The sequence below is a fragment of the Streptomyces sp. MH60 genome (assembly GCF_002939385.1).
Taxonomy (GTDB): Bacteria; Actinomycetota; Actinomycetes; order Streptomycetales; family Streptomycetaceae; genus Streptomyces.
Genome location: NZ_MULI01000061.1, coordinates 1 through 45,428 on the forward strand (window position 1 = coordinate 1; position 45,428 = coordinate 45,428).

At 71.7% G+C, this 45,428-nt stretch carries 40 protein-coding genes and 2 pseudogenes; 21 read left to right on the plus strand and 21 right to left on the minus strand.

The window, feature by feature from the left end:
* Positions 1–1,196, plus strand: a 1,196-nt coding sequence (locus BZZ08_RS28515; RefSeq protein ID WP_104635089.1) for a molybdopterin molybdotransferase MoeA, incomplete at its 5' end; no start/stop codon positions are given.
* Positions 1,193–2,290 (plus strand): potassium channel family protein, encoded by a 1,098-nt coding sequence (locus BZZ08_RS28520; RefSeq protein WP_104635090.1) that lies wholly within the window; start codon positions 1,193–1,195, stop codon positions 2,288–2,290. The genes BZZ08_RS28515 and BZZ08_RS28520, both read left to right, overlap by 4 nt.
* A gap of 15 nt (positions 2,291–2,305) precedes the next feature.
* On the opposite strand, the gene BZZ08_RS28525 is transcribed toward BZZ08_RS28520, so the two are convergent.
* Both BZZ08_RS28525 and BZZ08_RS28530 read right to left on the minus strand, forming a co-directional pair.
* Positions 2,306–3,154, minus strand: coding sequence for an ABC transporter permease (locus tag BZZ08_RS28525; protein WP_104635091.1), 849 nt, complete (start codon positions 3,152–3,154; stop codon positions 2,306–2,308).
* Entirely contained in the window at positions 3,151–4,179 is a 1,029-nt protein-coding gene (locus BZZ08_RS28530) for an ATP-binding cassette domain-containing protein (RefSeq protein WP_104635092.1), read from the minus strand. The genes BZZ08_RS28525 and BZZ08_RS28530 overlap by 4 nt, the downstream gene beginning before the upstream one ends.
* Before the next feature lie 142 nt (positions 4,180–4,321).
* On the opposite strand from BZZ08_RS28530, the gene BZZ08_RS28535 reads away from it, so the two are divergent.
* Positions 4,322–5,302, plus strand: coding sequence for an NAD(P)H-quinone oxidoreductase (locus BZZ08_RS28535; protein ID WP_104635093.1), 981 nt, complete (start codon positions 4,322–4,324; stop codon positions 5,300–5,302).
* A gap of 36 nt (positions 5,303–5,338) precedes the next feature.
* On the opposite strand, the gene BZZ08_RS39685 is transcribed toward BZZ08_RS28535, so the two are convergent.
* Positions 5,339–6,046 carry a hypothetical protein gene (locus BZZ08_RS39685; RefSeq protein WP_241965591.1) on the minus strand — a complete coding sequence of 236 codons (708 nt, stop codon included), beginning with the start codon at positions 6,044–6,046 and terminating at the stop codon, positions 5,339–5,341.
* A gap of 172 nt (positions 6,047–6,218) precedes the next feature.
* On the opposite strand from BZZ08_RS39685, the gene BZZ08_RS28545 reads away from it, so the two are divergent.
* Complete coding sequence (locus tag BZZ08_RS28545; protein ID WP_104635094.1) at positions 6,219–6,761, plus strand: bacterial proteasome activator family protein; 543 nt, start codon at positions 6,219–6,221, stop codon at positions 6,759–6,761.
* A 150-nt stretch (positions 6,762–6,911) separates the two neighbouring features.
* Here the strand turns inward: BZZ08_RS28545 and BZZ08_RS28550 are convergent, their stop codons facing one another.
* Complete coding sequence (locus tag BZZ08_RS28550; protein WP_104635095.1) at positions 6,912–8,573, minus strand: Stk1 family PASTA domain-containing Ser/Thr kinase; 1,662 nt, start codon at positions 8,571–8,573, stop codon at positions 6,912–6,914.
* A 347-nt stretch (positions 8,574–8,920) separates the two neighbouring features.
* Here BZZ08_RS28550 and BZZ08_RS28555 point away from each other — a divergent pair, with 347 nt between their 5' ends.
* Positions 8,921–10,549, plus strand: coding sequence for a protein kinase domain-containing protein (locus tag BZZ08_RS28555; protein WP_198601732.1), 1,629 nt, complete (start codon positions 8,921–8,923; stop codon positions 10,547–10,549).
* Between the two features lie 106 nt (positions 10,550–10,655).
* Here BZZ08_RS28555 and BZZ08_RS28560 read toward each other — a convergent pair whose 3' ends face one another.
* Together BZZ08_RS28560 and BZZ08_RS28565 are read right to left on the minus strand one after the other, a co-directional pair.
* The gene (locus BZZ08_RS28560; RefSeq protein ID WP_104635097.1) at positions 10,656–11,063 is read right to left on the minus strand and encodes a hypothetical protein; all 408 of its coding nucleotides are present in this window, start codon (positions 11,061–11,063) and stop codon (positions 10,656–10,658) included.
* Between the two features lie 103 nt (positions 11,064–11,166).
* The gene (locus tag BZZ08_RS28565; protein WP_104635098.1) at positions 11,167–11,823 is read right to left on the minus strand and encodes a response regulator; all 657 of its coding nucleotides are present in this window, start codon (positions 11,821–11,823) and stop codon (positions 11,167–11,169) included.
* A 323-nt stretch (positions 11,824–12,146) separates the two neighbouring features.
* On the opposite strand from BZZ08_RS28565, the gene pdhA reads away from it, so the two are divergent.
* Genes pdhA through BZZ08_RS28580 form a run of 3 tightly spaced genes read left to right on the plus strand, consistent with a single transcriptional unit; the run spans position 12,147 to position 15,850 of the window.
* Positions 12,147–13,403: a pyruvate dehydrogenase (acetyl-transferring) E1 component subunit alpha gene (pdhA, locus tag BZZ08_RS28570; RefSeq protein WP_104635099.1), complete on the plus strand. Its 1,257-nt coding sequence runs from the start codon at positions 12,147–12,149 to the stop codon at positions 13,401–13,403.
* Between the two features lies 1 nt (position 13,404).
* Complete coding sequence (locus BZZ08_RS28575) at positions 13,405–14,385, plus strand: alpha-ketoacid dehydrogenase subunit beta (protein WP_104635100.1); 981 nt, start codon at positions 13,405–13,407, stop codon at positions 14,383–14,385.
* Positions 14,386–14,395: 10 nt separating this feature from the next.
* Positions 14,396–15,850, plus strand: coding sequence for a dihydrolipoamide acetyltransferase family protein (locus tag BZZ08_RS28580; RefSeq protein ID WP_198601733.1), 1,455 nt, complete (start codon positions 14,396–14,398; stop codon positions 15,848–15,850).
* Between the two features lie 78 nt (positions 15,851–15,928).
* On the opposite strand, the pseudogene BZZ08_RS40150 reads toward BZZ08_RS28580, so the two are convergent.
* Both BZZ08_RS40150 and BZZ08_RS28590 read right to left on the minus strand, forming a co-directional pair.
* Positions 15,929–16,050, minus strand: a pseudogene (locus BZZ08_RS40150) (DNA-binding protein); the annotation flags it as partial.
* 38 nt (positions 16,051–16,088) lie between these two features.
* Positions 16,089–17,024 carry a D-alanyl-D-alanine carboxypeptidase family protein gene (locus BZZ08_RS28590; RefSeq protein WP_104635101.1) on the minus strand — a complete coding sequence of 312 codons (936 nt, stop codon included), beginning with the start codon at positions 17,022–17,024 and terminating at the stop codon, positions 16,089–16,091.
* A gap of 210 nt (positions 17,025–17,234) precedes the next feature.
* Here BZZ08_RS28590 and BZZ08_RS28595 point away from each other — a divergent pair, with 210 nt between their 5' ends.
* Together BZZ08_RS28595 and BZZ08_RS28600 are read left to right on the plus strand one after the other, a co-directional pair.
* Complete coding sequence (locus BZZ08_RS28595; RefSeq protein ID WP_104635102.1) at positions 17,235–17,885, plus strand: GntR family transcriptional regulator; 651 nt, start codon at positions 17,235–17,237, stop codon at positions 17,883–17,885.
* On the plus strand, positions 17,882–19,192 hold the full coding sequence (locus BZZ08_RS28600; RefSeq protein WP_104635103.1) for an MFS transporter: 1,311 nt from the start codon (positions 17,882–17,884) through the stop codon (positions 19,190–19,192). The genes BZZ08_RS28595 and BZZ08_RS28600 overlap by 4 nt, the downstream gene beginning before the upstream one ends.
* A 104-nt stretch (positions 19,193–19,296) precedes the next feature.
* On the opposite strand, the gene BZZ08_RS28605 is transcribed toward BZZ08_RS28600, so the two are convergent.
* A complete protein-coding gene (locus BZZ08_RS28605; protein ID WP_104635104.1) occupies positions 19,297–20,121 on the minus strand; it encodes a maleylpyruvate isomerase family mycothiol-dependent enzyme in 825 nt (274 codons plus the stop codon).
* Between the two features lie 181 nt (positions 20,122–20,302).
* On the opposite strand from BZZ08_RS28605, the gene BZZ08_RS28610 reads away from it, so the two are divergent.
* Together BZZ08_RS28610 and BZZ08_RS28615 are read left to right on the plus strand one after the other, a co-directional pair.
* On the plus strand, positions 20,303–21,100 hold the full coding sequence (locus BZZ08_RS28610; RefSeq protein WP_104635105.1) for a carbon-nitrogen family hydrolase: 798 nt from the start codon (positions 20,303–20,305) through the stop codon (positions 21,098–21,100).
* Between the two features lie 66 nt (positions 21,101–21,166).
* Positions 21,167–21,625: a DUF2867 domain-containing protein gene (locus BZZ08_RS28615; RefSeq protein WP_104635106.1), complete on the plus strand. Its 459-nt coding sequence runs from the start codon at positions 21,167–21,169 to the stop codon at positions 21,623–21,625.
* 22 nt (positions 21,626–21,647) lie between these two features.
* Here BZZ08_RS28615 and BZZ08_RS28620 read toward each other — a convergent pair whose 3' ends face one another.
* The 4 genes from BZZ08_RS28620 to BZZ08_RS28635 all read right to left on the minus strand — a co-directional run bounded on the left by BZZ08_RS28620 (position 21,648) and on the right by BZZ08_RS28635 (position 25,813).
* On the minus strand, positions 21,648–22,142 hold the full coding sequence (locus BZZ08_RS28620; protein ID WP_104635107.1) for an LURP-one-related/scramblase family protein: 495 nt from the start codon (positions 22,140–22,142) through the stop codon (positions 21,648–21,650).
* Positions 22,143–22,226: 84 nt separating this feature from the next.
* Positions 22,227–22,475, minus strand: coding sequence for a DUF6458 family protein (locus BZZ08_RS28625; protein WP_104635108.1), 249 nt, complete (start codon positions 22,473–22,475; stop codon positions 22,227–22,229).
* Positions 22,476–22,589: 114 nt separating this feature from the next.
* Positions 22,590–23,888, minus strand: coding sequence for a M18 family aminopeptidase (locus BZZ08_RS28630; RefSeq protein ID WP_104635109.1), 1,299 nt, complete (start codon positions 23,886–23,888; stop codon positions 22,590–22,592).
* Positions 23,889–23,986: 98 nt separating this feature from the next.
* The gene (locus BZZ08_RS28635) at positions 23,987–25,813 is read right to left on the minus strand and encodes an acyl-CoA dehydrogenase (RefSeq protein ID WP_104635110.1); all 1,827 of its coding nucleotides are present in this window, start codon (positions 25,811–25,813) and stop codon (positions 23,987–23,989) included.
* Between the two features lie 149 nt (positions 25,814–25,962).
* Here BZZ08_RS28635 and BZZ08_RS28640 point away from each other — a divergent pair, with 149 nt between their 5' ends.
* The 3 genes from BZZ08_RS28640 to BZZ08_RS28650 all read left to right on the plus strand — a co-directional run bounded on the left by BZZ08_RS28640 (position 25,963) and on the right by BZZ08_RS28650 (position 28,694).
* Positions 25,963–26,430: an SseB family protein gene (locus BZZ08_RS28640; protein ID WP_030180614.1), complete on the plus strand. Its 468-nt coding sequence runs from the start codon at positions 25,963–25,965 to the stop codon at positions 26,428–26,430.
* Between the two features lie 123 nt (positions 26,431–26,553).
* On the plus strand, positions 26,554–27,531 hold the full coding sequence (locus BZZ08_RS28645) for a pirin family protein (RefSeq protein WP_104635111.1): 978 nt from the start codon (positions 26,554–26,556) through the stop codon (positions 27,529–27,531).
* 65 nt (positions 27,532–27,596) lie between these two features.
* The gene (locus BZZ08_RS28650) at positions 27,597–28,694 is read left to right on the plus strand and encodes an AI-2E family transporter (RefSeq protein WP_104635112.1); all 1,098 of its coding nucleotides are present in this window, start codon (positions 27,597–27,599) and stop codon (positions 28,692–28,694) included.
* On the opposite strand, the gene BZZ08_RS28655 is transcribed toward BZZ08_RS28650, so the two are convergent.
* Positions 28,613–30,790, minus strand: a complete 2,178-nt coding sequence (locus BZZ08_RS28655; protein ID WP_104635113.1) for a SpoIIE family protein phosphatase — start codon at positions 30,788–30,790, stop codon at positions 28,613–28,615. The two genes, BZZ08_RS28650 and BZZ08_RS28655, sit on opposite strands and share 82 nt — an antisense overlap.
* A gap of 205 nt (positions 30,791–30,995) precedes the next feature.
* Between BZZ08_RS28655 and aspS the strand changes: the two genes are divergently transcribed.
* Positions 30,996–32,759: an aspartate--tRNA ligase gene (gene aspS / locus BZZ08_RS28660; RefSeq protein ID WP_104635114.1), complete on the plus strand. Its 1,764-nt coding sequence runs from the start codon at positions 30,996–30,998 to the stop codon at positions 32,757–32,759.
* 66 nt (positions 32,760–32,825) lie between these two features.
* Here the strand turns inward: aspS and BZZ08_RS28665 are convergent, their stop codons facing one another.
* Positions 32,826–33,437 (minus strand): Uma2 family endonuclease, encoded by a 612-nt coding sequence (locus BZZ08_RS28665; protein WP_104635115.1) that lies wholly within the window; start codon positions 33,435–33,437, stop codon positions 32,826–32,828.
* Between the two features lie 58 nt (positions 33,438–33,495).
* Complete coding sequence (locus BZZ08_RS28670) at positions 33,496–34,389, minus strand: helix-turn-helix domain-containing protein (RefSeq protein WP_104635116.1); 894 nt, start codon at positions 34,387–34,389, stop codon at positions 33,496–33,498.
* Positions 34,390–34,746: 357 nt separating this feature from the next.
* Between BZZ08_RS28670 and BZZ08_RS28675 the strand changes: the two are divergent.
* Both BZZ08_RS28675 and BZZ08_RS28680 read left to right on the plus strand, forming a co-directional pair.
* Positions 34,747–35,605 (plus strand): annotated as a pseudogene (locus tag BZZ08_RS28675) (helix-turn-helix domain-containing protein).
* Positions 35,602–35,814, plus strand: coding sequence for a DUF397 domain-containing protein (locus tag BZZ08_RS28680; protein ID WP_104635117.1), 213 nt, complete (start codon positions 35,602–35,604; stop codon positions 35,812–35,814). Before BZZ08_RS28675 ends, BZZ08_RS28680 begins: the two are co-directional and overlap by 4 nt.
* 15 nt (positions 35,815–35,829) lie before the next feature.
* On the opposite strand, the gene BZZ08_RS28685 is transcribed toward BZZ08_RS28680, so the two are convergent.
* The 3 genes from BZZ08_RS28685 to BZZ08_RS28695 form a co-directional block, all read right to left on the minus strand.
* Positions 35,830–36,195: a PH domain-containing protein gene (locus tag BZZ08_RS28685; RefSeq protein WP_052836613.1), complete on the minus strand. Its 366-nt coding sequence runs from the start codon at positions 36,193–36,195 to the stop codon at positions 35,830–35,832.
* A 102-nt stretch (positions 36,196–36,297) separates the two neighbouring features.
* Positions 36,298–37,914: a methionine--tRNA ligase gene (gene metG / locus BZZ08_RS28690; protein ID WP_104635118.1), complete on the minus strand. Its 1,617-nt coding sequence runs from the start codon at positions 37,912–37,914 to the stop codon at positions 36,298–36,300.
* 115 nt (positions 37,915–38,029) lie between these two features.
* A complete protein-coding gene (locus BZZ08_RS28695; RefSeq protein WP_104635119.1) occupies positions 38,030–39,394 on the minus strand; it encodes a VWA domain-containing protein in 1,365 nt (454 codons plus the stop codon).
* Positions 39,395–39,657: 263 nt separating this feature from the next.
* Here BZZ08_RS28695 and BZZ08_RS28700 point away from each other — a divergent pair, with 263 nt between their 5' ends.
* On the plus strand, positions 39,658–41,736 hold the full coding sequence (locus tag BZZ08_RS28700) for a PhoX family protein (protein ID WP_104635120.1): 2,079 nt from the start codon (positions 39,658–39,660) through the stop codon (positions 41,734–41,736).
* A gap of 70 nt (positions 41,737–41,806) precedes the next feature.
* Here the strand turns inward: BZZ08_RS28700 and BZZ08_RS28705 are convergent, their stop codons facing one another.
* Together BZZ08_RS28705 and BZZ08_RS28710 are read right to left on the minus strand one after the other, a co-directional pair.
* Positions 41,807–42,727, minus strand: coding sequence for a hypothetical protein (locus BZZ08_RS28705; protein WP_104635121.1), 921 nt, complete (start codon positions 42,725–42,727; stop codon positions 41,807–41,809).
* A 72-nt stretch (positions 42,728–42,799) separates the two neighbouring features.
* Entirely contained in the window at positions 42,800–43,300 is a 501-nt protein-coding gene (locus tag BZZ08_RS28710) for a hypothetical protein (protein ID WP_104635122.1), read from the minus strand.
* Positions 43,301–43,377: 77 nt separating this feature from the next.
* On the opposite strand from BZZ08_RS28710, the gene BZZ08_RS28715 reads away from it, so the two are divergent.
* On the plus strand, positions 43,378–44,637 hold the full coding sequence (locus tag BZZ08_RS28715) for a PP2C family protein-serine/threonine phosphatase (protein WP_104635123.1): 1,260 nt from the start codon (positions 43,378–43,380) through the stop codon (positions 44,635–44,637).
* Positions 44,638–44,701: 64 nt separating this feature from the next.
* Positions 44,702–45,428, plus strand: a 727-nt coding sequence (locus BZZ08_RS28720; protein WP_104635124.1) for a hypothetical protein, incomplete at its 3' end; no start/stop codon positions are given.

A 45,428-nucleotide genomic window follows, 5' to 3' on the forward strand; every position in this document is an offset into this window, starting at 1 on the left:
GGCCCGAGGCCCGGGCGACCGCCGAGCGCGCCGCCCGCGCCGCGGCCCGTGCCGCCCGCCGCACCCCGGTCCCCGTGCCCCTCGACGCGGCCCTCGGACTCACCCTGGCCGCACCGCTGACCGCCCTCACCGACCTGCCCTCCTTCGACACCTCCGCGATGGACGGCTGGGCCCTCGCCGGACCGGGGCCCTGGGCGCTGCGCGACGAGGGCGTCCTGGCCGGACACGCGGAGCCCGCGCCCCTCACCGACGGCGAGGCCGTCCGCATCGCCACCGGCGCACGCATCCCCCCGGACACCACCGCCGTACTGCGCACCGAGCACGGCCGTACCGACGAACGCGGACGCCTGCACCCCACCCGCGCGGTCGTCCACGGCCAGGACATCCGTCCGCGCGGTCAGGAGTGCCGCAGCGGCGACCAGTTGCTGCCCGTCGGCACCCTCGCGACCCCGGCGGTCCTGGGCCTCGCGGCCGCCGCCGGATACGACACGCTCACCGCGGTCCCCCGCCCCCGCGTCGACGTCCTGGTCCTCGGCGACGAACTGCTCACCCAGGGCCTCCCGCACGACGGCCTCATCCGGGACGCGCTCGGCCCGATGCTGCCGCCCTGGCTGCGTGCGCTGGGCGCCGAGGTCCGCGCCGTGCGCCGGATCGGCGACGACGCCAAGGCACTGCACCGCGCCATCACGTCCTCCGACGCCGACCTGATCGTCACGACCGGCGGCACCGCCGCGGGCCCCGTCGACCACGTCCACCCGACCCTGCGCCGGATCGGCGCCGAACTCCTCGTGGACGGCGTCAGGGCACGCCCCGGCCACCCCATGCTGCTGGCCCGCCTCAAGGACGACCAGCACCTCGTCGGACTGCCCGGCAACCCCCTCGCCGCCGTCTCCGGACTGCTCACCCTCGCCGAGCCGCTGCTGCGCACCCTCGCCGCCCGCCCGGCACCCGAGCCGTACACGCCGCCCCTGCGGGACGCGGTGCACGGGCACCCGCACGACACCCGGCTCGTGCCCGTGGTGCTGCGCGACGAGGGTGCCGTGCCGTTGCGCTACAACGGTCCGGCGATGCTGCGTGGCATCGCGGCCGCCGACGCCCTGGCCGTCGTACCGCCGGGCGGTGCCCGGTCGGGGCAGGAGGCCGAGCTGCTCGACCTGCCCTGGGCGACCGGCGGGATCGGGGTGTGTTTCACGTGAAACTTCCGGGCCAGGACGCGATCGCGCGCCAGGCGGACGAGCACTTCGTGACCCACAAGGTGAAGCTCCCCAGGAAGCTGGTGGAGCACCCGTTCCGCCAGGTCGCCAAACGGCTGTCCATCGCCCTCGTGGTCCTCGTGGTGACGGCCTTCATCGTGTACGCGGACCACGACGGCTACACCGACAACTCCGACGGTTCCGTCGACCTGCTCGACTCCTTCTACTACGCCACCGTCACCCTCTCCACCACCGGATACGGTGACATCACGCCCGTCAGCGACGCCGCCCGGCTGACCAACATCTTCGTCATCACGCCGCTGCGCGTGCTCTTCCTGATCATCCTGGTCGGCACCACGCTGGAAGCCCTCACCGAGCGCACTCGGGAGGAGTGGCGCCTGAACCGCTGGAGGTCCGCCTTGCGCGATCACACCGTCGTCGTCGGCTTCGGAACCAAGGGGCGGTCGGCGATCCAGACCGTCTGCGCGACCGGGCTGCGCAAGGACCAGGTGGTCGTGGTCGACCCCAGCGGCAAGGCCATCGAGGCCGCGACGGCCCACGGCTACGCGGGCGTGGTCGGTGACGCGACCCGCAGCGACGTGCTCAACCGGGCCGAGGCGTACCGGGCGAAGCAGATCATCATCGCCACGCAGCGCGACGACACGGCCGTGCTGGTCACGCTGACGGCCCGGCAGCTCAACCGCGGCGCGAAGATCGTGGTCGCGGTCCGCGAGGAGGAGAACGCGCCGCTGCTGAAGCAGTCCGGCGCCGACGCCGTGATCACCAGCGCCAGCGCCGCCGGCCGGTTGCTCGGGCTCTCCGTGCTCAGCCCCGCCGCCGGCATGGTCATGGAGGACCTGATCAGCCAGGGCAGCGGACTCGACCTCATCGAACGGCCCGTCATAAAGGCCGAGGCGGGCAAGAAACTGCGGGAGGTGGACGACTTGGTGGTGAGCGTGATCCGCGGCCACCGGGTCCTGGGCTACGACGATCCGGCGGTCGGCGGGCTGGAGCTGACGGACCGCCTGATCACGATCGTACGGGCGACGCCGGGCACCCATGTGACGCCCGACGCCCGCCCGTTCCCCCGCGACTGAGCCGCCGCTCCCCTGCTACTTGCGGTTGTAGAGCCGCATCGTGACCGGGCCGAAGACCGCCAGGAACAGGCCCGCCCAGCCCAGCGTCCAGGCGATCTCGACGCCGGGCCAGCCGCCCGCCATCAGGCCGCGCACCGCGGACGCCAGGTGGGTGATCGGGCTGTTGTTGACGAAGGCCTGGAGCCAGCCCGGCATGGTCTTCGGGTCGACGAAGACGTTGGACAGGAAGGTGAGCGGGAAGATCACCATCATGCTGACGCTCATCACCGACTTCTCGGTGCGCAGCATCAGCCCGAACATCGTCCAGATCCACGAGAAGGCGAACGAGAAGAGCAGCAGCAGCGCGATCCCGGCGACCACGCCGACGAACCCGCCGTCGGGCCGGTAGCCGAGCAGCAGCCCGACGGAGAGCATGACGACGGACGCGATGGTGTAGCGCAGCGCGTCGCCGAGGAGATAACCGACCATCGCCGAGGGCCGCCAGATCGGCAGCGAGCGGATGCGGTCGAAGACGCCCTTCTCGATGTCGACGTTCACCGAGACCCCGGTGTACATGGTGATCATCACGACCGACATCACGAGGATGCCCGGCAGCACGAACTGGATGTAGTCACCGGGCGAACCCGCCAGCGCACCGCCGAAGAGGTACGTGAACATCAGCAGGTTCATGATCGGGAAGGCGGTGACGTCGAAGAGCTGCTCCGGCACGTGCTTGATCTTGAGGATCGCGCGCCAGCCGAAGGTCAGGGACGTGGACAGGGCGCCGGGCCGCGGCGGCCGCTCCCTGGTCACCAGCAGGGCCGCCAGCGACTCGGTGCTGACCGGGGAGAGTTCCTTGTCCGGGGTGCTCGTGGCCGTGCTCATGCCGTCACCTCGTCCTTCGTGTCGGTGTCGGTGCCGGAGTCGCCGTCGCTGCTCTGGCCGGTGTCGTGCCCGGTCAGCGCCAGGAAGACCTCGTCGAGGCTGGGCTGTCCCAGGGAGAAGCCGTCGACGGTGATGCCGGCCCGGGCCAGCTCACCGAGCGCCTTGGCGGCCTGGTCGGCGGCGGTGTCTCCGGCCGTCACCCCGAGGCGCGCGGTGAGCGCCACCGGGTCGGGCTCCAGCTGCACCTCGGCCACCAGCAGGTTCCGCAACAGGCGCTCGGCCTCGGGCCGCTCCTCCGCGTCCCGCAGCCGCAGATGGACGGAGCCGGCGCCGACGGAGGACTTCAGCTCGCCCTTGGTGCCCTCGGCGATCACCCGCCCCTTGTCGATGACGGCGATCCGGGACGCCAGCTGGTCGGCCTCGTCCAGGTACTGCGTGGTCAGCAGCACGGTCGTGCCCTGGGCGACGACCGCGCGGACGATGTCCCACACCTGGTTGCGGCTGCGCGGATCGAGACCGGTGGTGGGCTCGTCCAGGAAGAGCAGGTCGGGGGTGTTGAGGATGGAGGCGGCGATGTCGATGCGCCGCCGCATGCCGCCGGAGTACTGCTTGACCTGCTTCGCCGCGGCGTCCGTCAGGCCGAAGGCCGCCAGCAACTGCTCGCCGCGCTCCCGGGCGGCTGTCTTGCTGTGCCCGAGCAGCCGGCCCAGCAGCACCAGGTTCTCGGTGCCGGTGAGGTCCTCGTCCACGGACGCGTACTGCCCGGTGAGGCTCACCCGGCCGCGTACCTCGTCCGCCTCGCGCACCACGTCGTGACCGAAGACGCGGGCCTGGCCGCCGTCCGGCCGCAGCAGGGTGGCGAGCATCTTCACCGTGGTGGTCTTGCCGGCGCCGTTCGGGCCGAGGACGCCGTAGACCGTGCCGGCCGGCACCGCGAGGTCCACCCCGTCCACGGCCCGGGTCTCACCGAACGTCTTCACCAGTCCCGCGGTCTCGATGGCGAGTCCGGACGTGTGCGTGCTCATGCTGAGGGTCCTTCCGCGTTCTTGGCGTACGCGTTCTTGGGCTACGCATGGGAAGACCTTTACCGTCGCGCAAACTCATCGGCGACGCACGGGGATTTTCCGGCGGGGAAGGACGGGGGGACACAGGAGTAGCGTCGGCCCCATGCATGCGATCACGATTCCCGAACCCGGAGGCCCCGAGGCGCTGGTGTGGGCCGAGGTCCCCGACCCGCAGCCCGGCGAGGGCGAGGTCCTGGTCGAGGTGGCGGCCAGCGCCGTCAACCGCGCCGACATCATGCAGCGCCAGGGCTTCTACGACCCCCCGCCCGGCGCCTCCCCCTACCCGGGCCTGGAGTGCTCCGGACGCGTGGCCGCGCTCGGCCCCGGCGTGTCCGGCTGGGCCGTCGGCGACGAGGTGTGCGCGCTGCTCGCGGGCGGCGGCTACGCCGAGAAGGTCGTCGTCCCGGCCGGACAGCTGCTGCCGGTGCCGCAGGGTGTCGACGTGAAGGGGGCGGCGGCGCTGCCCGAGGTGGTCTGCACCGTCTGGTCGAACGTCTTCATGGTCGCCCACCTGCGCCCCGGCGAGACCCTGCTCGTGCACGGCGGCTCCAGCGGCATCGGCACCATGGCGATCCAGCTCGCCAAGGCCGTCGGCGCGAAGGTCGCGGTGACGGCGGGCAGCAAGGAGAAGCTGGAGCGCTGCGCCGAGCTGGGCGCGGACGTCCTGATCAACTACCGGGAGCAGGACTTCGTCGCCGAGGTGAAGGAGGCCACGGGCGGCGCGGGCGCCGACGTCATCCTCGACAACATGGGCGCGAAGTACCTGGACCGCAACGTCCAGGCCCTCGCCGTGAACGGCCGGCTCGCGATCATCGGCATGCAGGGCGGCCGGAAGGGCGAGCTGAACATCGGCACGCTCCTCGCCAAGCGCGCCGCCGTCAGCGCCACCTCGCTGCGGGCGCGGCCCCTGGAGGAGAAGGCGGCGATCGTGGCGGCCGTGCGGGAGCACGTCTGGCCGCTGTTCGGCGGGGGACACGTCCGTCCGGTCGTCGACCGCGAGATGCCGATGAGCGAGGCCGCCGAGGGCCACCGGGTGGTGGAGGAGAGCGGCCACATCGGCAAGGTGCTGCTGGTCGCCCCGTAGACGGCGCGACGACCGGCGCACGACCGGCGCACGGCCCTACGCCCGGCGCAGGCGCAGTCCCGCGAGGCCCAGGGCGAGGCCGAGGCCGATGAGTACCAGGCCGCTGCCGAGGGGGAGGACCCGCAGGAGGGGTTCGGCGGCGGCCCGGGTGGGCGTGCGGCTCTGTGACGGGGATCGGGGTGGGGCGGTCGAGGGCACCGCGGCGCCCTCGGTCCGGGTGGGCGGCAGGGCGGCGGCCGGGTCCTCGGGGACGCCGTCGTCGCCGTCGTCGTCGTCCCGGTACCGGCCGGGGTGCTCGTTCCTGCGGTCGTGCTCCGGCTCCCGCTCCTCGGCGTGACCGGGCCGCTGCCTGCCCGCACCCGGCGGGTTCCCGCCCCGGGAGGGCTCGGGGTCGGCCGTGGTGCCGGACGCCGACGGCGAGGGGGAGGAGGGCGTAGGTGTGGGCGTGGGCGAACCGCTGTCCGCGGGGCCGGATTCGACCGGGGGCCGGGCGTTGGGGCGGTCCGGGCGGTCGCCGTCGTCGGGGCGCCGGGGGCGTTCGTGGCCGCCCCGCCCGTCATGGGTGCCGGAGCCGTCCGGGACGGTGGGCGTCCCCGGCGCGGAGGGCCCCGGTGACGGCGCCGCCACCGCCGCCGACCGGACGGCGGCGTGGGCCGGCTGCGCCCCGTACGGCGCCACCCACGCACCGGCCCCCAGGACTCCCACCAGTCCCGTCATCCGCAGGGCGCGCAGCCATGGAGTCACGTCCGTGACCCCCTCCCGGTGATGTGCGGTCGTGGAAAGCGTCGTGGAAATCGACGGATCAAGCCTCACATTCGTCGGTGACACCGGCATTCCGGGCGCCGCCGAACGCGCCGGGACGGTTTCCGCGGGGGCACCGCCCGTCCGGGGTCCGGGGGTGCGAGACAATGGCGGTATGGAGATGCCGAGGAACGACAGGTCGCCGGAGAACCCTCAGATCCTGGTCGTCGGCCAGGACGGAATGGCGCTCAGCGGCGGCGGGGACGACGACTCCCGCGAGATTCCGGTGACCGAGCAGGTGGAGCAGCCCGCCAAGGTCATGCGGATCGGCAGCATGATCAAGCAGCTGCTCGAAGAGGTGCGGGTCGCGCCCCTGGACGAGGCGAGCCGGGTCCGGCTCAAGGAGATCCACGCCAGCTCGGTGAAGGAGCTGGAGGACGGTCTGGCCCCGGAGCTGGTGGAGGAGCTGGAGCGGCTCTCGCTGCCCTTCACGGACGACGGCACCCCGACCGACGCCGAACTGCGGATCGCACAGGCACAGCTGGTCGGCTGGCTGGAGGGCCTCTTCCACGGCATCCAGACCACGCTGTTCGCCCAGCAGATGGCCGCGCGGGCCCAGCTGGAGCAGATGCGCCGCGCGTTGCCGCCGGGCACCGTCCCGGAGGGCGGCGAGGAGAGCCCGCACCCGGGCGGCCGTTCCGGCGGCCCCTACCTGTAGGCACGCCTCCCTACAGGCGCGCCTCCCCGCAGGCACGACTCCCGGCAGGGACGCTTCCACCGACCGACAACGCGAAGGGCCCGGCAGCACCGCTGCCGGGCCCTTCGACGTCAGGCGTCCGTCACGTCGCCCGTCACCGTCGTCACGTGCTCACTCCGACGGCGGGTTGCCCGTCGAGACCTTGAGCTGGATCTCCGGCATGTTCTCCGGGTCGACGTCCGTGCCGGCGGTGGGGAACTGGTCCCGGACCGAGCCCTCGCCGTAGGTGTTCTCGTCGACGTCGACGACCTTCATCCGCCAGCCCGCGGCGTTGAAGCACTCCTTGACCGAGCCGATGTACTTGAACGTGAAGTCCGGCACCTTGATCTTGTCGGGGTCGTTGTACGACTCCTCCGGCTCGGTGCACTTGTCCTTCTCGATCGTCTTCGTCCTGTCCGGCCCGCGGTAGCCCGCCGCCTTCGACGGCGACGCGGACACGCTCGCCGTGCCGCCACCGCCGGCCTCCGGGTCCTCGTCCCCGCCCCCCTTCATCAGGAGCGCGCCGACCAGGGCGCCGACGGCCACGACGGCGACCACGATCGAGCCGATGATCACCGGCTTGTTCCGGCCGCCGCCCGAGGAGCCGGAGCCCTGGGCCGAGGGCGTCAGGTTGTACGGCGGCGGCGTGGACGCGCCCTGCTGCTGCGCGTACGGCGACGGGGCCGGCGTCTGGTAGCCGGCCTGCTGCGGATAGCCGTACGCCGGCGAGTGTGGCGCCGGGGCCGGGGTGCCGTACGGGTTCGGGCCGGGGGCCGGTGTCGGCTGGTACGGGGTCTGGACCGGCCCCGTCGGCGCCGGGGCCCCCTGGTCGACCGGCGGGAACACCGCGGAGCCGACGCCCGCGCCGCTCGACGTCTGGGCACCGGGCACGATGCTCGGCGGGGCCGCCTGGAAGGAGGCCGCCACCCGCAGGCACTCGTCGCGCATGGTCTCGGCGCTGGGGAAGCGTTCGTTGGGGTTCTTCTTCAGCGCGCGGGCCACCAGCGCGTCCACCGCCGGGGGCAGCGCGCGGTTCACCGCGGACGGGGCGACCGGCTCCTCCTGCACGTGCGCGTACGCGATCGCGAGCGGCGAGTCGGCGTCGAACGGCAGGCGTCCGGTGACCAGCTGGAACAGCATGATGCCGACCGAGTACAGGTCGGAGCGGGCGTCGACACCGCGGCCGAGGGCCTGCTCCGGCGAGAGGTACTGCGGGGTGCCGACGACCATGCCGGTCTGCGTCATCGAGGTCACGCCGGACTGCATGGCGCGGGCGATGCCGAAGTCCATGACCTTGACCACGCCGCGCTTGGTCATCATCACGTTGCCCGGCTTGATGTCCCGGTGGACCAGGCCCATCTCGTGGCTGATCTCCAGCGCGGCCAGCACGTCCGCGGTGATCTTCAGGGCCTTGTCGGCGGGCATCGCGCCCTGCTGCCGCACGTCCTCGTCGAGCACGGAGCCGAGCGGCCGGCCCTCGACGTACTCCATGACGATGTACGGAGTCGTCAGGCCGTTCAGATCGTCCTCGCCGGTGTCGAAGACCGAGACGATGTTGGTGTGCGTGAGCTTGGCCACGGCCTGGGCCTCGCGGCGGAAGCGCTCGCGGAAGGCCTGTTCGCGACCCAGCTCGGTGTGCAGCGTCTTGATCGCCACCTGACGGTCGAGGACCGAGTCGTACGCCAGGTGCACCGAGGCCATGCCGCCCTCGCCGAGCAAGTCGCGCAGCTGGTAACGGCCGCCGGCGAGCGCCCGCCCCGCGTACCGTCCCTGTCCGGCGGCGTCCTGGCTCATGTCTCTGCGTCCCCCATAGACGGCGGGCGCCGGTGGCGGCGGCACGCGCGCTCGTGATCGAAAGTGCTATTCCCGGCCAAGTCTGCCCCAGGGCACCGACACGTCAAGCGCGGTGCCCGTTCCGTGACCGTACGCGAAAGAAGCGTCGCGGAAGCGTTACAGCCCGCGTACCGCCGGTACACGGAATTTGCACGAGAGTACGGAACCAGGGTTTCATGACCGGTCCGTCTCATGTCCGGTCCCGGCGCCCCATCTCGGACCGGAGGCCCCCGCGAAGGCTGTAGCGTGGCCGACGGAGACCGTAACAACACCGCGCGTACCGCGGGCAGAAACGACGGCGAGGACTGATGGCACAGCAGCAGCGCGCCCAGGGCCCGTCCGAACCCGAGGCATCTGGCGGCGGTATGTCTGACGCGCCGGAGAACTGGGGCAACGGCGGCCTGGTCGGCGACGGCCGGTACCGGCTGACCCGCAGGCTCGGGCGAGGCGGCATGGCCGAGGTGTTCGCCGCGGAGGACGTCCGCCTGGGACGCACCGTGGCGGTCAAGCTGCTGCGCGCGGACCTCGCCGAGGACCCGGTCTCCAAGGCGCGGTTCACACGCGAGGCACAGTCGGTGGCCGGGCTCAACCACCACGCCATCGTGGCCGTGTACGACTCGGGCGAGGACGTCGTCGGCGGCCAGTCCGTGCCGTACATCGTGATGGAGATCGTCGAGGGGCGCACCATCCGCGACCTGCTCCTCAACGCCGAGGCGCCCGGGCCCGAGCAGGCGCTGATCATCGTCTCCGGCGTCCTGGAGGCGCTGGCCTACTCGCACCAGCACGGCATCGTGCACCGCGACATCAAGCCGGCCAACGTCATCATCACCGACACCGGCGCGGTCAAGGTGATGGACTTCGGCATCGCGCGCGCCCTGCACGGCGCCCAGTCGACGATGACGCAGACCGGCATGGTCATGGGCACCCCGCAGTACCTCTCCCCCGAGCAGGCCCTCGGCAAGGCCGTCGACCACCGCTCCGACCTGTACGCCACGGGCTGCCTGCTCTACGAACTCCTGTCGCTGCGCCCGCCGTTCACCGGGGAGACCCCGCTGTCGGTGGTCTACCAGCACGTGCAGGACATCCCGACGCCCCCGTCCGAGGTCTCCGACGCCACTCCGCCGGAGCTGGACGGCCTGGTGATGCGCTCGCTGGCCAAGGAGCCCGACGACCGTTTCCAGACCGCCGAGGAGATGCGCGGCCTGGTCCAGTACGGGTTGCAGATGCTGTACGAGCAGGGCGGCCACACCGGCACCTGGAACACCGGCCCGGTCGCCGCGCACGACGGCCGGCACACCCCCTCGGCCGGCCTGGCCGGCACGACGGTGCTGCCGCACTCCGACCACCACGGGGCGTCCGGCACCCAGCAGATCCCCCAGCCGATCCTGCCGGGCGGCTACGGCGGGAGCGACGACGGCGGCTTCGAGGGCCACGGCAACAAGGGCAGCGGCCGCGGCAAGCTGTGGATACTGGCCGTCTTCGCGGTGATCGCCATCGCGGCCGGCGTCGCGCTGGCCCTGAACAACGGCGACGGCGACAAGGGCGGCACCGAGACGGACAAGAGCCCCTCGGCGACCACCTCCCAGAGCACCGGCCAGGAGTCGCCGAGTTCCTCGCCCAGTGACGAGGCGACGCAGGAGACCACCGACCCGGGCACCGAGCAGGGGTCGGGCGGGGACGGCAACGGCGGCGGGGGCTGGGAGCAGCCGGACACGCCCACGTGGACGCCGTCGAACACCGCGACGAACGATCCGACCGGTGACCCGACCGGCGACCCGACGGGCGACCCCACCGGCGATCCGACGGGCGACCCCACGGGCGGTGGTGAGCCGACCGGTGGCGGTGAGCCGACCGGTGGCGGCGATCCCACGGGCGGTGGCGAGCCGACGGGCGGCGCGACCGGCGCCCCGGGCGGTTCCGAGGGCGGCGAGGGCTGACCCGGCCCCGTCCCTGTGCCTTACGCGCGCGTGCGGCCCGGAAACGGGCTCCACGCGCGCGTCGCGTTGCGGGGACGCCGTCGCGGGGACGTCGTTCTCGGCGAGGTCAGAGCGGCCCGGCCGACCCGTCCGTGAAGTGCACCGTGCCGAACTGCGGCTCGACGCGCAGATAGGCGGGCTCGAACGGCTCGCCGTCCACCCGGTCCGGCGCCGGACCGAACCGCTCCAGCTCGGCCGTGCTCGGCTCGTGGTCCTCGCACCGGCCCACGACCTGCACGGTCCACAGGCTCTCGCCGGGCCGCGCGGAGGTCAGGTTGTCCGCCCCGTACGCGACGACGCTCCCGGCGCACATCCGGTGGTACCCCCAGCTCCTGGGCATCCGCAGCAGGACCCGGCCGTCGCTCACGATGTGCCGCGCGTGGGCGAGGAAGGGCAGGGCGCGCAGGGTGGTGGCCGCCCGGCCGTAGGCGGTACGGCCGAGCAGGCCGACGGCGAGCTGTTCGTCGGAGGGCATGGACTCACTGTGCGGGAGCGCGGGGCACAGGACCAGGGCCGCCCGCCCCGGCGGCGGGGGACGTAAGTCCCGAGTGGGACCGCGGCCGGTGACACGGGACCCGTCAGCGGTTCTCGGCCTCCAGTCGGGCCACGAAGGCCGCCGCCTGGGAACGCCGCTGCATACCGAGCTTGCCCAGCAGGCTCGACACGTAGTTCTTGATCGTCTTCTCCGCCAGGTGCAGCCGCTCGCCGATCGCGCGGTTGGTCAGTCCCTCGCCGATCAGCTCCAGGATGCGGCGCTCCTGGTCGGTGAGCCGGGCCAGCCGGTCGTCCGGCTTCGCCCCGCCGTCGCGCAGCCGCTCCAGCACCCGCGCGGTGGCCGCCGGGTCGAGCAGCGACTTCCCGGCCGCCACCTCCCGTACGGCGCCGAGCAGCTCGGCGCCGCGGATGTCCTTGAGGACGTAGCCGGAGGCGCCCGCCATGATCGCGTCGAAGAGGGCCTCGTCGTCGGCGAAGGAGGTCAGCATCAGACAGCGGACGGACTCGTCCCGGGAGCGGATGTCGCGGCAGACCTCCACGCCGCTGCCGTCCGGCAGCCGCACGTCCAGCACCGCTACGTCCGGACGGGTGGCCGTGACCCGGGCCTGCGCCTCGGCGGCCGTACCGGCCTCGCCCACCACCTCGATGTCGGCCTCGCCGGAGAGCAGATCGTGCACCCCGCGCCGGACCACCTCGTGGTCGTCGAGGAGGAATACCCGGATTTTTCCGTCTTCGCGCACGCGGTCAGTGTCACACACCGACTCTTCCCGTGCCCGGGGTGGCCGGGATAACGTGCCGTTGTTCCGGCCCCCTGCAAGGCTGTGACCAGTAAAACTTCCGCCCTGCGCCGATTTACTTGGAAATCCGAGTAAAAACGCAGGTCAGGAGGGGTTTCACAGAAATGTGGAGCACTGGGTAACGTGCTGTTCGCAGGGCGCTCGCCGGGGCACCTGTCACGCCTGTTCCCGATCGGGCCGCACCCACCCTTGTGCGTCCGCCGGGCCGCAGGTGAGCCGCACTGGCTTCCGGCGAACCCGGGGGCCGGACCGACGGAGGAGCACACGTGACCGAGAGCACTGCCGCGCGCAAGCCGCGACGCAGCGCCGGAAGCAAGGCGGCCGGCACCACCGGCACCAAGGCGGCCGGGACCACCGGCAGCAAGGCCGGCACCGGCGCACAGCGCACCACCAGCACCACCCGTACCGCTGCCCAGAAGGGCTCCGAGACGGAGCTGGTGCAGCTGCTGACGCCCGAGGGCGAGCGCGTCGGGACGGCCAAGAACTCGCCGTACGCCGAGTACGCCTCGTACGTCGCCGACATCACCCCCGACGAGCTGCGCGGTCTGTACCGCGACATGGTGCTCACCCGGCGCTTCGACGCCGAGGCCACCGCCCTGCAGCGTCAGGGCGAGCTGGGCCTGTGGGCCTCCCTGCTGGGCCAGGAGGCCGCCCAGATCGGCTCGGGCCGGGCCACCCGCGAGGACGACTACGTCTTCCCGACCTACCGCGAGCACGGCGTCGCCTGGTGCCGCGGGGTGGACCCGACCAACCTGCTCGGCATGTTCCGCGGCGTGAACAACGGCGGCTGGGACCCCAACAGCAACAACTTCCACCTGTACACCATCGTCATCGGCTCGCAGGCGCTGCACGCCACGGGCTACGCGATGGGCATCACCAAGGACGGCGCCGACTCGGGTGTGATCGCGTACTTCGGCGACGGCGCCTCCAGCCAGGGCGACGTCAGCGAGGCGTTCAACTTCGCCGCGGTCTACAACGCCCCCGTGGTGTTCTTCTGCCAGAACAACCAGTGGGCGATCTCCGAGTCCAACGAGAAGCAGACCCGGGTGCCGCTCTACCAGCGCGCCCAGGGCTTCGGCTTCCCCGGCGTCCGCGTCGACGGCAACGACGTGCTGGCCTCGCTCGCGGTCACCCGCTGGGCGCTGGACCGCGCCCGGCGCGGCGAGGGACCCGCGCTGATCGAGGCGTACACGTACCGCATGGGCGCCCACACCACCTCGGACGACCCCTCCCGCTACCGGCACGACGACGAGCGCGTCGCCTGGGAGGCCAAGGACCCGATCCTGCGCCTTCGCCGCTTCCTGGAGTCCGCACACCACGCGGACGAGGGATTCTTCGCGGAACTGGAGGCGGAGAGCGAGACGTTGGGCAAACGAGTGCGCGAAGTGGTCCGTGCCATGCCGGACCCGGACCGGTTCGCCATCTTCGAGCACGCGTACGCGGACGGGCACGCGCTCGTGGACGAGGAGCGGGCGCAGTTCGCCGCCTACCAGGCATCGTTCGCAGACGCAGAGGGGGTCTGACATGGCAGCGGAGAAGATGGCGCTGGCGAAGGCGATCAACGAGTCGCTGCGCCGTGCGCTGGAGTCGGACCCCAAGGTCCTGATCATGGGCGAGGACGTCGGCAAGCTCGGCGGTGTCTTCCGGGTCACCGACGGTCTGCAGAAGGACTTCGGCGAGGACCGGGTGATCGACACCCCGCTGGCCGAGTCCGGCATCGTCGGCACCGCCATCGGTCTGGCGCTGCGCGGCTACCGGCCGGTGGTGGAGATCCAGTTCGACGGTTTCGTCTTCCCGGCCTACGACCAGATCGTCACGCAGCTGGCGAAGATGCACGCCCGGTCGCTGGGCAAGGTCAAGATGCCGGTCGTCATCCGCATCCCCTACGGCGGCGGCATCGGCGCGGTCGAGCACCACTCCGAGTCCCCCGAGGCCCTGTTCGCGCACGTGGCCGGCCTCAAGGTGGTCAGCCCCTCCAACGCGGCGGACGCGTACTGGATGATGCAGCAGGCCATCCAGAGCGACGACCCGGTGATCTACTTCGAGCCCAAGCGCCGGTACTGGGACAAGGCCGAGGTCGACAAGGAGGCCATCCCGGGCCCGCTGCACGCCGCGCGGGTGGTGCGCGAGGGCACCGATCTGACGCTGGCCGCCTACGGCCCGATGGTGAAGCTCTGCCAGGAGGTCGCCGACGCGGCCGCCGAGGAGGGCCGCTCCCTGGAGGTCGTCGACCTGCGCTCGATCTCGCCGGTCGACTTCGACACGATCCAGGCCTCGGTGGAGAAGACCCGCCGCCTGATCGTGGTCCACGAGGCGCCGGTGTTCCTGGGCTCGGGCGCGGAGATCGCGGCCCGGATCACGGAGCGCTGCTTCTACCACCTGGAGGCCCCGGTGCTGAGGGTCGGCGGCTACCACGCGCCGTATCCTCCGGCGCGCCTGGAGGAGGAGTACCTGCCCGACCTGGACCGGGTGCTGGATGCCGTCGACCGCTCGCTGGCGTACTGAGGAGGGGAGCGTGACGACGATGACGGACAGCTCCGTGCGTGAGTTCAAGATGCCCGACGTGGGTGAGGGGCTCACCGAGGCCGAGATCCTCAAGTGGTACGTCCAGCCCGGTGACACGGTCACCGACGGGCAGGTGGTGTGCGAGGTCGAGACGGCCAAGGCCGCCGTCGAACTGCCCATCCCCTACGACGGCGTGGTCCGCGAACTGCACTTCCCCGAGGGCACCACGGTCGACGTGGGCACGTCGATCATCGCGGTGGCCGTCGGCGGCGGCGCGGCGGCCGCGGAGCCGGTGCAGGAGGCCGTGGCGGACACCCCGGCCACTGCCGAGGCGGAGGAGCCCAAGCCCCAGGGCCGCCAGCCGGTCCTGGTCGGCTACGGGGTCTCCACCTCCGCGACCAGGCGCCGTCCCCGCAAGGGCGCTCAGGCCCCGGCCGCCGGGCAGGAGGCGTCGGCGGCGGTCCAGGCCGAGATGAACGGTCAGGGACCGGCCGCACCCGCGGCACCCGCCGCACCCGCGGCCCCGGCCGCTCCGGTCGGCGGTGAGCGTCCGCTGGCCAAGCCCCCGGTGCGCAAGCTGGCCAAGGACCTCGGCGTCGACCTGGCGACCGTGGTCCCGTCGGGCCCGGACGGCATCATCACGCGTGAGGACGTCCACGCGGCGGTGTCGGCGGCGGCCGAGCCGGCGCCGCAGGCCCCGCGGCCCGAGACCCCCGCCCCCGCTCCGGCAGCGACCGCGACCGCGCCGGCGTCGTACGACACGACGCGCGAGACCCGCATCCCGGTCAAGGGCGTGCGCAAGGCGACGGCGGCGGCGATGGTCCGCTCGGCGTTCACGGCGCCGCACGTCACCGAGTTCGTGACGGTCGACGTGACGCGCACGATGAAGCTGGTCGAGGAGCTGAAGCAGGACAAGGAGTACACGGGCCTGCGGGTGAACCCGCTGCTCCTGATCGCCAAGGCCCTGCTGGTCGCGATCAAGCGCAACCCGGACATCAACGCGTTCTGGGACGAGGCCGCCCAGGAGATCGTGGTCAAGCACTACGTCAACCTGGGCATCGCCGCCGCCACCCCCCGGGGCCTGATCGTCCCGAACATCAAGGACGCCCACGCCCAGACCCTGCCGCAGCTGGCCGGCTCCCTGGGCGAGCTGGTCTCGACGGCCCGGGAGGGCAAGACCAGCCCCGGCGCCATGCAGGACGGCACGGTGACCATCACCAACGTCGGCGTCTTCGGCGTCGACACCGGTACGCCGATCCTCAACCCCGGCGAGTCCGCGATCCTCGCGGTCGGCGCGATCAAGCTCCAGCCGTGGGTCCACAAGGGCAAGGTGAAGCCGCGTCAGGTGACCACCCTCGCCCTGAGCTTCGACCACCGCCTGGTCGACGGCGAGCTGGGCTCCAAGGTCCTCGCCGACGTGGCGGCGGTCCTGGAGCAGCCGAAGCGGTTGATCAGCTGGGCGTGAGAGCCGCGAACCCACTAGGTCCGTAACGGAAGGGGCGCCGCAAGTTGGAGTTGCGACGCCCCTTCTGCCGTGCCGGGGTCAGACCTGGTGCAGCACGTACACCGGAGCACCGTCGGTGGCCCGGAGGCATTCGTTGACCCGCCGCACGGAAAGCCCCGTACGGGCGGCGATCGACTCAGCGGTTCCCGCAGCTCACCCTTCCCGGGGTACGGCGTGTGTGAGTGCCGTGGCGTCAGGGCTACTTCGCGAAGCCGTAGTTCATGAGCTTCGTGGCGTCCTTGGCGCGCTGGGTGGACGACGAGGACGCCAGGACCGTGCCGATGACGGTCTTGCCCTTCCGGGTCGCGGCGAAGACCAGGCAGTACTTGGCCTCCGGTCCCGACCCGGTCTTCACGCCGATGGCGCCGCTGTAACTGCCCAGCAGCGTGTTGGTGTTGGTCCAGGGCGCCATCGTGCGGGTGCCGCCCTTCTTGGTCCGGGTCTTCGCCGTGTACTTCTTGGTCTTCACGATGGTGCGGAAGGTGGAGTTCTTCATCGCACTGCTCGCGAGTTTCGTGAGGTCGCGCGGCGTGGAGTAGTTCTTGCCGTTGCCGATGCCGTCGAACGAGTCGAAGTGCGTGTTCTTCAGGCCGAGGCTCTTGGCGGTCGCGTTCATCTTGCCGATGAACGACTTCACGCGCGCCGACCGGGTCTTGCCCGAGCCGAACTTGTCGGCCAGCGCGTACGCGGCGTCGCAGCCGGACGGCAGCATCAGCCCGTAGAGCAGCTGGCGGACCGTCACCTTGTCGCCGACGATCAGCCGGGCGGAGGAGGCGTTCTTCGACACGATGTAGTCGCTGTACGCCATCTGGACCGTGACCTTGGCGTCCAGGTTCAGCTTCGGCTGGGAGAGCACGACCTTGGCGGTCATGATCTTGGTCGTGGAGCCGGTGGAGCGCTTGGTGTCGGCGGCCTTGGTGTAGAGCGACTTGCCGGTCGCGTTGTTCATCACGAAGCCGCCCTTGGCGACGATCGAGGGCACGGCGGGGGCCCGCACGGCGGGGGCCAGGGTGACGCGCCCGGGTGCGGCGGCCTGTGCGGGTGCGGTGGCGAGGACCCCGGTGGCGAGGACGGCGCCGCCGGTCAGAGCGACGGAGAGGGCCCTGCGCAGACGCACGCCCGAAATGGTATTCATTGAGTTTATTACCCCGATTGTGGTGAATTCCCCTGGGACGCGGCCGAGTTGCAGTCGGCAGAGCGGTGGCCGCGTCAGTGCGACACCCGAAGGGGGCGAATGGTTGCACGGTGGGGCGGGGCGAATTCTCGGCTCCTCCTCCCGAGTGGGTCCGCGTCCGGATACTGGACCGGATCCCTCTTGTGTCCCTGTTGTATCTATCCTGTCGGCATGACCACGGCAGTGAAGCAACCCCCCGCGGCGGACCGCGTCTACACCCACGTCAAGCAGGGTGTCCTGGAGCGCCGTTACGAGGGTGGGACGCTGCTCACCGAGGGCGAGCTGGCCGAGGCCGTGGGCGTCTCCCGCACCCCGGTGCGCGAGGCGCTGCTGCGGCTGGAGGTCGAGGGGCTGATCCGGCTCTATCCCAAGAAGGGCGCGCTGGTCCTACCCGTCTCCGCGCAGGAGATCGCGGACGTGGTGGAGACCCGGCTGCTGGTCGAGGAGCACGCGGCCAGGAAGGCCGTACCCGCCCCGCCGGCGCTGGTCGAGCGGCTGGAGGAGCTGCTCGCCCGGCAGCAGGAGCAGGCCGCCGCCGGTGACTTCGCCGCCGCCTCCGTCACCGACCGCTGCTTCCACGCCGAGATCGTCCGCAGCGGCGGCAACGAGATCCTCTCCCGCCTCTACGACCAGCTCCGCGACCGCCAGTTGCGCATGGGCGTCGCCGTCATGCACTCCCACCCCGACCGGATCGCCAAGACCCTCGCCGAGCACGAGGAGCTCCTCGACGCGCTGCGCTCCGGGGACGCGGAGGCGGCCGTCGGCGTGGTGGGCCGGCACGTGGGCTGGTTCTCGCACCTGGCACGGGGGGAGGTCCGATGAGTACGGCCACCTCGGCCGGCCGCGTGCTGCCCGGTGACCCGCCGGGGGGCCGGCGCGCGATCGCCGTATGGGGCATCGGCGTCTCCGTCTACTTCGTCGCCGTCATCTTCCGTACGTCCCTCGGGGTGGCCGGTCTCGACGCCGCCGACCGCTTCCACGTCAACGCCTCCGCGCTGTCCACCTTCTCCATCCTCCAGCTGCTGGTCTACGCCGGCATGCAGATACCCGTCGGCCTGCTGGTCGACCGGCTCGGCACCAAGAAGGTGCTGGGCATCGGCGTCGTGCTGTTCACGGCGGGGCAGCTGGGCTTCGCCTTCTCCCCGTCGTACGGCATGGCGCTGGCCTCGCGGGCGCTGCTGGGCTGCGGGGACGCGATGACGTTTATCAGCGTGCTGCGGCTGGGCACCCGCTGGTTCCCGGCCCGGCGCGGGCCGATGGTCGCCCAGCTGGCCGGGCTGGTCGGCATGGCGGGCAACCTGGTCTCCACCCTCGTGCTGGCCCGGCTGCTGCACGGCATCGGCTGGACCGCGGCGTTCGCGGGCAGCGCGCTGGCGGGTGTCGTCGTCTTCGTCCTGCTGCTCCTCTTCCTCAAGGACCACCCCGAGGGGCACGAGCCGGAGCCGTCGGCGCACCAGGGGGCCGCGTACGTGCGGCGGCAGATCGCGCTGTCCTGGCGGGAGCCGGGGACGCGGCTCGGGCTGTGGGTGCACTTCACCACCCAGTTCCCGGCAATGGTGTTCCTGCTGCTGTGGGGGATGCCGTTCCTGGTCGAGGCGCAGGGGCTGTCCCGGGCCACGGCCGGCACGCTGCTCACCCTGGTCGTCCTGTCCAACATGACCGTCGGTCTGGTCTACGGCCAGATCATCGCCCGGCACCACGCGGCGCGGCTGCCGCTGGCGCTCGGCACGGTGGGGGCGACGGCGCTGCTCTGGGCGGCGACGCTGGCCTACCCGGGCGAGCACGCGCCGATGTGGCTGCTGGTCGTGCTGTGCACGGTGCTGGGCGCGTGCGGGCCGGCGTCGATGATCGGCTTCGACTTCGCGCGGCCGGCGAATCCGCCGGAGCGGCAGGGGACGGCGTCCGGGATCACGAACATGGGGGGCTTCGTGGCGTCGATGACGACCTTGTTCGCGGTGGGGGTGCTGCTGGACGCGACGGGGGACGACTACGGGGTGGCGTTCTCGTCCGTGTTCGTCCTTCAGGCGTTGGGTCTGTCGCAGATCCTGCGGTTGCGGAAGCGCGCCGCGTTGCGGGAGCGGGAGCGGTTGGTGGTCAGCCGGGTGGAGACGGTGCACGTGCCTGTGTAGGCCCCCGGTGCGCGGGGCGGGGGTGGGGCGCTGACCGGCGCCGGCCGGGTGCCGCTGCGCCCACCCGTGCCGCCCCAGCGGCACGACTGCCCCCCCCCCCGCAGCTAGGGGGTAACCGTGAAGTTCCGCAGGATCGCCGCCGTCAGGTCCGGGTCGCCCTCCGTCTTGATGCGGTCCGCCGCCGCCTCCGGGGTCACCCGGCCGCAGGCCAGGCGGAAGTACGTCTCCCAGTCGAGGGTGAGGGTGGCGGCGGGGCCGAGGGCCGGGGACGATTCGAGGGTGCCGCGGCCCTGGATGTCGACGCGGATGGTGCGCAGGAACTCGACCGGGCCGTGCACGTCGAAGACGACGGCCGAGCTGCGCGGCGCGTCCGCCCGCTCGGCGACGACGGCGGGCAGCTCGCCGAGCAGCACGTCCCGCGCGACGTACGCGCCGGGGGAGTCGAGGTTGCCGGGGCGGCCGAGGGCCGTGCGCAGGTCCTGCTCGTGCGCCCACACGTCGAAGGCGTGCCGGCGCATCGCCTCCTCCAGGGTCAGCTCGGTGCCGAGCGGGCCGCGCATCTTCGTGCCGGGGTCCCGCGACTCGTTCCGCAGCTGGCGGTTGCGCCGGATGATCATGTACTCCAGCTCGGACGTCATCTCCGGAGCCGTGTGGTGGCGGCGGACGTCGACCTGCATCTCCATGTAGCGCTGGTGGTCGTTGGTGACGTGGTAGAGGTCGCGCGGCAGGGTGTGGATGGGGCGGGGGTCGCCGAGCATCTCGGAGTCCAGCCCGAGGACGTGCGAGACGATGTCGCGCACCGACCAGCCCGGGCAGGGGGTCCGGCGGTTCCACTCTGCCTCCACAAGCGGCTGGACCAGCTCGGATATCGCCTCGATGGAGTGAGTCCAGGCGTCGGCGTAGGGCTGGAGGGTGGGATGCAGACTCACGGAACGGGACCCCTCGGCGGTCGGTACACGGGCGGTTGGCGGCAGCGGTGCCAGTGGCGGCGGCGGCAGTCGGCGGGCGTCTTGGGAGGCTAAGTTACGCTGCTGTGCGGCACCCCGGCAGTGCTTTCGTGTGACGATCGTAGGCCCGTGTGGACGGCTCGAATGCCAGGACGGTGGTAGTGTGCGCGCCTCTTTGATCCAAATCGCCGTGAACGAGGACGAAACGGTCGAAGCGCGTCGTCTGCGGGCGGCGGCTCTGGTACGGGAGCAGGCGGGCGCCGATCTCGTGGTGCTGCCGGAGCTGTGGACCACGGGTGCGTTCGCCTTCGAGGAGTTCGACGCGGCGGCCGAGCCGCTGCGCGGACCGACCTGCGAGGCGATGGCGAAGGCGGCGAGCGACGCGGGCGTGTGGCTGCACGCGGGGTCGGTGCCCGAGCGCGGCCCGGACGGACGGCTCTACAACACCTCTCTCGTCCTCTCCCCCGCCGGCGAACTGGCCGCCTCCTACCGCAAGATCCACCGCTTCGGCTTCGACAAGGGCGAGGCCGTGCTGATGGGCGCGGGGCGGGAGCCGGTGACGGTCCGGCTGCCGGACGCCACCACCCTCGGCGTGGCGACCTGCTACGACCTGCGCTTCCCCGAACTCTTCCGCTCCCTCGTCGATGCCGGTGCCGAGATCCTCGTCGTCCCGGCGGGCTGGCCGGAGCGCCGCCGGTCCCACTGGACGCTCCTGGCACAGGCGCGGGCCGTGGAGAACCAGGCGTTCGTCCTCGCCTGCGGAACGGCCGGGACGCACGCCGGAGTTCCGCAGGCCGGTCACTCGATCGTGGTGGACCCCTGGGGCGAGGTGCTCGCGGAGGCCGGCGCCGACGAGGAGGTCCTCACGGTGGAGTTCGACCCGGCGAAGGTGGCGCGGACCCGGGAGCAGTTCCCGGCCCTGAAGGACCGGGTGCTGGGTCTGGAGCCGCCGCGCGACTGAACGCGCTGTGTGAGGTTCCGTCACGCCACGTGTTTGGTGCCCGGTCGCGCCGCCCAGAATTCCGGTATGGCTCGCACCAGTACCTCCGCCGTCCGCCGTGTCCGGGTGGAACCCGCCGGCGCCCACTTCGCGTCGGCGTTCGCGATGCCGCTCGCCGGACTGCCGCGCCGGACGGCCGAGGAGTGGGCCCGGGGCACCTTCGAGGACACTCCGGCGCTGCTGCGCGTCCTGCTCCGGGCGGGCTGGGCGGGCGTGCTGGGGCTGCGCCTGGGACCGAGGACCTCTGCGCGGCACGTGATCGGATGGCGCACGGTGGAGTCCCGGCCGGGCCGGATCGCCGTGGCGGCCCGCTCCCCGTCGCTGGCCGTCCGCAACGTGGTGACCGTCGACGACGCGCGGCTGGTCTGGGCGACGTACGTGACCTTCGAGGGCCGGGCCGGCCGGGTGCTCTGGTCGCTGGCCGCGCCGGTGCACCACCTGGTCGTGCCGCTGCTCCTCGGCCGCGCCGTCCGCCGCACGGCGTGAGGCGCCGCCGGGCCGCCGTTCCTCAGTCGTCCTCGCGCTCCTTCTCCGCCAGGTGGATCACGCACACCGTCAGGGCGATCAGCAGCGCCGGGTCCGCGTCGTCCCGGACGACGTCCAGGCCGTAGGTGTCCCGCAGGGTGAGCCAGCGCCGGGAGACGACGGCCAGCAGTTCGCCGTCGTACTCGATGGCGAACTCCCGGTCGAGGATCTTGCCGCTGACGTCCAGTTCGGTGCCGTCGGCCAGAGTGACCCGGTAGTGGTTGCGGAGCAGGGACAGACGTTTGCGCTTGATGCGCGCCAGGGGCTCGCCGGCCCGTTCGATCACCATCGTGTCGCGCAGGGCGAACATCTTCTGGTGGATGTCGATGAGCACGTGACCCTGGGCGTCCTTCAGCTCCCAGGTGTCCCGCAGCCGCATCGCCTTGCCGTCGACGAGGAAGACCTTGTTGCCGCGGTCGTCCTCGATCCAGTAGTCGTCACCGATGCCGAGGAGCCGGTCGTACACGAGGAATCTCATGCTCTGACCGCTTCCCCGCCGGCCGTCCCGGGACGCGGCCGGTAGGCCGACAGGCTGAGTGGGGGGGGGGTACGCGCGGCCGGCTCAGGCGCCGTAGCCGTTGTGGTAGCCGTCCTGCGTGTGAGGGGGCCGTTCCTCGACGACCGGGGTCGACGGCGGCATGACGACGCGGCGGCGCCGGGCGATGCTGCTGAACGTCGCGACACCGATCAGGCCGACGACCATGAAGATCACTCCGACCAGGTCGAGGTTGACGCCCTGCATGTCCCAGTCGGTCGCGAACGTGAGGATGGCTCCCACGGCGATGAGGATGATGCACCCGCCGAGGCCCATGAGTGTTGCCTCCCTGTCAGAGCCGGTCGGTTCCGGGATTCCGGTCGATCCGGTTCCGTGCGGGTACCCCGCGCCTCAACCCTCATGCCGTGGGGCGGTGTTCCGCGCTCCGGTCTACCGCTGGAGGAACGCCACCAGCGCGTTGGCCAGCAGGTGCGGGTCATCGGCGCCGCACAACTCCCGGGCGCTGTGCATCGACAGGATGGCCACGCCGATGTCCACGGTGCTGATGCCGTGCCGGGCCGCGGTGATGGGGCCGATGGTCGTGCCGCACGGCATGGCGTTGTTGGAGACGAAGGTCTGGAAGGGGACGTCCGCCTTCTCGCAGGCGGCGGCGAACACCGCGCGGCCCGAACCGTCCGTGGCGTAGCGGTTGTTGACGTTGACCTTGAGGATGGGGCCGCCGTTGACGCGCGGGTGGTGCGTCGGGTCGTGCCGTTCCGCGTAGTTGGGGTGGACGGCGTGGCCCGTGTCGGAGGAGAGGCAGACAGTGCCGGCGAAGGCGCGCGCCCGGTCCTCGTAGGAGCCGCCGCGCGCGAACACCGAGCGTTCCAGCACCGTGCCGAGGAGCGGTCCGTCGGCGCCGGTGTCCGACTGGGAGCCGGTCTCCTCGTGGTCGAAGGCGGCGAGCACGGGGATGTACGGGAGGTCGCCGCCCGAGGACGCGACCGCGGCCAGCGCGGCCGTCCCGGCGTGCACGGACAGCAGGTTGTCCATCCGCGGGCCCGCCACCAGCTCCCGGTCGCGGCCCAGGTACGCCGGGGGCTCCACGGAGTGCGTCATCAGGTCCCAGCCGGTGACCTCGCCGCGGGCGAGCCCCGCCTCCTCCTCCAGGAAGGCGATCAGGTCGCCGTCGCGCACGGTGTCGCCCAGGCCCCAGACGGGCTGGAGGTGGCGCTGCTTGTCGAGCTTGAGGCCCTCGGTGGAGACGTTGCGGTCCATGTGGATGGCGAGCTGCGGGACGCGCAGCAGCGGGCGGTCCACGTTCACCAGGCGCGTCGAGCCGTCGCGCAGCGAGAGGCGGCCGGCCAGGCCCAGGTCGCGGTCCAGCCAGGAGTTCATCAGCGGGCCGCCGTAGATCTCCACGGCGACCTGGCGCCAGCCGTGCGCCCCGGTGTCCGGGCGGGGCTTGACGCGCAGGTTGGGGGAGTCGGTGTGGGCGCCGACGATGCGGAAGGGGGTGTGCGCCGCGGCGCCCTCCGGGACGTACCAGGCGACGATCGCACCGCCGCGCAGCACGTACTTGCCGCCGCTCGTCGCCTCCCAGGCGTCGGTCTCCGCGACCTGGCGGAAGCCGGCCTTCTCCAGCCGCTCGGCGGCACTCGCCACGGCGTGGTACGGGGTCGGGCTCGCCGACAGGAAGGTCATCAGGTCGTCGGTGTGGCCGCGGTCGAAGCGGGAGGGTGCGCTCATGGGGTTCACCTTAACGACGTACGAGGGCCCGCTTCCCGTCTGGCGGGAGCGGGCCCTCGTGGGGGTCTGCGGAACCGGGCCGCGGTGCGGGGCCCGCCCTAGAACGCGGCCTCGTCCAGCTCCATCAGGTCCAGCTCGACGCCCTGGGCGACCTTGCGGGCCAGGGTGAGGCCGGGCAGGACGTTCGCGGCGAAGAACTTCGCGGCGGCGATCTTGCCGGTGTAGAAGGCCTTGTCCTTGGCGGACGCGGTGGGCAGCTTCTCGGCGGCGACGGCGGCGCCCTTGAGGAGCAGGTAGCCGACGATCACGTCGCCGGAGGCGAGCAGCAGGCGGGTGGTGTTGAGGCCCACCTTGTAGATGTTCTTGACGTCCTGCTCGGTGGCCGCGAGGTCGGTCAGCATCAGGCCGACGATGGCCTCCAGCTCGACGGCCGCCTTGGCCAGGTGCTCACGGGCGCCGGACAGCTCCTCGCCGCCGGTGGCGAGCGCCAGGAACTTCTTGATGTCCTCGGCGAGCGAGTTCAGCGCGGCGCCCTGGTTGCGGACGATCTTCCGGAAGAAGTAGTCCTGGCCCTGGATCGCCGTGGTGCCCTCGTACAGGGTGTCGATCTTGGCGTCGCGGATGTACTGCTCGATCGGGTACTCCTGGAGGAACCCGGAGCCGCCGAAGGTCTGGAGCGACTGGGCGAGCTGCTCGTAGGCCTTCTCCGAGCCGTAGCCCTTGACGATCGGCAGGAGCAGGTCGTTGAGGGCGTGCTCGGTCGAGGCGTCCTCGCCGTTCGCCTCCTTGAGCTGGATCTCGTCCTGCACCGAGGCGGTGTACATGACGAGGGCGCGCATGCCCTCGGCGTACGCCTTCTGCGTCATCAGGGAGCGGCGCACGTCCGGGTGGTGCGTGATGGTGACCTTGGGGGCCGACTTGTCCATGAAGTTGGCCAGGTCGGGGCCCTGGACGCGCTCCTTGGCGTACTCCAGGGCGTTGAGGTAGCCCGTGGAGAGGGTGGAGATCGCCTTCGTGCCGACCATCATGCGGGCGAACTCGATGATCCGGAACATCTGGCGGATGCCGTCGTGCTTGTCGCCGATCAGCCAGCCCTTGGCGGGGTGGCGGTCGCCGAAGGTCATCTCGCAGGTGTTGGAGGCCTTCAGGCCCATCTTGTGCTCGACGTTGGTGGCGTAGACGCCGTTGCGCTCGCCCAGCTCGCCGGTCTCGAAGTCGAACTCGTACTTCGGGACGAGGAAGAGGGACAGGCCCTTGGTGCCGGGTCCGGCGCCCTCGGGGCGGGCGAGGACGTAGTGGAGGATGTTCTCCGACATGTCGTGCTCGCCGGACGTGATGAAGCGCTTCACGCCCTCGATGTGCCAGGAGCCGTCCTCCTGCTGCACGGCCCTGGTGCGGCCGGCGCCGACGTCCGAACCGGCGTCCGGCTCGGTGAGGACCATGGTGGAGCCCCACTGCTTCTCGACGGCGATCGAGGCGATGTGCTTCTGGACCTCGTTGCCCTCCTCGAAGAGGATGCCGGCGAACGCCGGGCCGGAGGAGTACATCCACACGGCCGGGTTGGCGCCGAGGATCAGCTCCGCGTAGGCCCAGATCAGGGAGCGCGGCGAGGTGGTGCCGCCGATCTCCTCGGGCAGGCCGAGCCGCCAGTACTCGGAGTCCATGAAGGCCTGGTAGCTCTTCTTGAAGGACGCCGGGACCGGCGCGGTGCTGGTCTGCGGGTCGAAGACCGGCGGGTTGCGGTCGGCGTCGGCGAAGGACTCGGCCAGCTCGTTCTCGGAGAGGCGGGTCAGCTCCTCCAGCACGCTCTTGGCGGTGTCCGTGTCCATCTCCGCGAACGGGCCGCTGCCGTAGACCTTGTCGCGGCCGAGCACCTCGAAGAGGTTGAACTCGATGTCCCGGAGATTCGGCTTGTAGTGCCCCATGGCGACGGCTCCGTTGAGAGATCGGCGAGGCACTCGCTCCTCGCATCCGTACACGTACCAACTAGTAGCTCCGATGATGCTACCCGTCGGTAATAAGAAGCAACCCCGAGCCGCCCATCTGTGACTCGTTACTCGTTACTCTGTGCTGCATGTACGGCTACGACCAGACCGCGGGCCAACAGCAGCAGCAGTACGCCCCGCCGCAGCAGCCGATGGGCGGCGGATACGGGCAGCAGCCGCCGCTGTACCCCGAGCCGTCCCCGCCCTCGCTCGCGGACGCGGTGCGCGCCTTCACCACCGGCCAGATGTCCGCCGAGGACTTCCAGCAGATCTTCGCGACCTCGAAGGTCTACTGCCCCCGCGGCGACAACCCCGGCTTCCTCGCGCTGCACAACACCCAGCAGCCGGTGATCCCGATGTTCACCGGGCTGAAGGAGCTGCGCCGGTACGCGGGCAAGGAGTCGAAGTACTTCGTGATCACCGGCGCGGAGGTGATCGACCTGCTGCCGACCGGCTACGGCTTCGTCCTGGACATGGAGGGCGAGCACCGGATGGTGTTCGACGCGAAAGCCGTCGAACAGATGGTCGATTTCGCCATGCGCCGCATGTACGGCTAGAGAGCACCGGCGAAGAGATGTCCGTGAGCCCGGAGGGAATGCCCTCCGGGCTTTCGTGGTTCCAGGTGACAAGAAGTTCAATGCTCAACTAAAGTGGGGCGCACGCCGCCCGAGGAGGCCGACATGCCCGCCGTGACCGTCGAGAACCCGTTGACGCTGCCCCGCGTATCCGCGACCGCCGACGCGGTCGCCCGTCCCGTGCTCACCGTCACGACCGCGCCCAGCGGTTTCGAGGGCGAGGGCTTCCCGGTGCGCCGCGCGTTCGCCGGGATCAACTACCGCCATCTCGACCCGTTCATCATGATGGACCAGATGGGTGAGGTGGAGTACGCGCCCGGCGAGCCCAAGGGCACGCCCTGGCACCCGCACCGCGGCTTCGAGACCGTCACCTACATCGTCGACGGGATCTTCGACCACCAGGACTCCAACGGTGGCGGCGGCACCATCACCAACGGCGACACCCAGTGGATGACGGCCGGCTCGGGCCTGCTGCACATCGAGGCGCCGCCGGAGCAGCTGGTGATGTCGGGCGGTCTCTTCCACGGACTCCAGCTGTGGGTGAACCTGCCGGCCAAGGACAAGATGATGGCCCCCCGCTACCAGGACATCCGCAGCGGCAGCGTCCAGCTGCTCACCTCCCCCGACGGCGGCGCGCTGCTGCGCGTCATCGCCGGTGAGCTGGACGGGCACGAGGGCCCCGGCGTCACGCACACGCCGATCACGATGGTCCACGCGACGCTGGCGCCGGGCGCCGAGGTCACCCTGCCCTGGCGGGAGGACTTCAACGGTCTGGCGTACGTCATGGCCGGGCGCGGGTCCGTGGGCGCCGAGCGGCGTCCGGTCCACCTCGGGCAGACCGCCGTCTTCGGCGCCGGGGGCTCGCTGACCGTCCGCGCGGACGAGAAGCAGGACGCGCACACCCCCGACCTGGAGGTCGTGCTGCTCGGCGGCCGGCCGATCCGGGAGCCGATGGCCCACTACGGCCCGTTCGTGATGAACACCAAGGACGAGCTGATGCAGGCCTTCGAGGACTTCCAGAAGGGCCGCCTCGGCACCGTCCCGGCCGTGCACGGCATGTCCGGCGAGGGCCCCGGGGCCTGACAGCGCGTCACCCGGGCGGGCCGTCCGCACAGGACAGCCCGCCCGGCGCGTGATCGGGTGAAGGCGTGCAGCTGCTCCCCGGTCCGGTTCGACGGTTCGCCGCCTGGTGCGCCGTCATCCTGCTCGCCAGCGGTGTCGGCTACGTCGCGATCCGGCTCTGCGTCGAGTTCCGCACCGCGGTGACGCCGGCGCTGCTCGCGCTGCTCGGCACCGCCCTGCTCCGGCCGCTGCACGCGCGGCTGGTGCGGGCCCATGTGCAGCGGTCGCTGGCCGCCGGGCTGACCTGCGTGGCCGTGCTGGCCGTGGTCGGCGGGGCCGTGTACATCGTGGTCTCCGCGCTCGTCGAGACCGGCGACCAGATCGTCGCCTCGCTGCGGAACGCGGCCAAGGGCGTCGCCGACCACTTCGGCGCCGCCGGGACCTCGCTGGACGACGTGGCCTCCAACGCGCGCGAGCTGCTGGGCAAGTTCGGCGGTACGGCCGCCTCGGGCGTGGTGACCGGGATCAGCGTCGTCGGCGAGATGCTGGCCATGGCCGTGCTCGCCCTGCTGCTCGTCTTCTTCTTCCTGCGCGACTCCGACCAGGCCGTCGGCACCGTGCGCGCCCTCGCCCCGTCCGGCGCCGCCGACACGGTCGAGGCCATGGCCCGGCGGGCCTTCGGGGCCGTCGAGGGCTTCATGCGGGGCACGACCCTGATCGCCCTCATCGACGCGGTCTGCATCACCGTCGGGCTGCTCGTGCTGCGCGTTCCCGGCGCGGTCGGGCTCGGGGCGCTGGTCTTCGTCGGCGCCTACATCCCCTACCTCGGCGCGTTCATCTCCGGTGCCGTCGCCGTGCTGGTGGCGCTGGCCGACCGGGGGTTCGTCATCGCGCTGTGGGCCCTCGGCGTGGTGCTGGCCGTGCAGGTGCTGGAGGGACACGTGCTCCAGCCGATGATCCAGAGCCGGACGGTGCAGATGCACCCGGCCGTCGTGCTGCTGGCGCTCACCGCCGGGGCGTCGGTGGCGGGCATCCTGGGGATGCTCCTCGCCGTGCCCCTGACCGCGGCGGCGTTCGGGGTCGTGCACGAGCTCCAGGGGCGTTACGGGGCCTCGGACGCCACCACCGCCTTCTCCGGGCCCGCCGCGGGGCCGGAGCCCTCGTCCGGGTCGGGGGACTCGTAGAGCTCGTACCAGATGCTCTTGCCCTCGCCGCGCGGGGCGACGCCCCAGGCGTCCGCGAGCAGTTCGACCAGCATCAGGCCGCGTCCGGAGGACGCCATCTCCCCCGGCCTGCGCTTGTGCGGCAGGTCGTCGCCGTTGTCGGTGACCTCCACCCGGATCCGCCGCTCGCCCGGCTCCCCGGCGACCTCGGCGACGAGCAGCGCGTCGGTGTCGGTGTGGACCAGGACGTTCGTCAGCATCTCGGAGAGCAGCAGGACCGCCGCGTCCCGCTGCTCCTCGACCGGCCAGTCGTGCAGCAGGTCGCGCAGGTGCTCCCGGGCGGTGGCGATCCGGGCGGGCTCGGACTGGGCGACCGACAGCATCGTGCGGCGCACCGGCGCCCGGGTCGCGGTGGATTCGCCGCAGCCGCAGCCCTCGCCCTGTCGGCACAGCAGCACCAGTGCGATGTCGTCCTCCCGGCGGTCGGCCAGCGGCCCGGTGGTGTGGTGCGAGGAGGGGCCGTGCACGGCCTGGACCAGCGCGTCGGCCAGCTCCTCCAGGCCGCCGGTGTGCTCCTCCAGGATCACCCGCAGCCGGTGCCAGCCGCTCTGCAGATCATGGCCGCCGGTCTCGACCAGGCCGTCCGTGCACAGCATCAGGGTGTCCCCGGGTTCCAGGGCGAGCCGTGTCGTCGGGTAGTCGGAGTCCGGGTCGATGCCCAGCGGCAGTCCGCCCGCCGTGGCGAGGATCAGTGCCGTCCCGTCCGCCATGCGCACCACCGGGTCCAGATGACCCGCGCGGGCGCTCTCCAGGGTGCCGGTGGCGGGGTCGACCTCGGCGTAGTAGCAGGTCGCGAAGCGCAGGTCGCCGGGGTCGTCCGCGGAGGTGGCGAGGCCGTGGAAGAAGTGGGAGGCGCGGGCCAGCACCGCGTCGGGGCGGTGCCCCTCGGAGGCGTAGGCCCGCAGGGCGATGCGCAGCTGGCCCATCAGTCCGGCCGCGCGCACGTCGTGCCCCTGGACGTCGCCGATCACCAGCGCGAAGCGGCCCCCGGGCAGCGGGATCATGTCGTACCAGTCGCCGCCGACCTGGAGGCCGCCGCCGGTGGGGACGTAGCGCGCGGCGACGTCCATGCCGGGGATCTCCGGGCCGAGCATGGGCAGCATCGAGCGTTGCAGCCCCTCGGTCAGCTCCCGCTGGTTCTCCGCGGCACCGGCCCGGGACAGCGCCTGGGCCAGCATCCGGGCCACCGTGGTCAGCACGGAACGCTCGTCCGGCGTGAACGCGACCGGATAGGCGAAGGCGGCCATCCAGGCGCCCATCGTGCGGCCCGCCACGGTCAGCGGCAGATAGGCCCAGGAGCGGCGGCCGAAGCGCTCGGCGAGCGACCAGGTCATGGGGTAGCGGGACCGGTACTGCTGCGGGGAGGAGAGGTAGACCGCGCGGCCGGTGCGCACCACCTCCGCCGCCGGGTAGGCGGTGTCCAGGGACATGTCCACGAAGGGGTTGGCCTCGTTCGCGGGCTGCCCGTGGTGGCCGATGACGGTGAGGCGGTCGCCCGAGACCCCGAACACCGCGAGGCCGTCCGGGGAGAAGCCCGGCATCGACAGCCCGGCCGCCACCCGCAGCACCTCCTCGGTGGACCGCGCCTCGGCCAGCGCCCGTCCCGCGTCCAGCAGGAACGCCTCCCGCGAGCGGCGCCACTCCCCGGTGACCGCGCTGCGCCCGGCGGGCGTGCCCGGCCGCGGTTCGGCGACCTCCTGAAGGGTGCCGATCAGGTCGTACGCCTTGCGGACGGGGTCGAAGGACGGCTTGGAGCGGCTGCGTACGACCCGGACGACCTGGCCGTGCTCGTCCATGATCCGGATCCGGACCTCGGCGAGGGTGCCCTCCACGACGGCGAGCTGGACCACGCCGGTGATCTCGTTCCAGTCCACCGGGTGCAGCCGGGCCCTCACCTGCGCCTCCGTGAGGCATGCCCGTTCCGCGGGCAGCCCGAGCAGGCGGGCGGCCTCCGCGTCCACCGCGACCTCACCCGTGGCGGTGTCCCAGTGCCACAGTCCGGTCGCGAGGGCGGCAAGGACGTCCCCCACCTCGGGCAGGGGCTCACCAGTGCGCATTGCCCCACTTTAAGAAGAGGTGATCGGACGCTGCCACCGCTCGCCGGGGCGCCGGAGGGGGCCGGGAGGGGGCCGGGAGGGGGTCGGGAGCGGGCTCGTCGCGCGTCAATGCGGAGGAAGGCAGGCGTCGCTGCCCGGTACGCTGGGGTTGTTTCACGTGAAACGCGAAACACTTCCCCGATCCGCGAAGGCTGGATGAACGACGATGCATCGGTACAGGTCCCACACCTGCGGCGAGCTCCGCTCCTCTGACGTCGGCACCGACGTCCGACTGAGTGGCTGGCTGCACAATCGGCGCGACCTGGGCGGCATCCTCTTCATCGATCTGCGCGATCACCACGGCATCACGCAGCTCGTCGCCCGTCCGGGCACCGAGGCGTACGAGGCGCTGGACAAGCTGACCAAGGAATCGACCGTTCGGGTCGACGGCCGGGTCGTCTCCCGCGGCGCCGAGAACATCAACCCCGACCTGCCCACCGGCGAGGTCGAGGTCGAGGTGGGCGAGGTCGAGCTGCTCGGCGCCGCCCAGCCGCTGCCCTTCACCATCAACACCGAGGACGGGGTCAACGAGGAGCGGCGCCTGGAGTACCGCTTCCTGGACCTGCGCCGCGAGCGCATGCACCGCAACATCATGCTGCGTACGTCGGTCATCTCCTCGATCCGCAGCAAGATGGTGGCCCTGGGCTTCAACGAGATGGCGACGCCCATCCTCACCGCCACCTCCCCCGAGGGCGCCCGCGACTTCGTGGTCCCCTCCCGCCTGCACGCGGGCCGCTTCTACGCCCTCCCGCAGGCGCCGCAGCAGTTCAAGCAGCTGCTGATGATCTCGGGCTTCGACCGGTACTTCCAGATCGCGCCCTGCTTCCGTGACGAGGACGCCCGCGCCGACCGTTCGCCGGGCGAGTTCTACCAGCTCGACGTCGAGATGAGCTTCGTCGAGCAGGAGGACGTCTTCCGCCCGATCGAGCAGCTCATGACCGAGCTGTTCGAGGAGTTCGGCAACGGCCGCCATGTGACCTCGCCGTTCCCGCGGATCCCGTTCCGCGAGGCGATGCTGAAGTACGGCTCCGACAAGCCCGACCTGCGCGCCCAGCTGGAGCTGGTCGACATCACCGACGTCTTCGAGGGCTCGGAGTTCAAGGCCTTCGCCGGCAAGCACGTGCGTGCGCTGCCCGTCCCGGACGTCTCGGCGCAGCCCCGCAAGTTCTTCGACCAGCTCGGCGACTACGCCGTCTCGCAGGGCGCCAAGGGCCTGGCCTGGGTCCGCGTCGGCGAGGACGGCAAGCTGTCCGGCCCGATCGCGAAGTTCCTCACCGAGGAGAACGTCGCGGAGCTGACCAAGCGGCTCTCCCTGGCCCCCGGCCACGCGGTGTTCTTCGGCGCGGGCGAGTTCGACGAGGTCTCGAAGATCATGGGCGCGGTGCGGGTCGAGGCCGCCCGGCGCGCCGGGCACTTCGAGGAGAACGTCTTCCGGTTCTGCTGGATCGTCGACTTCCCGATGTACGAGAAGGACGAGGAGACGGGGAAGATCGACTTCTCCCACAACCCCTTCTCGATGCCGCAGGGCGGCATGGACGCCCTGGAGAACCAGGACCCGCTGGACGTTCTGGCCTGGCAGTACGACATCGTCTGCAACGGCGTCGAGCTGTCCTCCGGCGCCATCCGGAACCACGAGCCGGAGATCATGCTCAAGGCCTTCGAGATCGCGGGCTACGACGCGGAGACCGTCGAGCGCGAGTTCGCCGGCATGCTGCGCGCCCTGCGCTTCGGCGCCCCGCCGCACGGTGGCATCGCCCCGGGCGTCGACCGCATCGTCATGCTGCTGGCCGACGAGCCCAACATCCGCGAGACCATCGCCTTCCCGCTCAACGGCAACGCCCAGGACCTGATGATGGGCGCCCCGACCGAGCTGGACGAGACCCGCCTGCGCGAGCTGCACCTGACGGTCCGCAAGCCGCAGCCGAAGTAGTCCGCCGACGGCACGCACAGGGGCCCGGCACCGGATCGCTCTCCGGTGCCGGGCCCTTCGCCGTCGTCACACCTGGCCCTGGCCTTCCTCCTGGTAGAGCGGCAGGTTCTGGGTCGAGACGGTCCAGTCGGCGATGGTGACGTCCTCGCCGTAGACGAAGTCCTTGCGGGTGGCGTAGCGGGGGCCGTCGGGGGTGGTGTGGATATCGGTGAGGACGGCGCCCTCGCCCGTGCGCGGGTCGAAGATCGCGTAGACAGGGACGCCCATGAGGGGGTAGTCGCGCGTCTTGGTCACCCAGTCGTTGTCCGGGTTGGAGCGGGAGACGATCTCGACGGCGGCGATGAGCGTTCGAGGGTCGAAGGCCCCTTCTCCCTCCATGTCCGCCTCGGCGATCACCATGATGTCGGGGCGGCGCATGATGCCTTCCGGCACCATCTCGACATCCGGCCCGCCCGTGTGCGCCACGATCTCCTCGGGCATGACCCTCTCCAGGCGTTTCCGGAGCCGGAGCGCGGTGAGTTCGTGCGGCCGCACGGGCGACATCATGTCGAGGACGATTCCTTCTTTGGTGATCTCGAACTTGCCGGGGAGGGTGCCGTCCGTGGACTCCACGAAGTCGCGCATGGCCCGGTAGAGGTGGGAAGCGCCCTGCTGCGCGTTGTCGGGTGCGATGGTCATGGCGCTCGCTCCTCGTCGTGTGTGCCCACGGGCTCGGGCAAGGATCGTCGAGTTCATGCTAGGCGTCCTCCGGGTGAGGGTGTCGGTGATCGGTTCGGCAGTCGCGGCAGCGCCCGGGATTCGCACTCCGGAAGGCACGGTCGCAGCCGTCGCAGGTCTGGAGGGGGTGGCGGGACTCGGGAGCGGGTGAGGGCGCGGGCCGGAACGGCGGTGGAGGCGGGAGCTGGGCAGCCAGGCGGTGGGCGAGGAGGGCGGCCGGGCGGATCAGGGGTTCGTCCGGCAGGTTCGCGGTCAGGGCGTGGCGTACGGCGGTGGGGGTGACCTCGCGCTCCAGCCAGGCGGCGACGCCGGGTGCGAGGTGTTCGGCGTCGGTGGCGGACAGGAGCAGACGGGGGTCGTGGCGGCGCAGGCCGGTGAGGACGTCGACGGCTGACTGGAGCAGGGCGGGGGCGGTGCACGACGGCTGGGGGACGGCGGGGAGGCGCTTGCGTGGCGCGGGCTCGTCGGGGGCCGTGCGCCGCCGGGAGGGCCTGCGGGGGCCCTTCTCTCGGTCGGTGGTGCGGTGACCGGGCCGGTTGCGGGAGACCGTGCGGGTGACGATCCGGCCGGTGGCGGTCCGCTCGCGGCTGCGGATCAGGTAGCCATGCGATTCCAGATCGTTCAGGGCGGCGGCGATGCGGGTGGGGCCCTCCGGGAAGCGGGCGGCGAGCGTCTTGATGTCGACGGCGGTGCCCGGCCGGACGGACTGGATGTAGCAGGCCAGTCCGATCGCGAGCAGGGACAGCTCCCGGTGCTGGGCCAGGTCGTTGCCGATCACCGTGAAGTTCTCGGTGTGGCGGACGTGGTCGTGGGTGACGCCGGCGAACGGCCTTCCCTCGGGCCCGTCGGGGTGGTTTTTGCGCGCGATGCGGGACTGGGCGGGCAGGGGCGCGCTAGGGTTTTCGGTGTCCATCGGGAAGCCCTACTTCCTCGGTGGTCAGGCCCTCGCATTGGGATGCCAGTCCCGGCGGGGGCCGTCGCATGTCTGGGGTTGTCGAGTGCTGCTGGCGCTGAGCGTAGGGCACGCAACCGGGCGCATATCCAACCCACTTGGGCATATTCACTCGGGGGAGTGACCCTGCCTGCCGGGAGGGAGGGGTGGGGTTGGGTGGGGTGTTTTTCTCTCCGGTGAGTGGTTCATAGGGGGCGCAGGTGCGACCGGAACCCGTCCCGTCGGGTCGCGGTGGTTGTCCGGTGGTGTCCGGGCTGTCCGGGCGGTGCGCATGGGTAGGGCGTGGCTGGTACGACGCGGTACGACGGAGGGGTGCGCATGTCGGTGGACGGTGAGGTTCGACAGCTCAGGACCGAGGCTGACGAGCCGGGGTGGGAGGTGGACCCGGACGACGAGTGGGGCGTGGCGGTGGTCGCCACGGTGGGGCGGCAGCTGAAGCTGCGCCGGGAGGCCGTGGGGATGCGGGCCGGTGAGTTCGGCCAGGCCGTGGGATACGGCGAGGACCTCGTCTACAAGATCGAGGGCGGGAAGCGGATTCCCCGGCCCGAATACCTGGCTGGGGGCGGGTGGGCTGCTCGCCGCGATGAAGGAGGACGTGGCCAAGGTCCGGTATCCGAAGAAGGTTCGGGACCTGGCACAGATGGAGGCGCGGGCGGTCGAGATCGGTGTCTACGTGTGCCACAGCATCAGTGGCCTCTTGCAGACACCTGAACATGCCAGGGCAGCCTTCGAGTCACGGCAACCTCCGTACTCGGATGGGGAAGTCGAGCGGATGGTCGCCGCTCGGATGGCCAGGCAGTCGATCTTCGATCGGGACCCTGCCGCTGCAATCGGCTTCGTCCTGGAAGAGGCACCGCTCCGACGCCCTCTCGGAGGCACAATGGTGTGGCGACAGCAGCTCGAACGTCTGTTGGAGGTGGGGCGGATGCGTAACGTCGTCCTTCAAGTGATGCCGCTGCACCGTGAGACCCACCCCGGACTGGACGGCAAGATCGAGCTGCTGAAGTTCGAGGACGGAACGGCCGTGGGACGCTCCGATGGCGCATTCAACGGGCGGCCGATCCACGACCCCAGGCATCTCCGCATCCTTGAGCTGCGCTATGGCGCCATCCGGGCGCAGGCCCTCCCGCCTGGGGAGTCGCTGGCCTTCATCGAACAACTGCTGGGAGAAACATGATCCGCAAGGCCTCCGCCGGGGATGCCTCCGAACTGGCTTGGTTCAAGAGCAGCTACAGCGACGGCAACGAAGGCGACTCCTGCGTCGAGGTGGCGAACAGCCCCGGCACTGTCCACGTCCGCGACTCCAAGTACCGGGACGCGAGCCCACGCCTCGCGTTGGCGGCGGAGGCGTGGGCGGGATTCGTGGCGTACGCGTCCGGGAGCTGACGACCGGGTGCGCGCCTAGCGCGCCACGAACTGGGTCAGGATGGCCTGGACCTCGTAGATGTCGACGCCCTTGGTGAAGGTCTTCTGGATGGGCGCCTGGGAGCCGGACAGCCAGATCTTCAACTCGGCGTCCAGGTCGAAGTGGCCGGCCGTCTCCACCGCGAAGTGCGTGATGCTGCGGTACGGGATCGAGTGGTACTCGGTCTTCTTGCCCGTGATGCCCTGCTTGTCGACCAGGATCAGACGGCGGTCGGTGAACAGGATGGTGTCGCGTATCAGCAGGTAGGCGGCGTGCACCTGCTCGCCCTGGCCGAGCAGACGCGCGTACTCCTGCTGCGCCTGGCCCGGGTCGATACTGTGCGCGTTGCCGAACAGTGCCATGGATGTCCCCCCACGTGAGCTGGTTCTTCCTTCGATCTTCGCAAACGCGGAGGGCCCGGGAGAAGCGTCCGCCTCTCCCGGGCCCCCGCTGTAGCGAGCGCGTTACGCGGTCGGCTTCTCCTCGAGACGCGGGAAGAGCACCGCGCCCTTGGTGACCGTGGCACCGGCGGGCAGCCGGCCCCAGTCCGCCGCGTGCTGGACCTGCTGGTCCGCGAGGGCGCCCAGGGCGGGCTCGGCGCCGAGGAAGTCCCACAGCTTCTGGGAGGTGTCCGGCATGATCGGGTTGAGGAGGACCGCCACCGCGCGGAGGGACTCCGCGGCCGTGTAGAGGATCGTCGCGAGACGGGCCTTGCCCTCCGGGCTGTCGTCCTTCGCGACCTTCCAGGGCTCCTGCTCGGTGATGTAGCCGTTGACCTGCTTGACGAAGTCGAACACCGCCAGGATGCCGCCCTGGAAGTCCAGCTCCTCGCCGATCTTCCGGTCGGCCTCCGTGACCGCCTTGGTCAGACCGTCGTGGATCGCCTTCTCCGCGTCACCGTCGGCCGTCGCGGCCGGCAGCTCGCCGCCGAAGTACTTGGTGACCATCGCCGCCACGCGGGAGGCGAGGTTGCCGTAGTCGTTGGCCAGCTCGCTGGTGTAGCGGGCGGAGAAGTCCTCCCAGGAGAAGCTGCCGTCCTGGCCGAACGCGATCGCGCGCAGGAAGTACCAGCGGTACGCGTCCACGCCGAAGTGCGTGGTCAGGTCCTGCGGCTTGATGCCGGTCAGGTTGGACTTCGACATCTTCTCGCCGCCGACCATCAGCCAGCCGTTCGCGGCGATCTTCCCGGGCAGGGGCAGGCCCTGGGCCATCAGCATGGCCGGCCAGATGATCGCGTGGAAGCGGAGGATGTCCTTGCCGACCAGGTGCACGTCGGCCGGGAACGTCGACTCGAACTTCTCGGGGTTCTCGTTGTAGCCGACCGCCGTGGCGTAGTTCAGCAGGGCGTCGACCCACACGTAGATGACGTGCTTGTCGTCCCAGGGGACCGGCACACCCCAGTCGAAGGTCGAGCGCGAGATGGAGAGGTCCTGGAGGCCCTGGCGGACGAAATTCACGACCTCGTTGCGCGCGGACTCGGGCTGGATGAAGCCCGGGTTGGCCTCGTAGTGCGCGAGCAGCTTCTCGCTGTACTCGCTGAGCTTGAAGAAGTAGTTCTCCTCGCTGAGGATCTCCACCGGCTTCTTGTGGATCGGGCACAGCTTCTGCCCCGCGTACTCGCCCTCGCCGTCGAGCAGCTCGCCGGGGAGCTTGTACTCCTCGCAGCCCACGCAGTACGGGCCCTCGTAGCCGCCCTTGTAGATCTCGCCCTTGTCGTACAGGTCCTGCACGAACTCCTGGACGCGGTCGGTGTGCCGCTTCTGCGTGGTGCGGATGAAGTCGTCGTTCGCGATGTCGAGGTGCTCCCACAGGGGCTTCCAGGACTCCGTGACGAGCTTGTCGGCCCAGGCCTGCGGGGTGACCCCGTTCGCCTCGGCCGTGCGCATGATCTTCTGACCGTGCTCGTCCGTGCCGGTGAGGTACCACACCTTCTCGCCGCGCTGGCGGTGCCAGCGGGTGAGCACGTCGCCTGCGACGGTCGTATAGGCGTGGCCCAGGTGAGGAGCGTCGTTGACGTAGTAGATGGGGGTCGAGACGTAGTACGCCTTCGCCCCCTGCTTCTCGGTTCCAGTGGCCGCCATGGGCGAAATCCTACTGGGCCCGTGGAGATCGGCTCACACGCGTTTCGGGGGGTGGACGCGGGGGTTCCCCTTCGTCCACCCCCCGAGGGGTCGTGCGTGCGGCCGCTGTGCCCGGCTACGGGCGCCAGGTGGCCAGTACGCCCTCGTAGAGCTCCTGGTCGGTCAGCTCCTTGGGGGTCTCGCCGGCCAGGAAGTGCGACGCGTTGCCCGTCTTGAGCTTGCGGAGGTAGTCGAACGCCTTGTTCTCCGGGTCACCGAAGGCGACGAAGGAGAAGTGGACGTTCGGGTGGTCCGCGGCCGCCTTGGTGAGCGCCTGGGTGGCGGGGGTCTTGGCGTCGGGGGCGCCGTCGGTCTGGAAGACCACCAGGACGGGGGTGCCGGGGGCGTCGTTCTCGGTGTGGTGGGCGAGGACGGCCTCGACGGCGGCGTGGTAGCTGGTGCGGCCCATGCGGCCGAGCGCTGCGTGCAGCTCGTCGATCTTGTCCTCGTGGTCGGTGAGGGTGAGGTCGCCGGTGCCGTCCACTTCTGTGGAGAAGAAGGTGACGTGGACCGTCGCCTCGGGGTCGAGGTGTGCCGCGAGGGCGAGGGTCTGCTCGGCGAGGGCCTGCGCGGAGCCGTCCTTGTAGTACGGGCGCATGGAGGCGGAGCGGTCCAGGACGAGGTGGATCTTGGCGCGGGTGCCGGTGAGGTGGTGCTTCTTCAGGGCGGTGCCGGCTGCCTTGTAGGCGGTGGTGAGGGCGGGGGCGCGGGAGCGGAGCGTTGCGGGGGTTGTGGCCGGCTTTGTCGCCTCGGCTTCGCCTTCGGCGTCCGTGTTCCCACCCGCACCACCCGTGCTGGTCTCGTTGTCGGGTGCGGGTGGCCCCTGTGGGGCGTCCTCGCCGTCGGCGGCTGCCGGTTCCGGGGTGGCCTTCGGCTCCGCCTCGGCCTGCTGCTCAGGTTCCGGCTCCGGAGCAGCCTCGATCTCGGGAGCCGCCTCGGGCTTCGCCTCCTGCTCAGGCTCCGCCTCTGCCTCTGCCTCGGGCTTCGCCTTCGGCTCGGGGGCGGGCTCCGCCTCCTGCTCGGGCTCCGCCTCCGCCTCTGCCTCGGGCTTTGCCTCCTGCTCGGGGGCTGCCTCCGTCTTCGGCTCGGGGGCTGCCTCGGGCTTGGGGGGCGTCGTTACTTCCGGGGTCGGCTTCGGTTCCGGGGTCGGAGGGGTGTCCGAGGGAGGGTCCGTTGGCTTGGGGACCGTGATGTTGGCGAAGGCGGCCTTGACGAGGTCGTGCTCGTCGGGGGTGGGTTCCGAGCGGGGCTCGGGGATCTGGGAGGACTCCGGCTGGTCCGGGGTCCCGGCCGGCTCCGGGGGTGCGGTGGGCTGGGACGGGAGCTTCGGCTCCGGCTCGGTGACCGGCGGTGCCGTCTCCTGCGTCGCACCCTCCGCCTGGGCGGCCTGTTCTTTGCGTGACCGGCCGAACGCGTTCCGCAGGAGAGTGAGAATGCCCATGTGCGCAACCCTTCGAGTGAGTTGGTGCCGTCAATCCCTGGCCAGGACGGACACGTAAGGTTAGCGGTCCCGGCTTGTGATCTTGTGCAGGGTCTGACATGCGGGCGGCGACGCGTCAAGGCGGGATCGAGACGCAGCCGCAATTCCCTCACGGATTCCGCGGGTTCACCCTCCGTTCACCGCGACGCCCGGTCCCCGCACGTATGTGCACCTACGGTCGCGCTGACACCAGGGCATACAGGGATTCTCAAGGGGAGAACACAGTGCGCAAACTCCTGCCGTTGATCGGGACGCCGTCCGGTTCGCATCCTGGCGGCCGGTCCGCGATGACCTGCCGTTTCCGGTGTGGTGACGCCTGCTTCCACGAGGTGCCGAACACCAGCTCCAACGAGTACGTCGGCGATGTCATCGCCGGTGCGCTCAGCCGCCGTTCCATGATGCGCGCCGCCGCCGTCGTGACCGTCGCCGCGGCGGGCGCCGGGGCCGTCGGCGTGGCGGGGGCACCGTCGGCGCAGGCCGCGCCCGCGGCCGGAAAGGGACACGGTAAGCCGTCGCGGACGCAGGGCGCGCGGGGGCTGCGGTTCACGCCCGTCGCGCCCAACACCGACGACGCCGTGACCGTACCGGAGGGGTACCGGCAGGACGTCGTCATCCGTTGGGGTGAACCCATTCTGCGCGGGGCGCCCGCCTTCGACGCCGAGAAGCAGACGGCCGCGGCGCAGGCCGGGCAGTTCGGGTACAACAACGACTTCCTCGCGCTGCTGCCGCTGCGGGGCGAGCACGACCGCCAGCTCCTCGTCGCGAACCACGAGTACACCGACGAGGTGCTCATGTTCCGCGGCTACGACCCCGAGAACCCGACCCGCGAGCAGGTCGAGATCGCCTGGGCCGCGCACGGGCTGTCCGTCGTCGCCGTGGAGGAGGAAAGGAGGAGCGGGCGGCTCACGGCCGTGTCGCGGCATCGGCTCAACCGTCGGGTCACCGCGACCACCGAGTTCCGGCTGACCGGCCCGGCCGCCGGGTCCGACCTGGTGAAGACCTCCGCCGACCGCTCCGGCCGCAAGGTGCTCGGCACCCTCAACAACTGCTCCGGCGGCACCACCCCGTGGGGCACGACGCTGCACGGCGAGGAGAACTTCAACCAGTACTTCGCCAACGCCTCCAGCGCCACCGACAAGCGGTACGGGATCGGGACCGGTGCCACCGAGCGGAAGTGGGAGCGGTTCGACAAGCGGTTCGACGTGGCCCGGGAGCCGAACGAGGTGCACCGCTTCGGGTACGTCGTCGAACTCGACCCGTACGACCCGGAGTCCACGCCGCGCAAGCACACGCTGCTCGGCCGGTTCAAGCACGAGGCCGCGACCGTGCGGCTGACGCACGACGGGCGGCCGGTCGTCTACACCGGCGACGACGAGCGGTTCGACTACTTCTACAAGTTCGTCGGCAGCAAGCGGATGCGGCACGGCACCTCCCGCTGGGCGCGCGAGCACAACCTCTCGCTGCTCGACGAGGGCACCCTGTACGTCGCCAGGCTCCATGGTGACTCCCCGGCGATCGAGATCGACGGGACGGGCACGCTGCCGCGCGACGGCGAGTTCGACGGCGGTGGCGAGTGGATTCCGCTGGTGACCGCCACGGAGCGCGGTGCCGTCTCGCACGTCGAGGGGATGAGCGCCGAGGAGGTGTGCGTCTTCACGCGGCTCGCCGGGGACAAGGTCGGGGCCACGAAGATGGACCGGCCCGAGGACATCGAGCCGTCGCCGACCACCGGCAAGGTGTACGTCGCCCTCACCAACAACACCAACCGGGGCAAGGCCGGTTACGCGGGCCCCGACGAGGCCAACCCGCGCAACTCCAACAAGCACGGCCACGTCCTGGAGCTGACCGAGCGCTGGAACCGGGCCGACGCCACCAGCTTCGGGTGGTCGCTGTTCCTGGTCGCCGGTGACCCGGAGGACCCGGCGACCTACTTCGCGGGTTTCCCGAAGGACCGGGTCAGCGCGATCTCCTGCCCCGACAACGTCGCCTTCGACGACCACGGCAACCTGTGGATCTCCACCGACGGCAACGCCCTCGGCACCCACGACGGGCTCTTCGGCGTGGCGACCAAGGGTGACCGGCGCGGTGAGCTGAAGCAGTTCCTGACCGTGCCGACCGGCGCGGAGACCTGCGGTCCGCTCGTCCAGGACCGGCGGGTGCTGGTCGCCGTGCAGCACCCGGGCGAGGTCGACGGCGCCTCCGTCGAGCAGCCGGCCAGCACCTGGCCCGACGGGCCCGGGAAGATCGTGCGCCCGGCGGTCGTGGCGGTGTGGCGCGCGGACGGCCGCGACATCGGCGTCTGAGCGTCCGCGCTACGTCTGCGCCTGGAACTCCCGGACGACCTCGATGCGGCCCACGATGCGCCAAGCGGTTTCAGAGCCGGGTGCGGGTGGGCCGGGGCGGGGCGGGCTCGCCGGGGGGCTCCGCGGGGGGCCGGTGGCGCGGCGGGCGCCCGTAGCGGCCCGTGAGCCAGGAGGCCAGGGCGACCGTGAGGCCGAGGGCGACGAGGAGCCAGGAGGCGGTGCGCAGGGTCTGGGTGAGGGCGTCGTAGACGGCGCCCGCGGCGGGGCCGTCCACCGGGCCGGGGAGTTCCGCCACGGTGAGCCGGCGGCCGACCAGTACGGCGAGGGCGAGCAGGGCGCCGCCGAGGGCGGTGCCGATCCCGGCGGCCGTGACGGCGCGGCGGCGGCAGGCGGCGACCGCGATGCCGGCGACCGCGAAGACGACGGCCGCCAGCGGCAGCCAGAAGGCGGCGACGTCGAGCACGCGGTAGCCCTTCCTGAGCCGGTCCGCCTCGTGGGCCGGGAGCACGGTGACCGCGGTGTGCCGGACCGGGATGCGCCGGGCGAAGGGCACGTGGTCCTCGGCGAGCCGGTCCCGCACGCGTTCGGTGACCGGGGCCAGGTCGACGGTGACCGCGCGTCCGGCGGCGCCGTCGTCGCGCAGGGCGCGCAGCACGGCGGCGTGGACGGTGCGGTTGGCCGCGTCCCAGCCCTCGTGGAAGGCCTCGGTGCGGGTGAACGACCGGGCCGCGTCCCGCACGAAGAGTCGCACGGTGCCGCTCACGGGGCCGGCCGTGGCCTCGTCGACGAAGCCCGCGAAGCCGGCGCCCAGCCGGTCGGCGGCCGCGTCCCGTACGTCCGGGTCGTCGGCGAGCGGGGCCATGGCCGCGACGTACCGGCCCGTGTCGGCCGGCCCGTGCATGGCCCAGGCCGCCAGCGTGGCGCACGGTGCGAGCAGGCCGGCGAGGACGATCAGGACGCCCGACAGGGCGTCCCGGAGGCGGGGGGTCACCCTCCCAGGCAAACCCCCGTGCCCCCGCCGGGCGACCGGCGTGACTGCATATGGCCCCCGGGGACGATCCGGTCAGGTGGTGCGGCTGAGGGTGCCGTGTCTGGCCGCCCGCGCGTCCTCGGCGTCCTGGTGGGTGGCGTAGCGGTAGTAGAGCCCGGCGGTCACCGCGGCCGCGAGCAGCAGGGACACCAGGACGCAGGTGAACATGGCGACGCCGCTGCCCGAGTACAGGAATCCCAGTGCGCTGCCCGCGAACGCCCCCCACAGCACCGCGTGGCCCTCGCGCGGCAGCCGGTCGGCCACTGCGCGGACCACGTACCACAGGAGGGCGAACGCGAGCACGGTCATGAAGCCGAACAGCAGGTTCCAGCCGGTGACGGGGCCGCCGTGGCGGCGGATGGACGCGGCCCAGTAGCCGTAGACCAGGCCGATCGCGAGGGGCATCGCCCACTTCGCCAGCAGGTGGGTCCGCTCGCCGAGGACGTCGGGCGTCGTGTGCCCGGACGCGCCCGTGCCCGGGCCGCCGGTGCGGGTGCCGGTGGGTGTTCCGCGTGTGGGTACCGCGTGAGCCATGAGAGCACTCCTCTCGCCTCGCCCCCTCTGTCCCCGTCTACCAGGGCACACCTGGGTCCGCCGGCCGGCAAGTCGGGATGCGGGCCGGTCGGGCGCGTGTTTCGCTGGGGCCCGTGAGGGGTCGTGTCCGCAGGCCGGTGCGCGCCCGGTGGCGGCCGCTCGGGCGGCTCGTGCACGCCGCCGGCCGGGCCGACGCCGTGTCCCGGCACGAGCTGCTCAGTGTGCGCGGCCGCACGGTGGCCTGGGTGTTCCCGCTGCTGCTGCTCATCGGCATCACCGTGGGTGACATCACCACGGGCGCCTTCGAGATCATCTCCTGGACCGTGCTGGTGCCGGGCGTCGCCGCCGCGATCTGCGGGGTGCGGGGCACGGCCGTCCTCGCCCTGCTCGCGATCGGCGTCTACGTCTGCGCCGACACCGTCTGGCAGCACCGTGACCAGACCGGGCTGCCCGGTCTGGTCCTGGTCGTCCTCGGCGGTGTCATCGCCGTGGTGGCCGCCGGGTTCCGGGTCGGCGGGGAGCGGCGCATGCTGCACATGCGGGACATCGCCGACACCACCCGCCGCACCGTGCTGCGTCCGCTCCCGGTGGGCTTCGGCGGCCTCGACCACGCCGCCGTGTACCTCTCCGCGGACAGCGAGGCCCGCGTCGGCGGTGACTTCTACGACATCCAGCCGGGTCCGCACGGCACCCGGGTCCTCGTCGGCGACGTGCAGGGCAAGGGTCTCGGCGCGGTGGAGACGGCCGCCGCGCTGCTCGGCACCTTCCGTGAGGCCGCCTACCACGAGGCGGACCTCGGGACGGTCGCCGAGCGCCTGGAGATCCGCATGGTGCGTCACCGCGGGCACACCGCCGCCCTGGGCCGGGCCGACGGCGACCGGTTCGCCACCGCCGTGCTGATCGGTTTCTCGCCGGGTCTGCCGGACGTCGTGGAGGCCGTCGTCTTCGGCCACGAGCCCCCGATGGCGGTCGGTCCCCGCGGGGTGCGCGTGCTGCCGGTCGTGGGCGGGCTGCCGCTGGGCATGGCCGAACTGGCGCCCACCGGCCGGTCCGGGACGCCGCCGGTGCACCGGCTGCGCCTGGCCCCGGACGAGACGCTGCTGCTGGTCACCGACGGGGTGACCGAGGCCCGCGACCCGGCCGGGGTCTTCTACCGGCCGGCCGACGACATCGCCCTCGCCCTCGCCGTCGACCCGCGCAGCGCCGTGCCCGCACGGCTGGTGTCCCTGGTACGGGACGGCACGCTGCGGCACTGCCGGGGCCGGGTGGCCGACGACACCACGGTCTTCGCGGTACGGCGGACACCGGCCGGTCCGGATCCGGCCGCCGACGGCTGAGTGCCCCGCTTTGCAGCCGCAGCGGTTACGGTGCTGCCGTACGTGATCGACAGGGGGAGGGGACATGCCCGGAACCGTGCTGCTGCTCGCGGCGTCGCCCGTGGGCCGTGGGTGCCTGGTGGACGCCGCCTCCGTGCTTCCCGTGCTCGCGGCGGTGCCGCCCGCCGTGCTCTCCGGCACGGACACGGCGAACGTCGTGGAACTCGCCGACCCGCTGGAGCCGCAGGCGGTCCTCACCCGGCTGCGGGCCGCGGCGGCGGCCCCCGGACCGCTCACGGTCTACGTCGCCGGGCAGCTCCAGCTGGACCGGCGCCAGCGCCTGCCGCACCTGGCGCTGGCCCGCACGACGCCGTCCACCGTCCGCTACACGGCACTGCCCTGGCACTGGATCCGCGAGGAGCTGCGGCTGCGGCCGAGCGGCGCGACGACGCTGCTGCTCGACCTGCACGCCGACCAGGAGACCTGGCAGTGGCTGCGGACCAGTCCGCTGGACTCCGGGCGCAACAACGCCGTTTACGGGCGCATCGCGCCGCCGCCGGCACGGCGGACGGTGGCCGTCCCGTCGTACATGCGGGGCGTCGCGACGATCCTGCGCAGCGGGCACCGGCCGCCGCCGGACGAGCTGCACCAGCAGGCGCTGGTCCGGGCCGCGGCCGACACCGCGGGCAGCGGTGCGGACCTGGTGCTGACGGCGCCGGGACCGGTGGCGGGCGATCCGCACGCCGTCATCGCCACGGCCGTGCGGTCCGGGCGGCACGGTGACGCCGACGCGCTCGCCGCCCGGCACGAGC

Excerpts from the sequence above, each read along its gene's own strand:
- BZZ08_RS28645 (WP_104635111.1), top strand. The coding sequence starts at position 26,554 with ATGCCCGCCGTGACCGTCGAGAACCCGTTGACGCTGCCCCGCGTATCC.
- BZZ08_RS28625 (WP_104635108.1), bottom strand. The coding sequence starts at position 22,475 with ATGGGCCTCGGCGGGTGCATCATCCTCATCGCCGTGGGAGCCATCCTC.
- BZZ08_RS28600 (WP_104635103.1), top strand. The coding sequence starts at position 17,882 with ATGAGTACGGCCACCTCGGCCGGCCGCGTGCTGCCCGGTGACCCGCCG.
- BZZ08_RS28525 (WP_104635091.1), bottom strand. The coding sequence starts at position 3,154 with ATGAGCACGGCCACGAGCACCCCGGACAAGGAACTCTCCCCGGTCAGC.
- BZZ08_RS28635 (WP_104635110.1), bottom strand. The coding sequence starts at position 25,813 with ATGGGGCACTACAAGCCGAATCTCCGGGACATCGAGTTCAACCTCTTC.
- BZZ08_RS28595 (WP_104635102.1), top strand. The coding sequence starts at position 17,235 with ATGACCACGGCAGTGAAGCAACCCCCCGCGGCGGACCGCGTCTACACC.
- BZZ08_RS28560 (WP_104635097.1), bottom strand. The coding sequence starts at position 11,063 with ATGCCCTCCGACGAACAGCTCGCCGTCGGCCTGCTCGGCCGTACCGCC.
- BZZ08_RS28545 (WP_104635094.1), top strand. The coding sequence starts at position 6,219 with ATGGAGATGCCGAGGAACGACAGGTCGCCGGAGAACCCTCAGATCCTG.
- BZZ08_RS28640 (WP_030180614.1), top strand. The coding sequence starts at position 25,963 with ATGTACGGCTACGACCAGACCGCGGGCCAACAGCAGCAGCAGTACGCC.
- BZZ08_RS28655 (WP_104635113.1), bottom strand. The coding sequence starts at position 30,790 with ATGCGCACTGGTGAGCCCCTGCCCGAGGTGGGGGACGTCCTTGCCGCC.
- BZZ08_RS28630 (WP_104635109.1), bottom strand. The coding sequence starts at position 23,888 with ATGAGCGCACCCTCCCGCTTCGACCGCGGCCACACCGACGACCTGATG.
- BZZ08_RS28555 (WP_198601732.1), top strand. The coding sequence starts at position 8,921 with ATGGCACAGCAGCAGCGCGCCCAGGGCCCGTCCGAACCCGAGGCATCT.
- BZZ08_RS28710 (WP_104635122.1), bottom strand. The coding sequence starts at position 43,300 with ATGGCTCACGCGGTACCCACACGCGGAACACCCACCGGCACCCGCACC.
- BZZ08_RS28620 (WP_104635107.1), bottom strand. The coding sequence starts at position 22,142 with ATGAGATTCCTCGTGTACGACCGGCTCCTCGGCATCGGTGACGACTAC.
- BZZ08_RS28575 (WP_104635100.1), top strand. The coding sequence starts at position 13,405 with ATGGCAGCGGAGAAGATGGCGCTGGCGAAGGCGATCAACGAGTCGCTG.
- BZZ08_RS28665 (WP_104635115.1), bottom strand. The coding sequence starts at position 33,437 with ATGACCATCGCACCCGACAACGCGCAGCAGGGCGCTTCCCACCTCTAC.
- metG (WP_104635118.1), bottom strand. The coding sequence starts at position 37,914 with ATGGCGGCCACTGGAACCGAGAAGCAGGGGGCGAAGGCGTACTACGTC.
- BZZ08_RS28670 (WP_104635116.1), bottom strand. The coding sequence starts at position 34,389 with ATGGACACCGAAAACCCTAGCGCGCCCCTGCCCGCCCAGTCCCGCATC.
- BZZ08_RS28615 (WP_104635106.1), top strand. The coding sequence starts at position 21,167 with ATGGCTCGCACCAGTACCTCCGCCGTCCGCCGTGTCCGGGTGGAACCC.
- BZZ08_RS28685 (WP_052836613.1), bottom strand. The coding sequence starts at position 36,195 with ATGGCACTGTTCGGCAACGCGCACAGTATCGACCCGGGCCAGGCGCAG.
- BZZ08_RS28530 (WP_104635092.1), bottom strand. The coding sequence starts at position 4,179 with ATGAGCACGCACACGTCCGGACTCGCCATCGAGACCGCGGGACTGGTG.
- BZZ08_RS28695 (WP_104635119.1), bottom strand. The coding sequence starts at position 39,394 with ATGGGCATTCTCACTCTCCTGCGGAACGCGTTCGGCCGGTCACGCAAA.
- aspS (WP_104635114.1), top strand. The coding sequence starts at position 30,996 with ATGCATCGGTACAGGTCCCACACCTGCGGCGAGCTCCGCTCCTCTGAC.
- BZZ08_RS28590 (WP_104635101.1), bottom strand. The coding sequence starts at position 17,024 with ATGAATACCATTTCGGGCGTGCGTCTGCGCAGGGCCCTCTCCGTCGCT.
- BZZ08_RS28535 (WP_104635093.1), top strand. The coding sequence starts at position 4,322 with ATGCATGCGATCACGATTCCCGAACCCGGAGGCCCCGAGGCGCTGGTG.
- BZZ08_RS28680 (WP_104635117.1), top strand. The coding sequence starts at position 35,602 with ATGATCCGCAAGGCCTCCGCCGGGGATGCCTCCGAACTGGCTTGGTTC.
- BZZ08_RS28715 (WP_104635123.1), top strand. The coding sequence starts at position 43,378 with ATGCGGGCCGGTCGGGCGCGTGTTTCGCTGGGGCCCGTGAGGGGTCGT.
- BZZ08_RS28550 (WP_104635095.1), bottom strand. The coding sequence starts at position 8,573 with ATGAGCCAGGACGCCGCCGGACAGGGACGGTACGCGGGGCGGGCGCTC.